The sequence below is a fragment of the Corynebacterium confusum genome, from assembly GCF_030408715.1.
Lineage (GTDB): Bacteria > Actinomycetota > Actinomycetes > Mycobacteriales > Mycobacteriaceae > Corynebacterium > Corynebacterium confusum.
On sequence record NZ_CP047202.1, the window covers coordinates 1,776,746 to 1,834,416 of the forward strand.

The window sequence follows — 57,671 nt, forward strand, 5'->3', positions numbered from 1 at the left end:
GGCTGGATCCTCACCGACGCGGACCCGGAGTTCGTCGTGCTGGGCGAGACCCGCACGTATTCCTTCGAGGCGATCACCACCGCCATCAACCTGATCCGGGGCGGCTCGCGGTTCATTGCTACCAACCCGGACGTGACCGGTCCCGCCCCGCAGGGCGTGCTGCCGGCCACGGGCTCGGTCGCCGCGCTGATTACGACGGCCACGGGCCGTCAGCCGTACTACATCGGCAAGCCGAACCCAGTGATGATGCGCTCGGCGCTGAACCACATCGGCGCCCACTCGGAGGACACCGTGATGATTGGTGATCGCATGGACACCGACGTCAAGGCCGGCATTGAGGCAGGTTTGCGCACCGTGCTGGTGCGCTCCGGCATTACTGACGATGCCGAGGTCACCCGCTACCCCTACCGCCCCACGGCGGTCAAGGACTCGGTTGCCGACCTAGCCGGCAACGTCCTCGAACCCTTCTAGCTGCGCGCTAAAGCCATAAGCGCCCGCCAGCTGGCTCAGCTCGGCGGCAAAGTCAGTCAACTCCTCACGGGTGCCGGTGAGCACCTGCCGGCAGCCGACCCCGCAGGGCGTGCCGGTGGCCCGTCCGGCGGCCAGCGCGACGATATTGTCGCCGGGGTAGTCCTTGTGCCAGCGGGTGCACCACTGGGCGGTCAGGGGGTCGTCGCCGGGCACGACGAATTCGGACTCGGACTGGATGACGCGCGCCATCAGGTCCTCGACCACGGGCCGCAGGCCCACGGGCATGCCGGAAATCCGCAGGACCGTAGTCAACGTCGCGGCCGCGGCCGTTCGCGGCACGACCCCGATGGGGCCGGCCGGCCAAGAAGTGGCATCCGCCGAAGACGCGGTGATGCCGGTGGGTGTTACGCATGTACTCAAAGCCGAATCTCCTCCGCGGAGTAGCCCCGCCACCGACTCCCTCCCCGACACAGATATGCCGTGTCGCGCCCGCACGCGGGTTGAAAGCCAGGTACGAGAAGCTGCGCGCTGACAAGCGGAAATCCCTCACGGAACTTCCTGGCGGAACCTCCTGCCAGAAACGCGCAACCGGGGCGTCGTTTAGTGGCGCAAGACGAGCATCGTCTTCCCCAACGAACTCGAATGCGTTACCTGACTTAGTCTCCCCTCACACCCGTCACATCAGCAACTCTAAACCACTACTTCAGTCCCCCGTTTACTCAACCTCAAGTACAACTTGAGCCCCACCCCGGTGGCGTGGGGTCCCCAGGCGCGGGCTGGTCCGACGGGCTGTTCCGGCGGGCTGCTCCGCTGGGACCGAACCACCCCCTAGAGCCTGCCGTCTGCACTGCACTTATTCCGACTGGCCGGTCAGCTCGGCGTAGATGGCCGCGTTGGTCTCGGCCCACAGCGGCTTGGCCCAGTCGCCGAAGTCGCGGTCGGTCAGCGCGACCATGGCGTGCTCTCCTGCTACCCAGAGGTAGGTTCCCGACATCCCGAAGTGCCCCGCGGTCTCCTCCGGCATGTTCTTCCCGGTCCAGTGCGGGTCCTTCGACCCGCGCAGCTCGAAGCCCAGTCCCCACGGGCAGGGCTTGTGCATCCCGTAGCCGGGCACGATGCCGCGCAGCTCCGGATACTGCACCGTCCGCATCTCCTCCGCCGTCGACGGGTCCAGCAGCTGCGGGTTGAGCACCTCGCGGGCGAAGGCGGCCAGGTCGTCGACGGTGGAGACCAAGCCGTGGCCGGCCGAGCCCTCCAACGCGGTACCCTCCATGCCCAGCGGCTCGAGCACGCCCTCGCGCAGATAGTCGGCAAAGTCCATCTCAGCCGCCGCCCCCACGATCTCGGCCGCCCACTCGTAGCCGGCCGAGGAATAGATGCGCCGCTCGCCCACCGGCTTCTGCGACTCGCGGGAATCAAAGCCCACCCCGGAGGCGTGCGTCAGCAGGTGGCGCAGCGTCGAGCCTTCGGGCCCAGCGGCCTGGTCGAGCTCGACTGCGCCCTCCTCGACGGCGAGCATCACCCCGTAGGCGACAACGAGCTTGGTCACCGACGCCACCGGATACCGCCGGCTGGTATCCCCTACCGAATCGACTACCTCGCCGCCGCGCAGCACCTGCGCAGCAACGTTGTCGACGGGCCACTGGTCAAGATGTTCACGCAGACTCATGCCTTCCCAGCGTACCGGGGCCCGGCCGGTCAGGGTTTAAGAGCCGCACGCGGCGGCATCGGGCTGCTCGCCGGCGCCGCGCTGCAGGCCCCACAGGATAAGCGCCTGGGCGGAGGCGTCGCGCGGCAACTGCGGGTGCTCGGGGCTCGCGCCGCAGGTCTCGCCCAGGTCGACGTTGACGACGTCCGCGCCCGCGACCGCCTCCAGCTGCGACGAGCTGTTCGGAGTCACCGTCTTGTCCGCCGGCGAGTAAATCGAGGTGTATTTGACGCCCGCGGTGGTATCCGGCAGGGCGTTGAGCTTTTCGATAAACGGCGAGCCGATCACCTGCTGAATCGCGGCTGTGGAGGCCAAGAAGCCTGCCAGGTTCGGCACGGCGGTGATAATCGGCCCGAGGAAGTCCAGCGCCCCGCCCAGCGTGGTGCCGTGGTAGTTGCCGCCGATGGCCACCACCCGGGCGACCGTGCCCTCGTCGCCGTAGATCTGCTCATAGGTCTTGGTGTGCATCCCGCCCTGGCTGTGCCCGACGAGGTTGACCTTCTCGGCGCCGGTGGCCTGGCGCACGTAGCGGATCTGCTCGGCCACTTCCCGGCCGGACTCATCCAGGTCCCCGATCGCCTTCAGGGAAGGTATGGCGTTCTGCAGGGTGACGTCGTCGGCGCCGTAGTCGAAGGCCCACACGCACATGCCGGCGTCCTGCAGCTGCGGGATGAGACTCTCCCAGTTGCTGGCGTTGTCCGAGGTGCCGTGGAGCAGCACGACGGGCTCGTCCACCTCGCCGGTGGCCTGGCAGGTCGGGTCGTTGATACCGAAGCTTTCGTCCACCGACGTCTCAAACGGCGCTGCCGATGCCGCCACCGCCTGCCCGGCCCCCGCCGCCAGGGTGGCGGCCACGACGGCAGCCACCACTGCCCCACGCTGTGTGCGCATAATATGTCCTTTCCCAAAGAGAGATGCTGAATATAATTCAATTCATCCTACCGCCTGGGAACGCTGGCGGCAGGCCGGACAAAACAGATAGTGCCCGACGTCATGCCCGAAGCCCAGCCGCGGCGGACTCAACCCCGAATGCTAGTCCGCGAAGGGGTAATCCGTGTACCCACGGGCGCCGTTGGCGTAGAAGGTGGCCTGCTCCGGGGTGTTGAGCGCTAACCCTTCCTTCCAGCGGCGCACGATGTCCGGGTTGCCGATGATTTCGCGCCCCACCGAGACGGCATCGACGTAGTCGAGCCGCTGCATGGCCTCGGCGTCGGGCAGCTCGGTCAGCTGGGCAAACCCGTTGTTCATCAGCACGCGCGTGCGCCCGTTGCGGCGGGTGCGGCGGGCCAGGTCGGCGACCAACTCGTCGGTCGGGTCGGAGTGCAGGATGGACAGGTAGGCCACCCCGAGCTCGGCCAGCTCGTCGACGAAGCGGCCGTAGACCTCCGCCACGTCCGCGCGATCGTCTTCAATAACGCCCTGCACGTTGTGCTCCGGGGAGATGCGCACGCCGACGCGGTCGGCGCCGATCTCCTCGACGACCGCCCGCGCCACGGCCAGCGGGAAGCGCAGTCGGTTGTCCGCACTGCCGCCGAAATCATCCGTGCGTTGGTTGGACGACGGAGCCAAGAACTCGTGCAGCAGGTAGCCGTTGGCGTTGTGGATCTCGATGCCGTCCACCCCGGCATCGACAGCCCGGCGCGCCGCGGCCCGGAAATCGCCTACGATGCGCTCCATCTCCGCGATCTCCAGCTCCCGCGGGGTTACCGCGTCCTGATTGCCGTCGAAGGTGTGGATCTGGGCGCCGGAGCAGATGGCGGACGGGGCCACCGGCTCCGCGCCCTCGGTCAGGTCGGGTGGCACACGCGGCCGCCGTGCATGACCTGCATAAACATCACGCCGTCGGCGGCATGGACGGCCTCGGCGACGTGCTGCCAGCCGGCCTGCTGGGTATCGTTAGTGATTCCGGCCTGGCCGGGGAAGGCGCGCGAGTCCAGCGACGGGAAGACGCCCTCCGTCACGATAAGCCCCAACGATGCCCGCTGCGCGTGGTACTGCGCGTGCAGCTCGGTCGGCACGCCGCTGCGCCCGGCGCGCTGGCGGGTCATGGCGGCCATCGTGATGCGGTTGGGCAGGGTGTGGCGCCCGAGTTCTAAGGGCGCGAAAAGATTCGAAGACTCCATGTGGGAGCAAACTTCCGAACCTTAGATTTTATTCCTTTTCATTCACGTAGAACGTTTGCTTGTTGACGAACTCGTCCATGGCCAGAGGGGATAGCTCGCGGCCGTAGCCGGAATTCTTAATCCCGCCGAAGGGCAGCTCGGGGGCCGAGGCTTGCGGGATGTTGACGTGAATCATGCCGGTCTCGATCTGGGAGGCGACGTGCTTGGCGCGCTCCTCGTCCGTGGAGAAGACCGCCCCGCCCAGGCCGTAGCGGGAGTCGTTGGCCAGCGCGATGGCCTCTTCCTCGCTGCCGACGCGGTAGATTTCCGCCACCGGGCCGAAGAACTCGGTGTAGTAGGACTCCGAGCCGACCGGCACGTCCGTGAGCACCGCCGGGGAATAGTAGGCGCCGACCTCGGCCAGTTCGCCGCCGACGTGTAAGCGCGCGCCGGCCTCCACGGCTTCTTTGACCTGCTGGTCGAGGGTCTCGGCCGCCGCGCGTGAGGACAGCGGGTAGTACTTGCCCTCGGCCCCGTCCAGCGGGTCGCCGGGCTGGTAATCCTTCGCGATGCGCCCCATCTCCGCCACGAAGTCATCGTAGATGTCATTCAGCACGATGATGCGCTTGTTGGAGGTGCAGGCCTGCCCGGTGTTCGCCAGGCGCTTGTCCCAGGCTTGGCGGGCGGCGGCCGGGATGTCGGCGGCGTCCAGCACGATGTAGGCGTCGGTGCCGCCCAGCTCAAGGACGCACTTCTTCAGCGCCTTGCCCGCCTGCGCGGCCACGGCCGATCCGGCGCGCTCCGAGCCGGTCAGGGAGACCCCGCGCACCCGCGGATCGGCGATAATCGTCGAGACTTGGTCGTGGGTGGCGTAGAGGTTAATGAACGCGCCCTCGGGCAGGCCGGCCTCGGTGAGGATCTGCGCGAACGCCGCCGAGGAGCGCGGGCAGATTTCAGCGTGCTTGAGCAAGATCGTGTTGCCCACCATCAGGTTCGGCGCGGCAAACCGGGCGACCTGGTAGTACGGGAAGTTCCACGGCATCACGCCCAGCAACGGGCCCACCGGCAGGCGGCGCATGATGGCGGTGCCGCCGCTGTGCGGGATCTTTTCGTCCTGAGCGAACTCGGCGCCGTTGTCGGCGTAGTAGTCTAGAATCTTGGCTGAGTACTTCACCTCACCAATACCGGAGCCGAGCTCCTTGCCCATCTCGGTCGCCACGATTTCCGCCAGCTCGGGCGCGCGCTCGCGCAGGAGCTTCGCGGCGTTGTTGAGGACCTTCTTGCGCTCATCGAAACTGGTCTGGCGCCACTGCTGGAAGGCGTCGGCCGAGTCGGTGATCGCCTGCCCGATGGCGGCGTCGGTGGCGAACTCGAAGGTCTGCTCGATTTCGTCGGTCTTGGGGTTCTGAACGCGGTAGTTCTGTGACATACCCCGAGTCTAAGGATTAGCCCGGGCTGTGTCACCCGCCTCGGTCGGCTCCGCCTGCTCCGTAGGCGCGGCCGGCGATGCCGTCTCCGCCCCAGTCGCCTCACCCGTCGCCGGTGCTTGCTGCTGGTCAGCGCCTCGCCCCGTGCCCTGCCCGGTACCCTGGTCGGCCCCGCGGGACCCGCCGGACTCGCCAGAGTCGCCGGACTGCCCCTCCTGCTCCGTCGCTTCTGCGGCGGTGGGCTCGGCAGTCTCCGGCTGCGGCTCGCTCTCCTGCTCCGTGACGGTGTCCGTGCCGGTCGCGGCGTCGTCGCCCGCGGTGGTTTCGGTTTCGGCTTCCGGTGTGGACGTCTGCGTCCAGTTCGCCGGCGAGAGCCAGCCGGCGCTGGCATTTTCCGGGTTGCTGGAGGCCAGCACCAGCAGGCCGATGACGGCCAGGGCGGCGAACAAGCCAGTCGTCGAGGCCCGAATCCGCCCACCCAGGGTCACCAGCTTGCCCCAGCGCGTGGCCGGTTCGTCGTCGCGCCAGATACTCCCGTTGGCCGGGCCGTCCTCCAGCTCCTCACTGCCTTCCAATGCCGCCTGGTTCGCGGCGACGTCCTCGGGTTCTTCCATGGGAGTGGAGCCTTCCGGCCCGGGCAGCACCACGGTCTCGGCGGTCTCCGGGTCCGGCGAACCCGGCGACTCAGGCGAACGCGGCGACTCAGGCGATCCCGGCGCCGGCTGCTGTGTCCCGGCCAGCACCTCGACGGCAGGCCGAGGTAGCTCGCTGGGGGCATCGGCGGCGAGGTGGTAGTGATCCCAGAAGGCGTTGAGCAGCGCGGACCGGATGCCGCGCTCGACGGCCCACTGCCGGGCCGGGTTGACCCGGACCATGACGCGGTAGTTGACCCGCCACGGCTGGCCAGCGGCCGTGGGGGCCTCCAGGCCGGTAGCGGGCAGGACCTCGACCTCGCCGACAACATCGGGGGCGATCTGCGGGTCGGCGATCGCCTCCTCGGAAATCCGCTCGACCTGGGCGGTGATATCGGCGGGGTTCTCCCCCGTCGAGACCGGCACCGCAAGGTTGACCACCGCGCGCGACCAGTCCTGGGAGTAGTTGGTGACCACGCCGGCGGAGCCGTTGGGCACCGTGACGACCTCGCCGGTCGGCGTGCGGACCTTGGTGGTGCGCAGCGTCAGGGCCACCACCGTGCCCTCGATGCCCGTCGCCCCGTCGAAGCTGACGTAGTCGCCCACGCCGAACTGTTTCTCGGACAGGATGAAAAATCCGGACAGGAAATCCCCGATGATGGACTGCGCGCCAAAGCCGACGGCTGCAGAAACCACGGTCGCGGGGATGGCCGCGCCCAGCGGCGGCACGCCGATATTCGACAGTGCCGCGACCACCAGCAGGAAGTAGGCTACGACCTCGCCGACGTAGACGAGCGCCCCGACCAGCGCCAGGCGCGCCTTGGTGGCTTCTTCTTCCTGGTCCAGCCGGCTTTCGATGATGCGCACCACCAGGCGGCCAATCCGCGGAATGAGCACCGCGGTCAGCACAATGCCCAACAGGGGCAGGCCGTGATCGACCACGATGCCCCACAGTTGGAAAAGATAGTATTTCAGGTTCATAACGGCTAAATTAGTCCGCCAACCTGAACGTTTAATGCCACGCGACTGCGCGCTGTTTTCAGGTTTTAATCGCCCTCGTCGCCGCGTTGCTCGTAGCGCTTGACTAGACGCTCGATGAGCTCGTCGGTCAGTTCGTCGTCGACCAAGATCCGGTCGAGCATATCGCGGTGGGCGGAGTCATCGCTGTCATAGGAATCCCCGGCCAGGTCGACGCCCATGCCGGACAGCAGGCCCTGGTCTGCGGGGTTGTCGTCGGCGGGGGCATCGTCGAGCGCGGTGGGGTCGACGGCGGCGAATTCGGAGGTAAATTCCTCCATGAACTCGTCGGCGGCGGTCTCCGCGTCCGCGCGGCGCGTGCCTTTACTGACCTCGGCCTCGATGCGCCGCTTGAGGGCCTTTTCCATCTGCCGATGCCGCCACCGCCTAAGCTTGCCCGGCTCCAGCCGCCGGCCCACGGCCCGGCCCTTGTGCTCGGCCTTCTTGGCCAACGATGCCATCTGCGCCGCCGTATCATTCACCGGCGCCCATTCCTGGTTCGTTGAGACTCGCCAGTTGCCCCAGTAGCCCCACAGGGTGAGCACGAAACTGATGATGGGGCCGACCACCATGCCCACGGCCATGAAGCCGAACTGGTGCGCTATGAGGACCGTGACGGCGCAGGCGACCGCCGGGATGACGGTGGGCCGGTTATCGCCGAAGATGGCCGGGGTGCGCCCGGTGACGGTGTCGCGGATCATGGACCCGCCCGTGGCAGTGAACACGCCCATCATGATGCAGGGCAGGACCGGCAGGCCATAGGTAATGGCCTTCACCGCGCCGGTGGCCGCCCACAGCGCGGAGACCAGGGCGTCACCGTGGACTTCGAAGAATTCCCAGGTCTTGCCCTTGAAATAGACGAAACGGGCAATCAGCGCGCCGGTGAAGGCGAGGATGAGGTACTCCGGCTCGCTCATGGCGGCGACGGTGCCGCGGTTGATCAGCACGTCGCGGATCATGCCGCCGCCCAGCGCCGAGAACAGCGCGATGAAGAAAAAGCCCACGATGTCGTAGCCCCGCTGGCGCGCAATCGTGCCGCCGATGATGCCCATCAGCAGCACGCCGCTGACATCGGACCAGCGGTACAGCGCGGTGATTAGGGGGTCTACCTCTTCGACCGTCATACTGCTGATTTTAGAACCACCCCGCACGCGCCGCTGGCACCACACCCCCGGTTTCTTACCCGGCAGGTCCACCCCGCTACACTAGCTTCCAGCGCTGCGCGCGGTTACAAGGGGCTATAGCTCAGTCGGTTAGAGCTACGGACTCATAATCCGTCGGTCCCGGGTTCGAGCCCCGGTGGCCCCACTGCTCACAAGGCGCCTGGGCGTGCCTAAAAGCGCCTCTAGCTGCGCCGTTTCAGGCAGACAGTTTAAGGCAGGCAGTTTTAGACATGCCGACGGGGCGTTCGTGGGCAATTTTCCCGCGAACGCCTCGTCTTTGTCTTCTTTGCCGTCTGTGTCGTGTTTCCCATTTTTGGGTTTGCGGTGCTTTAGGGTCACGCCTTCGATCCGCACTCTTAAACGCGCGCCGTTTAGGCCCGGGCAGCGGCGGCCCCAGCGGCTGGGGCATCGGGCGGGCGCTGCGGCGGCACCCAGACGGTCTTGCCGCGCACCCGGGCCATGCGCCCGCACTTTTTCGGGTTGTCCACGCCGTCCTCGTTCGCGCCGTTGTGGTGCGGGCACAGGGTGGCCAGGTTGTCCTGGTTGGTCGGCCCGCCCGAGAACCAGGGCCGGATGTGGTGGACCTGGCATTCGTCGGCGCCGGCCAGGCATTGCGGCCAGGCGCAGACGGGGTGTTCCATCATCGCCAGGCGCCGCTGCTTCCAGGAGGCCAGGCGGCTATCGCGGTAGAGGTTGACGGGACCTGCGACGGGGTCGAAGACGCCGACGTAGCCGACATCGCCAAGCGTGCGGGTGACCAGTTCGGCGCCGCTGATGACAGCGCCGTTGGTCAGCTGGACGGTGATGTCCTCGCCCGCCCCGCCGGAGGCCAGCTCGCCGAAGTCTTCTAGGCTGAGCACCACGTTGGTGGTGACATGGGCGCGCTCGGCGCTGCCCTCCCCGGTGAACATGGCACGGGCGTCGTCGACGTCTTTGACGTGGGCTTTGATGTCGGCGACAAGCCCGGCGTCGGCGACCAAGCGCATGGCCCACAGGCCCGCGGTGGAGCGGGTATAGACCACGCCCGGCACCGGCTCCGGCTTGAGGGCGGCGGCGCGGACCTTCCGGGCAGCGGCCCGGCGCATGCCGGCGGCACCCAGCTCGAGGGCGGACAGCTCCTCCATGATGCGCCAGGCGTCGTTTTTGTTTTTCACCCGCCGCAGCACCCCGCAGACTACGTCGAGGACCTGCAGGCCGTGGCCTAGCCGCTCGGCGTTGGCGCGCACGCGGCGCTGGCGGCGGCTGTTGTTAACGCGCCCGAACAGCGTCTGGGCTAGGCCGATGACGCGCTCGACCTCGTCCTGGTTCTGCGTCATGTCGGCGCGCAGGCCGGCCCAGTCGGCGTGCCAGGCGCCCTCAATGACGGCGATGCCCGGCTGCGCACTGGCAGCCAGGAAGCGCTGCAAACAATCCCCCGATGTCATGGGGCCGACTCTAAAACAGCCGGCTAGTCCTCGCAACCGGAAAGGGCGCCGACGGCATCCACGACCAGGTCCCAGAAAGCCGCGTGGTCGAGCGTCGTGGCGACCTGGGTGTGGCAGTCGTCGCCAGCTGGGGCGCGGAAGTCCGTGACCGTCATGCCGGTGGTCAGCGCACCGCTCAGCTCCACCTGGACCGGGGCCTTGACCGTGCGCACGATGGCCGGGTCGATGAGGTAGGCAATCGTGCACGGGTCGTGGACCGGCGGGTCGTCGAAGCCCTGGTTTTCGCGGTAGGCCTCGCGGAAGAAACCGAACAGGCCGACCACGAAGTCGCCAAGCTCGGTACCCATCGCGCGGAAGCGCTCCTCGACTTCGGCGGTGGCCAGCGCCTGGTGGGTCAGGTCCAGGCCCACCATGGTCACGGGCCAGGCCTCGCCGAAGACGATGTGCGCGGCCTCCGGGTCGACCTTGATATTGAACTCCGCCACCGCGGACCAGTTGCCCTGGTGGTAACCGCCGCCCATGAGCACGACCTCGCGCACACGCTCAACGATGCGCGGTTCCTTCCGCGCCGCCAGCGCAATATTGGTCAGCGGGCCCGTCGGCACGAGGGTGACCGTGCCAGGCTCTGCAGACATAACGGTATCGATGATGAAATCCACCGCGTGGGAGTCTTGCACCTCGACGCTGGGCTCTGGCAGCTCGATGCCGCGCACGTCCATGCCGGTTGAGCCGTGGATGTCTTCGGCGACCTCGACGTCGCGCACCAGCGGGCGGTCACAGCCTGGGTAGACGGGCACCTCGGTGTGGCCGGTCAGCTCGAGGACGACCTGCGCGTTGCGTGTGACCTTGTCGAGGGTCTGGTTGCCGCCGACGGTGGTCACGCCCAGCAGGTCGATGCCGGGGTTGCCCAGGGCCAGCAGCAGGGCGACGGCATCGTCGTGCCCGGGATCGCAGTCCAGAATTATCTTGGTCATCTTCTCCTACCAATCTCCTAGTCGTGGTTGGCGGCTGCGACCGTGTCACCTATGGATTCCGGCTTCGGGATGAGCAGGCTCATGGCCAACGCCGCTGCCAAAATGATACAGCCGGTGACCAGGCCCGCGTGGTAGCCGGAGTTGAAGGAGCCGGCCACGCCGAACAGGATGGCGAAGCTCAGGCCCGCGCCTAGGTTGAAGGCGCCGGCGTTCATGCCGGGCAGGTAGCCCTGGTTGTCCGCCGGGGACAAAACGATGCCCAGCCCGTTGAGCATGATGTTGGCAATACCCGCGTAGGTGATACCGATAAGCAGCGAGACGAGAAGCAGCGACAGCTTGCCGGGGTTGCCCACAATGAAGACGGTGACGATGAGGCCGACGACCGTGCCGACCAGGCCGGTCTGCAGCACGAATTTGTAGCCGACCTGCGCGGCCATCCAGCCGGCGATAGGCCCGAAGACCAGTCCGGCCAGCGCGTACGGGGTCAGCGTGTAGAAGGAGACGACGTCCGCGCTCATGCCGGCGCCGACCTCGGTGTCCTGACCCAGGTTCGGGATGAGCCCGTTCATGACGGCGAAGACGCCGGTCATCGTCAGCAAAGTCGTCGACAGCAGGGCCCAGGTGCGGCGTTGCTTGAGGTAGTCCACGGTGACCAAGGGGTGGCGCACGCGCTTTTCGATGTTCCAGAAGACCACCAGGCAGACCGCGCCGACCAGAAGGAGGATGACGACGAGGAGCCAGTTGGCATCGGCAAGCTTGCCGGCCTCGTTGAAGGCGGTGAGCACACAGCCCAGCGCCACGGCCAGCGGCGCGATACCCGCCCAGTCCATGGAGATGGTCGCGTCCGCCACGGATTCCTGCGTCCAGCCGCGCACGCCGATAACGGCCAGAGCGCAGAAAACGGCCATCGTCCAGAAGACCGAGCGGAAACCGAAGTGGTCCGCCAGGACGCCGCCGGCCAGGGCGTCCACGCCCGCAATACCGCCGTTAACCGAGGTCAAAACGCCCAGCAGCAGGGCGTACTGCTTCTCGTTGGCGACGTGTTGGCGCAGCATGATCAGCGTCAGCGGCACCGTCGGGCCCGCCACGCCCTGGATAACGCGGCCCAGCAGCAGGATGGTCACGTTCGGCGCCAGCGCCGCCACCAGGCAGCCGATGCCGGTAATCGTCATCATGCCAACCAGGACCTTGCGGCGGCCGATGAGATCACCCCACCGCGGCAGGAAGAGCGAGAACAGCGCTGCGGCGGTGAAAAACGCCGTCTGCGTCATACCGATCTGGGAGGTCGTCGCCCCCCAGCTCGGTTTCCATCGTGGCCAGCGCGGGCGAGAGCATGGAGGCGTTGAGCTGGAAGGCGAAGACCGCCGTCAGCAACGCGACCATGAGCGGGAGCACCTGTTTGAGGGGCAAGCGGCCGGGGTTCGGCAGTAGCGTGCATGCCTACTCTTTCTACTGGATGTGACGGGTTTGTTAGCTAAAAGGATATTAGGCATTGCACCGCCAGACCAGATCGCGGAGCCGGCCCGCCGCACGTAGGCCTGTATGCTGGGAATATGGTTTTATCTTTCTTTATTTGTGAAGGGTTGACCCCATGAACGGTCTCGCAGAATTCATCGGCTCCCGGTGGCAGGACATCGCCTTCCGCGCTTTCCAGCACACCAGCCTGGTGCTCCAGTCGGTGGCCGTGGCCTTGATCATCGCGCTGGTCATCGCGGTGTTGGTGACACGCTCGTCGAAGGCGACCGCCGCTGCCAACGCGCTGTCGTCCATCGGGCTGACGCTGCCCTCGCTGGCGCTGCTGGGCCTGGCGATTCCGCTCTTCGGCATCGGTACGGTCCCGTCGGTGGCGCTGGTGGTCTTCTACGCCGTGCTGCCCATCCTGCGCAACGCCATCGTCGGGCTGCAGGGCGTGGACCCGGCCGTGGTGGAATCCGCGCGCGGGCAGGGCATGTCGCCGGCCGCAGTCTTGTTCCGCGTGCGGCTGCCGCTGGCGTGGCCGGTCATCATGACCGGTATCCGGGTCTCGACGCAGCTGTCGATGGGTGTGGCCGCCATCGCCGCCTGCGCCGCGAAATCGGCTACGTCATCCAGGGCGGCGGCCTCATGCCGCACATGACGGTGGCGGACAACATCGCCATCGTCCCGCACCTGCTCAAGTGGCCAAAGTCGAAGATCGCCCAGCGCGTCGACGAGCTACTCGACATGGTCGGCCTGGATCCTTCCGTCTACCGCGACCGCTTCCCCCGGGAGCTCTCAGGCGGCCAGCAACAGCGCGTGGGCGTGGCCCGCGGCCTGGCGGCCGATCCGCCGGTGGTGCTGATGGATGAGCCTTTCGGCGCCGTGGATCCGATCACCCGTACGCGCCTGCAGGACGAGCTGGTCAACATCCAGTCGGATCTAGGCAAAACCATCGTGTGCGTCACCCACGACATCGATGAGGCGGTCAAGCTCGGCCACCGCATCCTGATTCTGCAGCCCGGCGCGCAGATCGCACAGTACGATACCCCGGAAAACATCCTGGCCGCCCCCGCCAACGAGTTCGTCGAGGACTTCATCGGCTCCGGCTCGACGCTCAAGCAGCTGAGCCTGAAGCGCGTCGAGGAGATGGATTTGTGGGATCCGGCGGTCGCGCGCATCGGCGAGCCGGCCGACGAGGTTGTCGCCCGGGCCCGCGCCGCCGGCGAGGACACCGTGGTGGTCCTCGATGACAAGGACCGTCCGCGCGAGTGGGTCACGCTGCGCCAGGTGCAGCGGCACCGGGTCCTGCCCGAGCCCACCGTGGAGCTGTCCTCGGTGGTCGGCGCTCGCTCCACGCTGAGCGATGCCATGTCGGCCATGCTCGTGTCCTCCCACGGTGGCGCGATGGTCACCCGGCGCGGAAAATTCATTGGCGTACTGCTCTACGACACCGTCAATGACTACGTGCGCACCTTGAAGGCGAAGGCGGGTGACAGCGAGCAATGAAAGAAAAGCTAACCCACGCCTCGGCGGAAAACCGCCTTCTTTTAATCGGCATCCCGGTGCTCGTGGCGGCCACGCTAATCGGGTGGTTTATCTGGCGCTCGGCGGCGGGCCTCGACGACATCGAGGCGCGCACCCTGGACCTGTCTAACGTCGGCTACCTGGCGCTCGAGCACATCCAGATCGTGGTGGTGACCGCCGTGCTGGTGGTGGTCACGGCGGTGCCGCTGGGCATCGTGCTCACGCGCCCGGCCACGAAATTCCTCGCCCCGCTGGCTACGGGCCTGGCCAATATCGGGCAGGCCGCCCCTGTCATCGGCGTCATCGTTTTGCTGGCCATCTGGTTGGGCTTCGGCCCGCCGGTAGCGATTGCGGGCCTGTGGGTCTATGCCTTCCTGCCGGTGCTGGCCAACGTAGTAGCCGGCCTGCGTGGGGTGGATCCCGCGCTGGTGGAGGCCGCCCGGGGACTGTCGATGTCGCCGGCCCAAGTCCTGCTCAAAGTCGAACTGCCCATTGCCCTGCCGGTAATTATGACCGGCGTGCGCACCTCCCTGGTGCTTTTGGTCGGCGCCGGGGCCTTCGCCACGTTTATTGACGCCGGCGGGCTCGGCGGGCTGATCACTACCGGCATTAACCTGTACCGCAACTCCATTCTGGTCTCCGGCGCGGTGCTCATCGCGGCCTTGGCTCTGGCCGTAGAGTGGGTGGGCCGGCTGCTGGAAGTAGCCCTGACTCCGAAGGGGATGAACGCATGAAGTTTCGCACGCTAATCGCCGCCGCCTGCCTGGTGCCCACGCTGGCCCTGGGCGGCTGTGGGCTGGGCACCGCGGGCGGGTTCGTGCCGACAGCCGAGCTCGACGGCGAGCTTACGGATATCGATTTATCGGGCACCAACGTCTCTATCGGTTCGAAGAATTTCACCGAGCAGATCATCCTGGGCAAGATCGGCGCTATCCTGCTGCAGTCGGCCGGCGCGGATGTCCAGGACCTGACTAACGTGCCGGGCTCGACCTCGGCGCGCCAGGCGCTGGTCGCCGGGGACATGGACATGATGTTTGAGTACACCGGCACGGCGTGGATTACCTACCTGGGCAAGACGGACCCCATCCCGGACACCCAGCAACAATACGAAGCCGTCAAGGACGCCGATGCCGCCAACGGGCTCACCTGGCTGCCACCGGCGCCGATGAACAACACCTACGCCCTGGCCGTTAGCGAGGACACGGCGCAGGAATACGGCATCGAGTCGCTGGTTGACATCTCCAAGCTTCCGGTCGAGGAACAGACCATCTGCTCAGACGCGGAGTTCATCGCCCGCAACGACGGCCTGATGCCCATGCTGGATGCCTACGGCGTGGAACAACCCAGCCGAGAGCGCCTGCTGGAGATGGATTCCGGCGCGGTGTATGCGGCCCTCGACCGCGGCGAGTGCCGGATGGGCTCGGTCTTTGCGACCGACGGGCGCATCGACGCGCTCGACCTCCACGTCTTAAGCGATCCGAAGGGGTTCTTCCCGAAGTACAACATGGCCCCAGTGGTGCGCACCGAGGTCATGGAGGAAAACCCCGAAATCGCCGAGCTGCTGGCTCCCCTCTCCGACATCCTGACCGATGAGCGGATGCAGCAGCTCAACGCGCGCGTGGACGTCGACGGCGAGGATTACGCCACCGTCGCCTACGACTTCCTGCGCGAAGAGGGCCTGGTTAGTTAATCAGCTCCAGCAACACGGGCCCGCGCCGCACCGCTCCCCCGGCGCTGGGGCAGGTGCCCGCGGCCGCGCAGCCGCCGCAGCCGCCGGACGGGCAGCCGGAGACCGGCTCGGGTACGAGCCCGCCGGTGGCCAGCAGGTGATCGAGGATGGCGTCGACGACGCCGGCATCCAGCCCGCTGCGCGCGGCCACCTCGGCGCGGGAGGTGACCCCGCGTCCGATGAGCTCACGCACGGTGGCCAGTGGAGATGTCCGTCTATCAGTCATTTAAGCCACAACCCCGTCAGAACCACAACCGCAGGATCTGGAAGGCCGCCACGGAGAGCATCCAGGCTAGGGCCAACTGCACGCCGAAGCCGAACAACGTCCAGCGCCAGCCGATCTCGCGGCGCTGGGCCGCCAGCGTGGCCACGCAGGGGGTATAGGCCAGCAGGAAGAGCATGTAGGCCCAGACCGCGGCGCGGGCGTGGCCGCCGGAGGCGGCGTCGAAGTCAGCGCGCACGTGGTCGCTCAGGCTGCTGCGGGCCTGCTCGTCGGGCTCGGCGTCGGTGACGTTGTCGACAGAGTAGGTCTGCGCCCAGGTGGAAATCAGCGCCTCCTTGGCCACGAACCCGGTGACCAGCGGCCCGGTCAGGGACTAGGAATCGAAGCCGGCGGGGGCGAAGATGGGCGCGGCGGCATCGGCAAGCGCGCCGTAGGCGGAGTCTTCGACGGCCAGCTCACCGGCGCTAGCCTCGTCCAGTTGGGCGGCGGAAACCGGCAGGGCCATGAGCATCCAGACCACCACGACGGTAGCGACGATGATGCCGCCGGCCGTGCGCAAAAAGCCCTTGAGCCGGGTCCACGTAACCGCCAGCGCCAGGCGCGGGGTCGGGACTTGGTATGTCGGCAGGTCGATGACCAGGGTCTCGTACGGCATCGTGCGCCAGAGGGTGTGCCGCAGCAGCAGGCCGGTGAGCACCACCAGCGCAATCGAAATGACGTACATGGCAAAGACCACGGACCCGGCATGGGCGGGGAAGAACGTGGTGGCCAGCATCACGAAGACGACTAGGCGCGCCGAGCACGAGGTAAACGGGATGAGCAGGCAGGTCAGGATGCGGTGGCGCGGGGTGCCCAGCACGCGGGTGGCCGAAATGGCCGGCACGTTGCAGCCGAAGCCGACAACGATGGGGATAAACGCCTTGCCCGGCAGACCGATGGCCCGCATGACGCGGTCGGTGACCACCGCCGCCCGGGCCATGTAGCCGGAGTCTTCCAGCACCGCGAGGCAGATAAACATCAGCGCCATCAGCGGCGCGAACGTCAGCACCATGCCGACGCCGGCGACCAGTCCGTCGACGATCAAACCCGTGACCAGCGGGTGATCCCAGCCGAGTGCGCCGAGGGCCGCGGTAACCGCGCCGGAGACCGGCCCGGAGACGAGGGCCTCCAGTCCGTCCTGGAGGGGCCCGGCGACGGTGGTGGTGATTTGGAAGACCAGCCACATCGCGGCCATAAACAGCAGCGGGCCGGCCACCGGGTGCAGGGCCACCTTGTCAAGGCGCTGCGTGAGAGTGGTGACCTCGTGGTCCTGGGTGACAGCGGCGCGGGCGGCAGCGTCCAGATCGATGAAGCGCTGGTCCGGGGTGTCGTCCGGGCGAAGCGCTTCCGGGCTACTTGCCAGAGCAGCGTTGACGGCCGCGCGCACGCGGGAGATCCCGTCGCGGCGGCGCGGGTCCACCGCCACCACCGGCAGGCCGGTGGCAGCCGAAAGCGCGTCCGCGTCCACACGCAGGCCCCGCGCTTCGGCCACGTCCAGCTTGGTCAGCGTGACGATAATCCGGTAGGGCTCGCCGGCGAGCTGGAAGGCGATGTTGAGCCCGCGGGCGACGGCGGTGGCATCGACGGCCACGATGACGAGGTCGGGGCGGTGGCAGGGCGGGGCATCAAGAAGCATCTCGCGGGTCAGCGCCTCGTCGGGGCTGAGCGGCTCGAGGGAATACGCACCCGGGAAATCGATGACGTCGGCCTGGGAGTCCGTGCCCAGCCGCCCGGCGCCGCGGCTGATTTCCACGGTCGTGCCCGGCCAGTTGCCGGTCTGGGCGCGCGCCCCGGTCAGGGCGTTAAACAGGGTGGATTTGCCGGAGTTGGGCGCGCCGACCAGCGCGACGATGGGCGAGCCTTTCGGGGCCAGCGCCCCACCCGGGTTGCCGTGGCAGGTTGCAGTCGTCATGCCAGCACCTCCAGCAGGCGCAGGGTGTGGGCATCGACGGCGTAGCGGCAGGTGCCCACGCTCACGATGCGCGACCCGCCCGCCACGGCCGGCCCAATCTCGACCTGCGCCCCGGCGCGCAGACCCAGTTCGGCCATGCGATTGGCCAGCGGGGCGTTTGCCTGGCGCAGGTGCTCCACGTTCGCGGCGGTTAAAACGAGTGAGGCCCCCCGCCTCCCGCGGGGCGGGCGCTGGGCCCGGGAAGCAATGGCTGGCATGGCCATCGTCCTTTCGGTCGGTGATGCGTGTCGTCGAAGCCGCGCACCAAAGGCTTATAACACCCTTTAATCTACTCCGAGTTAGCCAAACCTACCCAAAGTTTCGAGGCAAGTGTGACCAAGTAGACCCTTACCTATCTTCCCGGTCACTCCCCGCCCCGCGCCGCGGCGTCGCCGTAGCACACGGCGCGGTTTTTAGAGGCGGATACCCAGCTGGCGGGCGAAGCCGCGCAGCTGTTCCATGACCGCCGGGGTGCTCAGCGCGCCGACCGCGGCGATAATGCCGACCAGCCCCACCACGGCGGCGACGGTGCCGCCCTGGCTGGACCCGCCGGCCCCGCTGGACCCGCTGCTCAGGTCATCGGATGAGCCCGCGGACGACCCATCGGAGCCGTTCTGGTCAGACTCGCCGACGACAAACTCGTAGTCCTTGGTGTAGGTGTTGCCGTGGACGTCGGTGGCGGTGACCCGGGCGGTGTGGGTGCCCTCCTTCAGGTCGTCGGGCAGCGGCGCGCGCCAGATGTGGGCGGCGCGGTCCGCGATGCTTCCGCCGTGTACGGCCTGGGCCTGCACGGCCAGCGGGTCGGAGTACTCGGCACCAAAGCGCTGCTCCTCGCCCTGCATGGGCTGGGTGCGCTCGGCATCAACGGCATCCGCGCCGTCGAAGGAGACCTCGACGGTGGAGCCGGTGGCGCCCATGAAGAAGTTGGTGGTCAGGTAGGACTCGCCCAGCTCCTCGGCGCCCACCTGCTCGGGGTTGTCGAAGGCCGGCTTATCGCCGCCCTTCTTGGCCTGGGAGCCGTCGTACTCGATGGTCTCGTCGTACCACTCGCGGTAGCGCGGGGTGTTCAGGGAGACGTTCATCTGATCGTTCTGGTCGCCGCCGACCGGGGTGAAGAACTCGCTGACCTCGGAGCCGTTGATGTCCAGGGAGAGCACGCCCGGCTTGGAGCCGTCGCGGCCGTAGGACTTCGGCACGCCGCCCTCCCCCATCTCGCCGGAGTACCAGTCGCCGGAGATGGCGCCGGCCACGATGTTGGTAAACGGCAGCTCGTCCACGCCGAGCGTGTCCTTCCACTCCTGGGTGCTGTCGCCGGCGCGCATGTTGGCTACGGCGTGGGTGTGGCCGCTCACCGCGATGGCCTCGCGGCCTTCGACCAGCTCGGCGATCTCCTTGGCCTGGTCGATCTGGTGGCGGGCGGAGCCGGAGTCAGAGAAGGAAAACAGCGGGATGTGGGAGGCCAGCACGATGACCTTGTCCTCGGGCGTGCGCTCGATGTCGGCGCGGAGCCAGGCCATCTGGTCGTCATCGATGGCGCCGTTGTACTGCTCGCCGTCGACGGGGTACTCGACAGATTCTAGGGAGATGATGTGGGCGTTGCCCACGTCGTAGGAGTGGTAGGCCGGCCCGAATTCCTGGCGGTAGGTGTCGAATTTGTGCTCGGCGTCGGCGTCGAAGTCCAGGTCGTGGTTGCCGGGCAGGAAGCGCGCCGGCGAGTTAAGCATGCCGGTCAGCTCGCGGGTGTCCGGGTAGAGGGAGAGATCGTCGCCGACGACGTCGCCGATAAATAGCGCGCCGCAGTTGGTGAAGTCGTCGCGCTGGCTGAGGTCGGTAAAAGCGCCGGTGCGGGCGTAGCCGACTTCGTCCTTGTCGTAGGTCTGGATGTCGCCGCCGATGAGGCAGCGCTGGTTGTCCAGGGCGGAGTCCGGGTCGCTAACGAGCGGGAAGTTGACGGCCTCCGGGGTGCCGCCGCTGGCTTCGATGCCGCCGTATTTCAGCTCCGAGGAGCCTTCCGGGACGTGGTTGTAGAAGAACTGCGCGACGTTGTCGTCGTCGACGGGCACCTGGTAGCCGGCCGGCTGAGTGATGAAGACGGTGGTGTTGTCGTCGACGGGGATTTCGTAGCGGCCCTCGGCGTCGGTGGTCACGACCTCGCGGCCGTTGGAGACGGCCACGCCCTCGATGGGGGCCTCGTCGTCCTGGGTGGAGTTGCGGTTGGTGTCGTCGAAGACGGTGCCGGTGAGGGTGTCGCGGACGGCATCGTCAGCCGCGGGGACGAGCTCGACTGCGCCGCGGTAGCGGCGGTGAGCCATGACGAAGTTCCATTCGAGTGTGAGGGAGTAGGTACGCCCGCACACTCTAGGGGCCGCGCGTAACCGCGCTTTTAATTTTAGCTTTCAGCTAGGTTGACAATCGCCCTTCCAGACGTTGGGCTCGTAGCCCGGCGTCGGGGTGGTCGGGATCAGCGCTGACGATGCCTCCTCGTGACTACACCCGCACACCCCCATCAGGTCGACGAGCAGGGAGCGCACCTGCGCCAGCATGACCGTGGTGGAAATGCCGCGGGAAATGTCCTGGGCGTGTACCAGCTCCACCCCGGTCTGGGCGGCCAGGCGGCGCAGGCCGGTGGTCAGCTCGGAGATCGTGGTGGAATCGGCAAAGTCCGGATCACTCAGGATGGCGTCGGAGAGCTGGGTGGTCAGCTCGGCGGCATCGCGCAGCAGCTCGATGAGCTCGTCGGTAATCGGCTCGCTATCCAGCACGGCCACGTGCGCCCGCCTAGAGAGCACGCGCGTGTTGCGCATGGCGTTGTCCACGTTGTTGAGCAGCCCCAGCAGCACGCGCATGTCCTCGCGCTGCTTGACCAGCAGCGGGGAGGCGAAAATGACCTCCCGGGAGTTGTTGGCCTCGGTGATCATCTTGTTGACGTTGGCCTGGCTACCGCGGGCGCGCTCTAGGGCGCGGGCGATGCCGGCGGCGTCGCGGGCCTGGGTGGCCTGCGCGACCTCGTCCAGAATGGAGCCGGTCAGCCCCAGGATGCGCGCAACCTCACGACGGCCGTTGCGCAACGGCGAGGCCGGCAGCAGTGCCATGACCAGCAGCGCGACCATGCCGCCGACCAGGGAGTCCACCATGCGGTCGGTGCCCCCGGAGGTCTCCGGCGGCAGGATGGTGGCGATCAGCACCGCGGCGAACGCCGCGTGGTTGGCCACCAGCGCGCCGCGGTCGACGAAGGTCGCCAGGGCCACGGCGACGGCCACCCCGACCGCGATCTGCCAGGCGCCGGTGCCCACGAAGTAGATGAGCCCGTCGCCCACGCCGACGCCGAGGGTCACGCCGACGACCAGCTCCATGGATTTACGCACGCGGTCCCCGGCGGCCGAGTAGACGATGACGGCCGACATCGGGGCGAAAAAGGGCAACGCGTGCCCGATGACGTAGTGCGAGAAGCCAAAGGCCAGGCCGGCGGCCAGGCCGATCTGGATGATATACATCCAGTTGGAACGCAACCGCCCCAGCCCCTGCCGGACTTTACCGATTGTCAGCGCTTTTGCCACATGCTTTGCTCTTGCCACGACCTTAATACTAGCTGTTGAGTTCCGAGACGAAGGTATCGTGAGCGCCTTAAATGCGCGCGCTAGCCTCCGCGTCTAGCGGTTGAGCGGGCTGCCCTGCCACCTAAACCCGCGGTCGAGGAGCAGGGTGCCGGTCTCCGACGGGCGCAGGGTGAGCTGGTGCGCGTCATCGTCGAGTAGCAGCTGCCCGTCCACGACTTGGTAGCGCAGGTGATACTCGTCCGCGAATTCTTCGCCGGCGCCGAAGTTTTGCTCATCTGCGGCCATCGGTGCCCTCAGATACAGGTCCAGGCGCGGCTGGCCGGGCTTACTGTCATCAACCCGGTAGAAGCCGGACTGCAGATCCCCGTTGGCGCGGCGGACGGTCGCCCCCGCGAACTCACCTGGGTCGCCCTCGAACTGTCTTAGGGCCGGGGCGCCGCCCACCGACCGTTTGCCGAGGGCGAGCGTAGACAGGCGGGCATCGTCAAGCAATTGGGGCGCGGGCTGGCTACTATCGTGGGCTACCTGCCACACGCCGGCGAGTTCCTCGTGGACCGTGGGGAACTGCTTGGGAACGAGGATAGCCGGCGCCGCAAGACCAGCGATAAGCATCCCGGCCGCCGCCACGGGCGGCAGCCAGCGCGTTAACCGATGGGCCCGCGGCCACGGGATAAGCCGCGGATAGTGCATCTCCGGAACGGCGCGGCCCAGCGCGAAAGCCACCAGCCGGGGAACCCAGGGAGCTAAAACAATCAGGAAAAGAACCATCTGAGCGAAAGCGAACTGCTTGACCGGCACATCAAAGGTCATGTTCAGCAGCCAGACCACCCCGAGGGAAACCGCCCCGATAAGCCCACCCAGCCACGCCGTGCGCCGCCACAGCACCAGCGCCGCGGCGAGCAGCTCCACGGCTCCGGCCAGAAACTGCACCCACGGACTAAAAGCCATAAACGTCCACAAAAGCCCCATCGGGGACTTCTCCCCCAACGTAATCAGCAACCCTGGGTAATCAACCAACCCCATCTGCAGCAGAATCACCTTGGCCGCAGCATACGGCAAAACCAGCACACAAATAACCACGCGGACGACAGCATGGACCGCCCACCCAATAGTGCGCCACGGAACGCGGCGGAAAAAGGAAGTCGAAGTCATAACCACAATCCCACCACGCACCGCGGACGCGCAGAAGAGGGCGAGCCCGCAACTTCGCGGTGGGGCCCGCCCTACCCCCGACTGCGCGCTACTAGCTGACGTAGGTGCGGAGGGTACCGTCACCGAGGAGTGGGCACCACAATAATCCGGCACTGAAATATTTATTCCACACCTCGATGTGCATCTACCTGCGCAATTAGAGAGTTGCCTAAATTACTTTTTCAATTTCAGTGCGATCTAGAGCACATTGTGTAAGGATTCTTACAAGCCATCCCGTAGTACTCCGCTCCTTGCCCCGGAGGAAGGATGAGCAAATGGAAAGTCACGCTGTCCCTCACGCTGACTCACACACCAAGGTCACGAAACGCCCCCTCAACACATGGGAGGTCACCGCAATGTCGGTCGGCTTCATGGGGCCGGTCATGGCGATGTCGCTCAATGGCATCGGCGTGGCAGGGCTGGTCGGTAAGGCCGTACCGTTCACCTTCCTAGTGTCCTTCGTCGGCAGCCTCTTTGTCGCCTATGCCTTTGTCCGACTCCTGCGCACTGTCACCCACGCCGGATCGGTCTACGCACTGGCCGGCGTAACCCTAGGCCCTAAAGCGGGCTTCTTCGGCGGCTTCGCACTCCTCGGGACCTATATCTTCATGACCGCTTGCATCCTGGGCGCCTGCGCCGTTTTCTTCGAGGCGATGCTGGAACAGTTCAACACAGCCGAGCTGGGCTTGGCCTGGCTAATTATCCCCATCGCCGTTGCCGTCATCGGCGCCATCTTAAACCTGCGCAACTCCCAGCTGACCGCGCGCACCACCCTGTTTATCGGGCTGGCCGGAATTGTCGTGATGCTGGTGCTGTCGGTCATCATCCTAGTCTCCGTAACCGGGGATAACGCCCCGGTGAGCACCGGCCTCGATTGGGAAGCCCTCAGCCCGGCAGGCAACCCTTGGAGCGCGATCATGACCGCGTCCGTCTTTGGGTTTTTGTCCTGGGCAGGCTTCGAGTCCGGTTCCTCGCTGGGCGAGGAGACGAACCAACCCCAGCGCATCATTCCCCGCAGCCTGCTCCTCGCGGTCGTAGTCGGCGGCTTCGTCTACACCTTCGTCATGTTCGCCCAATCCTTGGGCTTCGGCACCGATGAGGAAGGGATAGCTGCTTTCGCCAGCGCCTCCTCTACCCTGACGACGCTGGGCTCCACCTATGTTGGCTCCTGGTTCGCGGTCCTGCTGTCCATCATCGCCTTCGCCGTGGCTTTCGGAGCTTTCCTGAGCTCCTCGACGGCCACCTCGCGTCTGCTCTTCGCGCTCGCCCGAGACGGCTTCGGCCCCGCGAAATTCGCCGAGCGCCACCCCAGCAGCGGTGTGCCAGTCCCGGCGGTGCTGTTTACCAACGGGTTGTCCATCGTGATGATTGTCGTCTTAGGTATCTGCCACGTCAGCCCGGTGGATGTCTACTACTGGTACGCGACCATCGCCACGCTATGCATGGTGGTGGCCTACGGCATGGCCTCGGCTGGCGCCATCGCGCACATCTTTCGCCGCGGCAACCAGGTGCCCTACTGGGAGATTATATTCCCCGTCCTCGCGCTGGCCTACCTCGGGTTCGTATACGTAGTGCAGGTCAGCGGCCAGGAAGCCCCGTACAACTACTTCCCGTGGATTTCCGGCGCCTGGTGCGTCATTGGTGCACTGGTCATCCAAGCAAGGCCCGAGCTCGCGCGCAAGATCGGCCGAAGATGGTCCCGCGCCGACGATGCTTCCACCCACTAGCCCCACCTCAATCACCAGCTAAAGGAGTAAACCATGAGTGTCGAGATCGAAAACGAAACCGCACCCTCGATTGCACACGGAATGTTCACCTTCGTCGCTACCTGCGATTTCTCGGCCCGCACCAAGGGGCGGGCCATTCACTCCAAAGACTTCCGCCCCGGCGCGAGCGTCGGGTGGGTGCCAGCCAACCTGGGGATCGGTCCGCTCGGGCACATCGTCGGCGGCATCCCCTATGGCGCATCGGGAGACCTCCGCTTGCTCGCCGATGCCGACTCCAAAACCACCATCTCCGGGGTTCCCGGCCAGGCTGACCTGGACTACTGCTTCAGCGACGTGGTCAACACCGACGGAACTCCGTGGGAATCGTGCAGCAGAACCTTTCTCAAAAACACCGTGGCGCAGCTAAAGGACAAACACGGAATTACCTTTACCGCCTCCTTCGAGCACGAATTCGTCGAGCGCGCAGCCACGCGCTTCCCGCACCCCTTCTCCTATTCGAATTTCCTTTCCGCGGAGCCGGTAAGCTCCACGCTGTTTAAGATTCTCGACCGTGCAGGAATCGAGCCGGAATGCTGGTTGCCCGAGTATGCCCAGCACCAGTACGAGCTCACCCTCAAGCCCACCGACCCGCTACGCGCGGCCGATCGCGCCCTCCTTCTGCGCGATATCACGTGCAACGTCTACGAAGCCTTCGACAAGGAAGTCACTTTTTCTCCGGTCCCCAGTGCCGAGGCGGGAGGCTCCGGGGTCCATGTCCACTACGGGCTCTACGGCGAAAACGGCGAGGCCATCTCCTTCGATGCCTCCCGGCCGGGCCGAGTCTCCGAGCTGGCCGGGCGCTTCAACGCGGGCATCATCAAATACGCCCCGGCGCTGACCGCCTTATTCGCTCCGCTCACGGTCAGCTACCTCCGGCTGAAACCCGACAACTGGTCGACGGCCCGCGCGTTTTGTGGCCTACAGAACCGCGAGTCCCTCATCCGGGTTTGCCCGACTAACGAAATCAACGGAAAGTCCCCCGAAAAGCAACTCCACTTCGAGTTCCGTGGATCGGACGCGGGTGCCAACCCGTGGATCCTCATGGGCATCATCCTGCGGGCCGGTCTGGCCGGCCTTGATGAGGGGCTCGACCCAGTCGACATCGTCGAGGGCGATCTGGATCTCGAAGGCAAGCACGCTGAACTTCCTGAATTGCCGGGTACCCTGGGCGAGGCGTTGGATCTCTTCGAGGCCAACGAGGAAGTCCAATCCTGGTTCGCGCCCGCTTGGTCCGAGACCTACTTGAAGGTCAAACGCGACGAAATTTCTGAGCTACACGGAAAGTCTTTCGAGGAGCAGTGCGAGGTGTATGCGGATGTCTTCTAAGCAGTCCCCGAGCTACCCCGATTTCCGCGAGGAACTTGCTTCACTCCCTTTGTTCGACCACCACTGTCACGGCGTGGTCCCGAAGGATCTGTCCCGCGCCGATTTCGAGGCCATGATTTCGGAATCCTCGCGTCCGGCTCCGGAGGGGCTAACCTGTTTCGACTCGCAGCTAGGGTTTCAGGTACTCGCGAAATGTGCCCCAATTCTCGGTACGCAGCCTTGGTGCAGCCCCGAAGAGTATCTGGAGCAGCGCCGGCAGCTGGGCGCGGCTGAGGCCAATTCCCGTCTGTTACAAGCCTCGCAGCTCACGGATCTGGGCGTGGATACCGGGTTCTCGCCGGACGTTATCACCCCGGCAGAGGAGCTCGGGCGCATCAGCGGCGCCACACCGCACGAGGTGGTCCGCTTGGAATACCTCGCCGAGCAGGTCGCCCAGGAGTTCCTGTCACCCGGCGCGCCCCAGGAAACGGACGGTGCCTTAGCGCGGAAATTCCTGGACGCACTCGCCGTGCGCCTAAGCGATGCCTTGCGCGGCGCGATCGGCGTTAAGTCCATCGCCGCCTATCGCATCGGCCTAGACTTCGAAGCCGCGCGCCCCGCTACCGAAGAGGTCCTCGAGTCCGCGCAGTACTTCCTCAGGGGCACGGCGCCACTGCGCCTGGCGGATCCGGTACTCATCCGCCACCTGCTGTGGTTGGCTATCGATGCCGGCCAGGTCATCCAGTTGCACATCGGATACGGCGACGACGATGTCGACCTGCACCGGTGCAACCCTCTCCTGCTCACGGAGCTGTTCCGGTTGAGCCGTGATACCGGTGCTCGTTTCACGCTCCTGCACTGCTACCCCTTCCACCGCGAGGCCGGCTACCTGACACACGTCTTCGAGCACGTCTATTTCGACGTAGGCCTAGCCATCAACTACACGGGTAGCCGATCCGGCGCGGTCATCGCCGAGTCCCTCGAGCTGGCTCCCTTTGGCAAGATTTTGTTCAGTACCGACGCCTTCGGCCTAGCCGAGCTCTACTACCTAGGCGCGGAGCTCTACCGCGATGGCTTGGCCCAGGCGCTGGCGGAATTCCACGACTTCCATGGGTGGCCGAAGGAGCAGTGCCTGCGGCTAGCTCGCATGATTTCTTACGACAACGCCGCCCGTTTGTACGGAACCGATTAGGCCACGATAGCGACAAGCGCACGACGAGAAAGGTGAACATCAGTGGGCGAAACCACCCCGACGTACGACAAGCTGGCGCAGGGCTGGATTGCGGCGCTCAACCAGGAGCTGCCCGCGGCAGTGGAGCTACGCAAGAAGCTCCACGCAAACCCGCGGGTCAGCGGCGAGGAACAAGACACGACCGACGCCGTCGCCAGCGCCATGGAACTCGATTTCAAGTCAATCGCCACAACAGGCGGAATTTCCCGCATCGGCCCACAGACAGGCCCGTCCATCGCCCTGCGCGGTGAATTGGATGCCCTACCGGTGGAAGAAGCAACCGGGGTGGAGTGGGCGTCGTCCAACACCGCGATGCACGCCTGCGGGCACGACGTGCACCTGGCTGCCCTTGTCGCGGTGGTGCGCGCCGCCAAGAGGCTCGAGCTACCTTATGGCCTGGTGCCGTTCCTCCAACCCCGCGAGGAGACATACCCGTCGGGGGCCTTGGACATCAAGGATTCGGGGGCGTTTGCCACCTTTGGCGTGGCACATGCCATCGGCGCGCACGTGCATCCCGATGTTCCGCTCGGGGCGGTCGCCTCCGGGGAGGGCTTCATCAACGCCGCGGCCGGCGAGTTCATCATCACCGTCGAAGGCCAAGGCGGGCACGGCGCATACCCGCACAAGGCCAACGATGTCGCCGTCTGCGTGGCGCACGTCGTCTCCGGCCTGTCCGAGATTGTCCGACGCACGTCCAACCCAATGGCGCCGGCCTTGATCAGCGTCGGTTCCGTCCAGGTCGGTTCGAGCGCTGCCAACGTCCTAGCCGGCAAAGGCACGGTGAAGACCACGGTGCGCACCTCCAGCAGTGCGGCCGCGCAGGAAATTGCCACCGCGGTCCAGCGCTTCGTCGAGCACACCGCCCAGGCCTTCGGGTGCACTGGAGACCTCGAGTATCTCCCCGGCGAGCCGGCCCTCATCAATGACGAGCACTTGGCCGCAAACTTCGCCGCTGTGCAAGGCACGCTGGGATTGAAGACTGGCGATCCGATGCGTTCCCTAGGCGCGGACGATGTCTCTTTTTACGGCGAGCTCGTCCCCAGCCTGATGTGCTTCGTCGGCGTGGGAAACGGCCCGACTCCCTCACTCCACGATGCGAAGTTCCTGCCGCCAGACAGCGCCGTCGGTTACACGGCCAAAGCTCTCATCGCCGGTTACCTCGCCGCCGCCCGCGCTTTGGACGTAAAATAACCGACTATGCCCAACGCCACCAGCATTGCGGAGCGAATCCGGTCCGGCCTGGATGAGTTCTCCAGCTCTGAGAAACTCGTCGCCCGGTACATCCTCAGTGGCTTTCCATACAGCGGCCTCGACACTGTGGAGCGGATTGCAGAAGCCTCCGGAGTCAGCTCGGCGACGGTAGTCCGCTTTGTCCAATCGCTGGGCATCCCGAAATTTAAGCTCTTCCAGGATCAGCTCAAGCAGGAGCTGATAGACCGCCAGCAATCGGCGCTCGATCAGGCCGCCGAACGCTCCCCAGTTCCCGCCCAAGGCACGAATCATGGCGTATTTAGTGACCAAGAACGTGCCTTCGTCGAAGGAATCCACTCCACGTTCGAAAACCTCCGCGCCGCGGACATTACCAGCGCCGTGGACCTTCTCAGCAACCAGAACAAGCACATCATCGGTGACGGCGGAACCTATTCCCACATTCTGGCCGAGCACATGCTAGCCCAGCTCAACCTTTTCCGAACCAACCTGCACAGCTGCCCGGCCGACGGATGGAAGCTCGAAGACACCCTCACCAGTATCTCCACGGACACGGTGTGGGTGACGTTTGATTTCCGGCGCTACTCCGCAACCTCGGCCGAGCGCGCGAGAACAGCGAAAGCTCGAGGAGCCATACTCATCCTCATCACGGACAAGTGGATGTCGCCCATCGCCTCCTATGCCGACATCGTGCTTACCGCACGGGTGGAAGCTAACGGCCCCTCGGACACCCTCGTCTCCGCTCTCGCCCTCGTCGAAGGCATCTGCGAAGCTGTTGCCGATCAACTCGGCAGCGAAGGGATGCGACGCCTAGCCGACATCGATCCCATCCGTCGCAGCCAGTTGTCCTAATCCACACGCGACAACCACGCGGGAGCCGGCTATAGCTTTTTCCATAAACATTTGTACTTAGCAAGTGCAACACTCATAATAATAGTTGCCGCGGAAGCCCTTCACCCGCGGAGCTTATGTTTCTCGCATGCCCTACGAAGGGCGTGCCTACTTGGAAAAAGGAATCCCTGAATGCTTGCTCCCCGCCGCGTCACGCGACCTATCCTGGCTTTTCTACTCGCGTCATCTTTGGCGGCCACTAACGTCAGCGCTCACGCCGCTCCTACTGCCGAGCTCCCCGAATCCGCTCTGGTCCATGACGCTCTTTCCGATCCCGTTGCTGACCAGTCCCCCGACACTTCTGAGCAGGTCCGCGAAGCCGCGGATGAAATGCGCCACAGCTCGCCTGGCTTACACTCCCGTGGTGCCGACAAAAGCACTGGAGATGCCTACTCATCCTTCTACCACGACCCAGTGGACCTGGATGGTTCTTCCCCAGGACAATTGTTCCGGAATTCCTCGGTGCGAAACCCCCTAAACACGCTGGGCATTACCAACATCGGCCCTTACAAGGCGGAACGCATCCTCTACTCTTCCACCAACCGCAAGGGAGAGCCCATTCCAGTTAGCGGGATCGTCATCGAGCCTAAGAAGGATTGGATGGGGGACGTGCCACGTCCCGTGGTCGCCTACGCCCCCGGCACCCAGGGCGTAGCCGACCACTGCTCGCCATCGCGCAAAATCGCCGAAGGCGTGGGCGACTACGAGCAGCTCTTCTTTGAAAGCCTCCTCAAGGAGGGATACGCAGTGGTCTTAACCGACTATGAAGGACTTGGCACTCCAGGCCTGCATACCTACATGGACCGTATCAGCCAAGCCCACGCCGTGCTCGATAGCGTACGTGCTGCGCAGCAACTAGACGGCTGGGATTTGGGTCCGGAGAATCCCGTTTTCCTCAACGGCTATTCACAGGGTGGCGGCGCAACCGCCAGCGCCGCGGAGCAATATGACTCTTACGCCCCCGAGCTCAACGTCAAGCTCGCAACCGTCGGTGCCGCCCCAGCCGATCTGACTCTTTTGCCACCAGCCCTCGACGGAACTACGTACTTCCTCTTCGAACTCTTCGCTCTACTTGGTTTGTCCCAAAGCTACGGCATCGATTTCAATGACCGGCTCAGCACTCGCGGACAGGAGGTCCTCCGCAACGCTACGAACGCGTGCACGTTGGGCCTCGGGCTCTATTCCGGACAGACCATCTCCGGGCTTACCGCCGACGGCACTGACGTTTACGAACTCATCGAAACTGCTCCTTATAACCAGATTCTCGCGGAGCAGCACATCGGCCACCGAGCTCCCACCGTCCCGGTAGTCATCACACACAGCCGTGGCGACGACGTCATTCCCTTTGACACAGCCGAACAATTGGCTGCGGAGTGGGCCGACCACGGTGCGCAAGTCACCTTCCTTCCGAATGATGCTGGTTCGCACGTAGCCGGCACCATCCCGCACATCGATGCCACCCTCGACGCCATCAAAGCGGTACTAAACAGCTAGCCGACTCTTCCCACCTACCGCTGCCTAAAACTCACGGTCTGCACAGGCTTTGCTTAGGACGACCTGTTACCTCGGGTTTGTTTGTCATAAGTGGTCCGGAAGCGGCGGGCGTTAGACCACCCGGTCCTGCGCTGCGGCTTCTTCCGGCGGTCGGTAGGGCGCATCATAAGAGTTAGCCCATCGAACTCGGTGGGGTCAGGCCCGAGCACTCGGTTCGGTGGTCATAGACAAACTGGAAGCGGACTACTAGCGTGTCTCTTCGACAAAATATTTCGCGGCCTTGCGAGGAACGATTAACTCCAAGCTCTGTTGAAGCCGCGTGAAGTGAGAGGTCCTCATTGTTCTCGTAGAGGACCACAGCATCACGTTTGAACTGTTCGGAATACCTGGGCATAGTTGCAGATTACCTTTCCCCCAACCCAACCGGGCTGATATCAGGTGTCTACCAAACAGGGGTCAGGTCCATCATGAAATCCCCACACCACCCAGCTCCAGAGCTGACGGATGTCCCTCGAAGCTAACACGGAGCTTTTCTTAATTCCAACGGACAAGGTGAACATCGTACGATTAACCACATCTCGCTCTGAATTCTCGCTCCCTCCAAGCTGGCGAAAACAGCCGACCTGTCTAAGGGTTTTGACAGGATGAGCTACCGGCCAAGCAGCTGACCTCTACTGTAGGCGCTCAATCCTTAGAAAGATACCGCTGAGCTAGCAGCACTGCGTTGCGCCAACGTCCAGACGTCTCAAGTGCCGCCACCAGCTCTTTTGTAGACACGCCAACGTGGGATAAAACAAGAGCGTGGATGAGCGTATTCGTCACTCTTGAAATCGCATAGGCCCATTCAAAATTAGCAGGCTCGAGAAGGGCTTCATGGGCAAGATCATTACGGACCTTGCAAAGCCCCTTCACCCAAGTTTCGTGATTAGGAAGCATTAAGTTTCGAAATTCTGGCCCTAGACGAAAATACAAATCGAGGGCGCGAAGTTTGAAATACGGCTTCTTTCCATCCTTAAATTCTTCGCCCGTCAATTGCTTAAACGCCTGCTTGCTCTCGGACAAAGTCTCCTTGTCATAGACCGAATTGTGGAAAGATTCAGCCAGAACTCCACTCAGCAGGACAGCCGTTTCTAGGTATTGCGTTTTCGATACCAGCGGCTCCGTCAGCAGACGCAGCGATCTTAAATTCCGCCGGTGAAATTCAACCCAACTCTTAAACATCGGGAGAGCCTCAGAAACCTCTCTCTGAAAAACGAACGAAGAATAAAGACGGGCTAGTTGACTAGCTGCGAGGTCTTTCCGCCTAGGCACGATTAGCCAGCCGAGGTCTCCCTCTCCAAAGTTGAGCCTGATTTCCGAACGGTCGCTCAGTCGATTTGCTGCTAGAGAAACAAACTGGCTAACCTCGAGCGACCATTTGAGCACGGTTTCTATTGTTGTCGATTCGACAGAATCGTATCTCACGAAGTGCTTCTCGGAGATTCTGGTCACGAACTGTTCAGAATTCCACTCATAATACGGTGGTCTTACTGAGACTTCCACGGTTACTAGTTCTCCCGAGTCTAGTTGCAACGACTCTAGTTCGTCGCGTCCAATAATCGACTGAACTTCGACTTGGTACGTCGAAGAGTCCAGGGAACTTCTGATCCGAGTTGAAGCTGGCTTGCCTAAGAAATAATCGAGAAAGTCGACAGAGATCCACGCAGATTTGATTGCAGGATCATTTCTCCCACTAATTTGCTCGCCTACTACGAGATACTCCCCAGAGTAAGTAGCCCACTCAGTCATCACCTGACCAATAGCAGTCGTAGAACTTTGCATCTGTACTACGAGTAGAGAAACAATCTTACCCTCCACATGCCCCCAAATAACCTCAAAATCTGCAGGTGCTTGACTCGGCCTCCCCTGCAAGGCTTGGAAAGTACCATAGGTTCTCAGCTCAAAGCCCTCCAAAGGATCAAATGCAAGCACCCCGGCTAGGCTACCCTCGACGCCAGGTAGCTCCCAGGATCCCCACATCTCGAAATCCTCAGTACAGGAAAACTTTTTGCCGACCATTCATTTGCTCCTATATCTTCATGGTGTCTTTCGATCAACTAATCCAACGGCTATGCAAATTCAACGGACTCGACCGTGCCTATCCCCAGGGACGAGCCTAACAAGATCTAATCACCTAAGGATGGTCCATTGAACAGAGCGACCCTGCTTAAAACAGCAGTACGCCAGAACCATCTCCGCTCCAACCCCCTGCCGCCGGATGCCTACGCATATACGTCCATCTCGTCCTCTAGGTAGCCAGCTCAATCATACCGCTTTGCGGCTATTCCAAACCTCCAGCACTTATCTTTGACGCAAACGCTCTGTAAAGCTCACAGCCACCTGAATCGCGCTTTCGATCATCGACTTCGGTGGCAGTGTGTGGGCGAAAGGACCTTCGTACTGCACGACTCGGAAGTCGTTGTCCTCATGTTGTGATTCCGCAAAGGGAAGAAAGTGCTTTGAGTGGAAACCATCGTTTTGATTTGTGAGGTAAAGGACATGGTTCGGTACCGACACATTGTACTGCTCTAACACTGAAAGTCGTTCTCGAATCGGAGCATCCCACTGAGGGTCGATGTGGCTGGCGACCACCTTGTCGGGAGCAAGCGAAGGCATAACGTTTCTCAAGAAACTGAAGAACGGCCATTGCATAGAACCATCTTCGTTCAACGCCGGCACTGTCGTGTCTGGATCAATTACCAGCGCTACCGAGTCTGGGAGCATCGTCGAAATACGCAATGCAGCAAATCCTCCACCAGAAAAGCCGAAGAATACGACCCTCTTGGCCTGCGTAGCGCGGACAATCTCCGAGACCTTTCCAGCCAGGTATCGGAGAAAATCAAACTCCAGAGTTCCCAGATACCATCCGAGCCTTAATTCCGGATGGCTAAGTAGCGCTGGATCCGCAATAAATAGGCTATTCACTCCTGCGCGCCTCATGGTGTTAAACCATTCAAACCTCGGCAGCCGGTACTTTTTTCGGTCGATAGCGCCATGGAAGACTACAAAGAGAGTTTCACTTCCTTGATTGAGATACAGATAGTCAAGAATTCCCTTATCCGGTAGTCGGCAGCGACCTTGACTCACGCCGGGAGAATCTAGGTCAATGCCAAACTCCGAAACCTCACTAGGCACGAGCGAGCTAATATCGGGTTGAGCTTCAGACAAGGGAACCACACCAGGCACACCTTCAGCCGGGATAAACGAGGCACGCCCGGTCACTGCAAGATGATGGTCATCTGGAAGATCGCCAGAGACTACCGCATAATCTTCGACGAAACATCCCGCCCCAATCTCAACACCGCCTTTAATCACGACTCCATTGCCCACATAGCTCCCAGCACCGATATTGGTCGTCATCTCGCGGTCATCCGCCGGTACTCTCTTATGAGCTGGCCCCAGACCGGATGTACAAGTAGTCACGACGACTGAATCACCGATAATCACGTCGTTTTGAGCTATTACATTCCCAAAGACCGCACAATTGCTACCGATCTCCACCCTCTGACCTGCGCGTAGCTCACCATCGATTCGGGTAGACACCCCAACTTCAGAGTCTGCACCGAGGAAAACGACACCAGTCACACGGACCCCGGCCGAAAGCTTCGCCGCGTCTTTCAATATTGCAGTACCTTCAATTGCCACGGCATCGCCAATTTGTGCTCCCTTTTCGAGACGCACGTTGTGCGCATTAGATGTTTCCGCCGTACTCGCAACGGATGCACCGGGACTAATGTGAATCGACAAAGCTCCCACCTACGACCATTGATTTAATCCAAGGGGAATCAAGAGAGCCGCCCCATCCGAAAAGGCCCCGTACTCTCGATCGCTCCTAACCTCTCAACTAATTTACGGTTGCCGGGGTGAGAAACCAATTGCTGTCTTCCCACGGGGCAAGGAGCGACCGACCCCAAATATCCGAAATTCTTTGCCTATGCTCCTCAGATAGTTTCGGAAGCCTATTGCGGTGGAGACCAAAGAGCGGTATACCCTTTTCGACCAACTCATCCAGCATTTTTTCGACGCCCGAGTCTGAGTCAGGATGCTGGGTGAAAAGGGTCCGAACAGGCAACGCGCTCCGGTGATACAGCCCAAGCTGATCCTGCTTCTCTAGCCAAGCCACATATAGCAAGAATTCGGTACCACCGCTTTGAGACAACGCCCTCAACAGATGCGTCTCGTACTTCTTCTCGAGAAAATCCACCAATTCAACTGCGACATCCGTAAAGAAGACACAAGGAGTAATTGAGGGGGTCATCAAGTTGTCAAAAAACGACTCTGGAATCTCAACTGCTAGGCGGGATCGTTCGACGTATTTTTTCCAGTATGGCGAGATAGCCACACGAGCAGTTACAGGACGACCAGCGTGAAAGAAGTCCTCCACTGAACTTGGTCGAACGAAATGATTTTTCGAATCTAGCATCAAGTAATTGGGAGCTTCTTCGCCGAACCGTTCCTTGTAGTACCTAGAGATAGCCAACTTGATCGCTTGCTGATCGTAGTAACCAGTCTTATCTATGCCCGGTAGAATTTCAGAAAACGTCTTAACTCTTACTAGCGACTTAAACTCACTGCTAACGACGTTTCCAAGTGCATTTAGGAACTGCTCCCTGAGCGCCTCATCGTCACTACCGTTGGCGATAACCGTATATTCGCAAAGACCGGATTTTTCAAAAAGCCGGTCAATCGATAGAGCTTGCAAGATCGCAAGCCGGAAGTCCTTCTCATAAAAGATGCTTGCTATTGGGATCTGCGCGGTTTCCATTCTTCGTAGTCTACCGCAGCCAAACATTCCCTGTAGTGACTATTCTTCTCATCGTCAGTGGTTTCACTTGAGAAATCCATCCCCCGTAAAACCTCCCCGCGAAAGCCCACATGGAAATTCTAGTTGTATTCAAATTTCGATTTTCCCGTGCAATCACCTGATATAATCTTCCCATGCGTATGACGGTTATCGGCACCGGTTACCTCGGTGCGACCCATGCTGCTTGCATGGCTGAACTTGGCCATGAAGTGCTTGGGGTCGATGTAGATCAAGACAAGATTGATGCTCTCGCGGCCGGGGCGGTTCCTTTCTACGAACCTGGGTTGCCGGAAATCCTAGAGCGGAATGTTGATTCTGGGCGTTTGCGGTTTACCACCAAGTATTCACAAGCTGCCGAGTTTGCCAAGATCCACTTCTTGGGTGTGGGTACGCCGCAGACCAACGGGTCCTATGCGGCGGATATGACCTACGTCAAGGCAGCGATCGAGTCGTTGGTTCCGCAGCTGACCGGCCGTAACCTGATCCTGGGTAAATCCACCGTGCCGGTGGGAACCGCGGCTGAACTCCAGGAGCTCGCGGACTCGTTAGCGCCGGCGGGTACGACAGTAGAAATTGCGTGGAACCCGGAGTTTCTCCGAGAAGGGTTCGCGGTCAAGGACACGCTGACCCCTGACCGCATCGTGCTGGGCACACGAGAGAATGACTCCGAGGCAGAGGTCATCGCGCGGGAGATTTACGCACAGCCCCTAGACAGTGACACTCCCTTCATCGTGACCGATCTCCAGACTGCGGAACTGGTCAAGGTCTCCGCCAATGCTTTCTTGGCAACCAAGATTTCGTTTATCAACGCCGTCAGTGAGATTTGTGAAATCGCTGGCGCGGATGTCACCCAACTCGCAGACGCGATCGGCATCGATGAGCGTATTGGACGGAAGTTCCTGGGTGCCGGGCTCGGCTTCGGCGGTGGATGTTTGCCAAAGGATATCCGGGCATTCATGGCCCGGGCTGGTGAGATCGGTGCTGACCAGGCGCTGACGTTCCTCCGCGAGGTGGACGCCATTAATATGCGTCGCCGGGACCGCGTGGTTGAGCTAGCCTGTGAGAGCTTCGATGGCTCTCTCCTTGGACACCGCGTAACGGTGTTGGGGTGCTCGTTTAAGCCCAACTCGGACGATGTACGCGACTCCCCCGCCTTGGCCGTTGCCGGTGCCTTGTCACTCGCAGGTGCGGCGGTAAGCGTCTGCGACCCGAAGGGGATGGACAACGCCAAGAAGATTTTCCCCACTCTTACGTATTCCGACACCGTCGAGGGGGCTTTGGAGGATTCCGAGCTGGTCATCTTGGCCACCGAGTGGAAAGAATTTAAGGAGCTTGAACCAAAGCTCGCGGGTTCGCTGGTGGCTAAGAAGAATGTCATCGACGGGCGTAACGTGCTGCCCATCGACGACTGGCAAGCAGCCGGTTGGACCGTAAAGGCCCTCGGCAGGTCACTTTAATAGATCGAGGAAAGGCTCGGCCAGACGGTGCTGTACCGCTGGACCGAGCCTTTCGTTGTCCCCGGCTCGTCTCTCAGTTTTGACTGGAGGCTGTAGCCGGAGGTCGATCTGGGGAATCTATCCTTGCGCCCGGAAGAAATCGACTGTTCGCTCGATACCTTCGCGCAGCGGTACCTGCGGCGACCATCCCAGCGCTTCCTGGGCTAACGAACTATCCAGCGCGGAGCGTTTGAGATCCCCCAGACGCGCCGGTGCGTCTTCGGGGCCTTGGCCGCTTCCCGCGGCTTCCGCGACGAGCGCGTGCAGCTCGCGGTCCGAGGTTTCCACGCCCGTGCCGATGTTGAAGCGACGCCCGTTTCCGGGGTGAAGTGCTGCCTGGTAAAAAGCCTCGGCCACATCGCCCACGTAAACGTAGTCCCTAGTGTTGGTACCGCCGCCAAAGACCCGGGTCGGCTGTCCGTGAAGGAGATGCTCAGCGAAAATCGCCACAACGCCTGCCTCGCCATAGGGGTCCTGGCGTGGACCATAGACGTTCGCCGGAGCGATGAACGAGCAATCCACGCCATACAGGTGGCGGTAGGCCTTCAGATAGAGCTCCCCCGCGACCTTGGAGACCGCATAAGGAGAGTGCGGATCCACCGGAGAAGACTCGCCGACCGGGAAAGTCTCCGGTGCACCGTAAATCGAGCCGCCGGAAGAGGTATGAACGATGTGCTTGACGCCGGTTTGCCGCGCGGCTTCGGCCAGCCGGATCACCGCGGTGATGTTGACGGTACTGTCCGCCACTGGGTCCTCGACGGACTTACGTACGTCGACTTGAGCCGCCAGGTTGAAAACGACATCGATGTTCTCGGCTTCCATCACCTGCTGGAAATCAAAAGTGCGGATATCGCCTTCAACGAACTTGAACGCCGCAGAACTCCGTGCGTCCTCAAGGTTGCTGAGAGAGCCGCGGGACAGGTCATCGACTACGACGACCTCGTGGCCGCGGTCCAGCAGCAGATCCACGAGATGCGAGCCGATAAAACCGGCCCCACCGGTAACTAACGCCTTCATGTAGGTTTCGTACTACCTTTCTGCCCGGGTCAGCCCCAGGCGAGCGGCCGACATGAGTCCCTGGACTCGCTTGAAGAGTACGTCGTCCATATCGGCATCGATCACGATGTTGTCGACGGCAAGATCCTCAGCAAAGAGAACAGCGGTCGCCAGGTCAGGGATTACGTCGCTCGCGGATTTCTTGAAGAGGAAACCGTTGCTAGCCACGTCCAGTCCCTGGAAGCTCCGGATACAGCCGTTGTATTTATCTGATTGCAGCACTCGGATGTAGACGTCATCGTTGGAAACGTCCTCCGAAGAATCACCGTCGGCCAGGAGCTTGCAGTCCCGTACGCCTATCACGAGGGGCTTGGGGTAATACTCGATGGGGCGTACTTCCACCATGGTGGCGCTGAGAAACTGCCTGATCTCAAACGCGGTATTGGGCCCAACCTTCTGCGGCAGAACGAACTCGTTTGCCGCCCAGCGACCGAAAAGCAGGGTGATAGCCACCGCCAAGCGGTCCGGGTTCTTGTTCGTCGGTCCTCGATCTAGAGCGAAATCCGCTGCGGGAAGGAACGCGTCGTACTCACTCCGCTCCGAGGTGATCGTCCACTGGCCCAGCGGATTCGTCACTTGCTTGAAAATCATTGTTAGCGACCTCCGAAATACTTCTTGCCCACCACGATTGCGCCGTCAGGCAGGGACTCCAACTCGCTTTCCCCAACCACAGCAACCGTGAGTGCCTTACGCTCTGTACCCGCCAGGACCGAGGCCTGATAGGTCGTTGCCGCCAGCGAGGGATCGACGGCCTCGGAGAACAAGAGGAATTCGCGACCGTCTTCACTAGCAACAGCAGCACGCATAAACTCCGCTAGCGCCTCCACCCAGGAACTCGTCCGAGTAGTCGCCGGGGGCTCGACAACAAAGCTCAAACCAGCCTTTCGAGCGCGTACGAGGTCCTGGAGTGTGGCACTACGAACGACCGCAGACTGCGCCTTGCCGACCCCCTCGACCACGATGTCGGTAGCGTGAAGTTCTCCGTCCCAATCAATCGGCTCTGCCGCGGTGATGGCTGCAATCCGAAGATCCCGCGAGGTCAAGTGGTCCGGGAGGAACAACTGGCCTTCGCTGATCAGTTCCTCCCGCGAGGTGGTCTCGGGCCACTCGCCCTCTTGGCTGGCTAACTCGCTAAGCTTCTTGAAATGCCAAGCATCGAGGCCGAATTGGAAGAATCCGAGCGCATCCTTGGCGGTACCCACCTGGTTCTCCCCGTCAACGACTGTCACCTGGCGGGAGTGCATGCGCCGCAGGGTAACCGGCTTGCCCGTGTGGCCGAGCTTGATTCCTGCGCGGAGCATCCGCAACATGATATTGTTGTCCACACCACTCGTGATGGTCTCGTCGTAGCGGAACTTTTTAATCACCTCGGTTGCAATGAACCAGGTTCCGTGTCCCGGAGCGCTGCCCTTCTCGTAAGCAGTGTAGGTGGCTGGCACCTTGGACACATGCAGCTGCAATGCACCGGTCTCGTCATCGAAGTTAAGGAACGAACCCACGTTGCCGGACAGGCCTTCGGTCAAGGCATCGAGGTGCCATTCCAAACGGCGTGGGTGCATCAGATCGTCATCATCGATCACGGCGGTGTACAGGCCGCGAGCCTCATCCAGCGCTAAATTCCGAGCGGCCGAAATACCTTGCGGCTCTTGGTGGAAATAGCGGATCCGATCGTCACCGAAGCTGTCCAAGACAGAACGCAAGTTGTCGGCCCCGCCGTCATCGACAACGATGATCTCAAAGTCTTGCACCGACTGGAACAGGATCGACTGGATAGTCTCCTTAATCAAGTCGGCGCGGTTCTTCGTAGCGATCGAGACCGTAACTAGGGGACGCACGAAGTCCGGACGGTACTTCCACGACAAGTAGTTCCGGGCGAACGTCTTGTCGTTGCGTAGAACGGCACGATTCTGGCTGACCGCTTCCCTACCCTCTTCGGTCTCCGCAACGACCTTCGATGTCGGAGGGTGCCACATGTGGTACATACGAACGTCCGGATCTTCAATCCAGATGGTCCGGTAGCCGGCTCTTCGCGCACGCTGAGCGAAGTCGAGATCCTCACCGCCGTAGGTATGCAAGCGCTCGTCAAACCCGCGAATGCGCTCGAAGCCCTCTTGGGAAATAGCCATCATGCCGCCCATACCCCAGCGTGGCCGCAGCCGGCTAGCCTGCTCCATTTCCTCCCACGCGTCTGGGTGCTGAGCGACCCATTCGTGGGTCATGTGTTCGGGCAGATCCCTACACTGCAGGAAGAATGCTGACCAGGGAGCACCCTTGGCTCGCTTTACGATCGTCTCGAAAGACTTGGGGGAAAACACCATGTCCGCGTCGGTAGAGACAAGAAACTTCCCCTCAGCGGCGGTAAAACCAGCGTTCAAGGCCCGGGACCGAGACCACTTGTCTTCTCTTGCGGTGTAGACCCGCTTGATCCCGAGTTCCTCCGCCAGCGCTTGACTTGCCGCAGCGTCGTCCGAGCCGAAGTCCGACAGGATAACCTCGCCGTCGTAGCCCCCAAAAGAGTTTTGAATACTGGTCACCGCGATGCGTAGGCGATCGATTCCCCAGTTCCGGAACCCAATAACCACCGAGATGTCTTTCACTTGACTCGTTCTCCTTGCAGCGTAATCATCTCACCCATCGACCAATCTGGGTACAAACAAAGCCGGAAATCCTCGACCGCCCCTTCGACGTCCTTGGCCTTCCAGTTCTTAATTTCGATGGTCAGATCATCTGTCTCAAAACCCCACTTAAACTTCCGGAAGCCGACCCATCCAGCCTCAGTAGTGTTCGAGGAGTAATGATAAAAGGAGTGCAGCGAACTCGACCACACGAGATTTGTCAAGAAGCTGCGGTCCTTGTCACCGTCCGACTCTCGGTTAGAAACCAACACCGCGAAATCACGCGGCCCGACCGGACGGGAAGCTTTGACTAGGAGCTTAAAAGACCCAGACTCCACAGGAAGCTTAAAGCGCTTTTTCATAGTGCAATCCTTACGCCTCAAATCACGCACATGCGCGATATTTCTCTCATCTCACGATTCACATACTTTCGTCGTGAGACTTCCTAATAGCTAATAGACAGCCTAAAACAGATAGACAACTTTCACGCTACCTTAAGGGGTGTTTCACACACCCCCACATCCAATAACCTGACTTTTACCTGCGCCGACTGTCCAGTACACCCGCCCGAGTTAGACCTACGCCACATACCAGAAGCATTCCGCACCCCCTAATAGACGTGGGTATGGCCAAGACCCCATCCCTCCCAGGGTTTGGATAGGGGAGTACTTTAGATGAATATTCGGAAGCCATGCAGAAGCCGCTCAGCCTCATTTCCCTGTCCTCGTTCAGAAGTCATGCAACCTTTAAGAGGATTAGTTACCATTAAAACTATTCAAGTTGGAGTCTTCGTGTTCACCATTGAAATGTGCTGCATTAAGATGGGTTTGCCGACTACCCCAAGGGACGCACTACCAAGAGGATGATCATGATCAACCAGCACGTCGCATTCGTCGGGCTCGGCTATATTGGCCTGCCCACTGCCGTTGTTCTAGCTAATTCCGGTGTAGAAGTCATTGGTGTCGATGTCAACGGTCCGAACGTTGACCGCATCAACCGCGGCGAGGTAACCATCGTTGAGCCGGGGCTGGAAGAAGAGCTACGCTCGGCACTGGAATCCGGCCGTTTCAAGGCCACCACGGAGCAGGTCCACGCGGATGCCTACATCATCGCGGTGCCCACGCCGTTTACTGAGTCTTACGCCGTCGACATGAAATTCATCTACTCGGCAGCTGAGGCCATCGCGCCGCAGCTGGAGGGCGACGAGCTGGTCATCCTGGAATCCACTTCCCCACCGCTGACCACCAGGAAGATGGCCGACAAGATTCTCGAGCTCCGCCCCGACCTTGTCGCCGATGGCACCGATAACCCTGAGGGCAAGCCGGTGGTCTACTTCGCCCACTGCCCGGAGCGCATCCTCCCAGGCAAGGCTATGGAAGAGCTGCGCACTAATGACCGCATCATCGGTGGCCAGACCCCGGAGGCAACGAAGCGCGCCACCGCTATCTACTCCTCCTTCTGCAAGGGCGAGCTCTTGCCGACCAACGACGTCACTGCGGAGATGGCCAAGCTGACCGAGAACTCCTTCCGCGACGTCAACATCGCCTTCGCCAACGAGCTTTCCCTCATTGCTGACAAACTCGGCATCGACGTCTGGGAGCTCATCGAACTGGCGAACCACCACCCACGCGTCAACATCCTGCAGCCCGGCCCCGGCGTCGGCGGTCACTGCATCGCCGTGGACCCGTGGTTCATCGTGTCGACGGATCCGGAAAACTCCAAGCTCATCCGCACCGCGCGCAACGTCAACGACGGAAAGCCGGCCTGGGTCATTTCCAAGGTCAAGGAAGCCATCGAACACACCGGCGCATCCAAGGTCGCCGTCCTCGGTCTCGCCTTCAAAGCAGACATCGACGATCTGCGCGAATCACCGGCACTCAACATCGCGGTCGACCTCGCCGAAGACCTGGAAGACACCACCTTCCTGGTCGCTGAGCCGAACGTCGACGAGCTACCCAAGCGCCTCAAGGGCTTCGACAACACGCAGCTGAGCGAATACACCCAGGCAATCAACGACGCCGATGTCATCCTGATGCTGGTCGATCACAAGGAGTTCAAGGGCCTGGACGTGCAGCTGTTGGACGGCAAGGAAGTCGTCGACACCAAGGGAATCTGGGGTCAGAGCTGGCAGTGGGCGGCATCCCACAAATAGAGCCCCACCCACCACCGCTATTCTTAACGTTTCGTTCCTATCCCTACCCGGAAACCTGATCTCCTGGTAGGGATAGTCGCATTAAATGGGCTATTACCATCGCGATTTGTTACTTCTCTGGCTGTTCACTGTCAAAGGGAGATGTAAAGCCAGCTTCAACAATCGCCAAGTCTAAGTCATCCGACTTGAGGTAAAGCAGCATCTCTCGCAAGGTCTCGCCTGGAATCGGTTTGTTCCCTTTTCTGTAACTGTCTAGCCGAACGTAGAGGCTGGGATCCGGCCCAAAGTCAGACAGGAAAGGCTTTAACTGGTGGTTCAGATAGATTGAGTCACCGGAGTTCTGGTAGATCAAGAGTTGAAAACCCAACGGCTTTTCAATCAGATCTTGGACCTTACGGAGCCCGTATTCATTCAAGATCTCTTGCGCGCTTTCGATTTCCTTATTTCCATGAGCAACTTCAAGGTACTTTTCCACCTGCGATTTTGGCCGAGCTCCTAAGTCGAGCCTCGGGTTGACGGCCAAAACGACGGAACCAAAGAACTCATTTCCGAACGCAACAGCCGCATAGCCACCGCCTGCAGGTCCAAAAAGAATTAGGCGCTTTGTGCCCAATTGCTCAGCAGCATGCCGAATTAGGGGGCGCTAGGGTGCCGTGCAGAGGACCGGTTCCGCTATCACCCGCAAACCAGCCAAGGTCGATGTCTCCCTTCGCAAGCGCAGGGTCGCTTACCACTCTAAGGTTTACTCCTACGTCTTTCGCAACACTTGCTCCCTGTAGCGAAGGCAGGGTCTTAGCCCTCGGACTCAAAGCGGAATGAAAAGAAACTAACGTTATGCTGGAATCCGCACTAGTCACTAACAGGCCCAGGTGAGTACCTCTAAAGTCAATCGAATGCACCCCACTCTCAATCTGCGAGCCCAGAAATTACGACACTCCCTCGAAGGAGTATTGCTTCTTCCATCGTGCCAATGACCTCGGCCGCTCTATGTCCTTTACCTCAATTCTCCGGTGAGGGTGAAAGATTATTTCCTTGTTCGACCGCTGTGCCTAGCTCTCAGCTGAACCGTTGACTGTATTCAGCCATAGCCCGCGCATCCATCGGTCGACAACGTAGAGACGCCAAATCAACTTGATCATCTCACGTCGCGATGAGTGCGCTGGGATCTCAAGGGCAGCGCCCTTCGAGAAGTCCCCGAGGATCCGCCAAAATGTAGGCTGTGTCTTGGATTTAAGCTTCACAAGATTCGGCGACTCGAGTAACTCGACTGCTAATTCTCGCGCAAGGGTTTCGGTATATTCTCGTGGTTTAAGTGTCTTCAATCGTTCATCGACATACGTATCTTTGGAGTCAACAAATTCAGGAACTGCACTTTGACGCTGCTCGTAACTATCTCGGCCTAATTCCTCGTCTGCACCTCGAGACTCAAACCACCAACTGCCGCCATTTGAAAGAGGGACTCGGTTTCCGACGGGCCAAATAAGCTCCAGCGCCCTAAACAATGCACGCTCCGACACTTTCTCTGACATCGTCAGAGCATCCGATACAGCTGCAACCTCGGCATCTGCAATGGGATAGGCTATTACCGCATCCCGCTCGTAAAGGTTGATATGCCCTTGAAGCCAACGACCAGACCGGAAACTCCGTGCGAAAAGGTAAAGATATTCAATCGATTGGTTCACAGCAACGTCGCTCGCCCACTGCTCTAGGAACTGGTTATATCCCTCTGTTAGAAAATCAGCAGCAAGCCAGGTCGCTTGCCGGCGGAGCGCATTCTTCAAAGACTGTGGGGTGTAGGACAATTTGTTAGCCTGTCCGCCTTTCATGAGCGGCCACTGCCCAAGAACGATAGCATCACCGTCATGCCGAGGGCTCGAACCTTCATACAAAGCCGTGTGCGGTTCCGAAGGAGGCACACCATCGGAAAGCCTAATAATCCTATCTACTTTGTCCGACGTTGCGGATAAATCAACTTCCTTAGGTGCTGTGACATGCAGTGGAGTTCCTGCTAGGGAGCACAAGGTTTGTGCCACCCTAACTTCTTCGTCAGAAGGACGCCCATAAGTCACCGCATACAGTGGAAGTTTTCGATTGCTCAACAATCCCAGGAGGATGCGGCTGTCTTTTCCTCCGCTCATGCGTAGTTGCACGTCCCCGCTGCCGAGGTCCCGGAAAGCACGTTCCGTCGCATCCTGAAGGGCAGATGCCAAGGCTTTGCCGCCTTCCTCTTCTGTATGAAACTTGTCTAACCGCGAGTGGTTCCCCGCAGGAGCATCAATAGTCCGAATACGCCCAGCACGGATTTCCAAGGCCTGATCTACCGCAAGTGTTGATACCTTCTCATAAGGCGACGCTGTACTCACGTTGAACCCGAAAAGCACGTACTCGTCCAGATAATCGTCCGAAAGCTTCACGTCTCCCAGGACTCCTTCGACACGAGCCAGAGCTGCTAGTAGCGGTCGATTTGAGACCACTACAAAGTCGTCGTTCTCGGCGTAGTGCGCAGTTTCCAGAGCAGGCACGGTGTTCCAAATTGTCACGCAGTCGCGGTATCGCTCACCAAAAACTGCAACGTACGAACCCCACAGCGGGTCGGTGAAAACGAGCTTTTCTCCACGGCGGCTTACATAGTGAATCAGATCTTCCGCAACGTCTTGGCCCGAGGAATAGGCCCACCAATCCTTCTTCTTGCGTACAGAATTGGGTTCCTTGTCACGAGCCCAGGTAAGAATGGATGCCAGACCATCAGCACCCGGTGTTGCGATTTTCGGTTCAGCTCCGTAGTGGTTACCGACCACGGCACGATAGGTTGTAAACACCCGCCGCAAAAACTCCGAGCTCTGTTTCGCACGTTGCTCGGCTCCGCCTTCGCGCTGACGTTCCTTGGGAATAGCTAATAAGAAAATACTCATTTATTTCTTTCGAGAGAGGAGACCGGTATTAGAACAAACGCAGCTTACATGTTGTCCACCTAGAAGTCTTTAGAGAGAATACCGGCCCACTGGGTGTAAATACTGTCCGTGTTCCACTTCGCCGTATTTTGACGGGCGCTAAAGCTCATTTCCTTGAAACGTTCGAGAGAGCGGGCGGATAGAACGACTTCGGCCTTCTGTGCAAGATCTTCGTAGACATTGTCACTCCCAAAGACTTCTGTCGAGCCGGCACGTCTCCAGACTATCGGCACAGCTCCGGACGCCATGCCTTCGGCTGGGGCGAGGTGAAAGCTTTCTTCATCGCTGGGCGAAAGGACGAAACCGATTCCTCGCAGCCACGAAGCAATGTCCGTGCTGAACGGCTCGAAAACGACGTGGGTGGAAAGAAGCTCATCTTCTCGTAGGCGCGCGAAAAAGTCGAGGTATTTGTGCCTCTGCAGGTTGTCTTGCCACACGTAGGGGTAGTCCCAAGGCATTCGCCCCTTGATGTGGAGATAGTAGCGGTCGTCCTGTTCCAGTAGCTTGCTGAGCAGATCCAAAGCCTTATCGGGTCGTTTCAAGAACGGCACCATCCCTACGAGGCCTAAGTGGTAGCGAGCATCAGGCCCCTTCGGGCGCGAAAAGTCTTTGGTGTCAATCATGTTCGGAACCACCTGGACCTTCCCGTCCAGTTCGGGAAGGAATTCAATAGTGGCCCGTCGATAGTGCTCCGAAACCGTGAGCACAGAATCAACTGCTTCTAAATTCGCGTCGGCGAACCAGGGAGTCCGATTGCGTGTTTCGAATCCGTGGAGGCGAGCAATAAGGCGAGTATCTTCGGACTTGTGGTTTGAGTAGTACGTCAAGTTTGGGCCAGCAAACTCGCAGAAGATGACGTCGGCCCATTGGGCTAGCTCGTTGCTTTGTGCCTCATTGTGCTTGTGCAGGGACTCCCAATGGTCGAACTTTATCTCAAAACGAGGATCCTTGAGCAGCCGAGAAAGCAGTTCGCCAGCGAATTTGAGGTCATGGGATGCCACCAGTACCTTCGTCGACTCATACGCATTTCCGTTGTCTTTGTCATTGCGCAAGACCATCGCGCGGGTAAACACGTCGCGCAAGCGTTGGACAGCAGAGCTCATCGAGTATTGACGGACCGCTTGCTGGACCGAGGCTTGAACCTGCGGGACTGAGTTGAGATTCGCCACGATGGTGTCAGCTAAAAGGTCAACGTCAGTATGCGCGTTAACGAAGAAGGGATAATCAGCCCCCAAGAGGAGTTCATGGTCGCCGTTGCGGTTAATTACCGGCGGAGTGCCAGCTGCTGCGTATTCCAAGGCTTTTGTGGAGATCTCCATGCTGGAGTCCAGCTTCGAAGTACGCCACCCGATTCCCAGGTCTGCCTCCGAAATCATGCGCAGAGACTCTTCACGCGCGACCGCACCTACTGCCGTGACTCCGGGGTACTCCCCTCGTTGGGCAGACTCAAGTGCCTGGGCCATTCGACTACTCCAGCTCGCATCGTCCTTGTCCCGATTGATCTTTGCTCCGATGACTGTCAGGTGGGCACGCACTCCCCTCTCTTGGAGCTTGGCCGGCAGTTCCAGCATCTCCAAGGTCTTCCAGTCCTTGGCGAATTTACCCGCGTACACGATCTCTAGTGGTCGTTCTTCCCTCCCACCGTCTTGTGTCCTTTCTGCGAAGGCCTTATCGGGAATCATAGGAGGAAGGAGGTAGGTTTTCCCAGGGGCCGAAGGCGCTAGGGCTTCGAAATAGGAGCGGGAAGTCTCCGTCTGTGAGAACAAGCCAGCTGAGCGAGAAGCAACGCGTTCCAGACGCTTCAGGCCGTGGGCGGATAGCTTGCTCGGAGGAAATGGCAGGTCAGTGACGTAGGACCATAGGATTTCGTTAATCCCCTGCTCCTTGCAAAATGCATTACACGCATCGAGGCCGCGGACCACAACAGCATCAAGGCCTTCCACAGCGTGGATTTCCTTTACGCGAGCAGCACACTGTCCAATATCGAGGACGCTAATTTCCTCGCTCGAAGGATTCGGCACGTAGTCAATGATTACATTGTCCAGGACTGAGACCGCTGATACCAGCTTCTTGTCGGTGGGTTCAGTCTTCAGAACCAGCCAAACCTCGTCGAAGACTTGGCTAAGGACCTCCGTAATCGACATCATCCAGATGGAAGAGCCGTCGATAATATTGGGGTTAATGTCAGCGTATACAGCAGCCTTAGACATTGCGCGTGCTCCCCTTTTCCAGATAGTTCTCTAGCTGGGCGTACATCGCCAAGCCTTCCAACTGCGCCCTATCGTCTTCGCCGTCACCAATTACGTAGTCCGCTGCCTCTCGCAACGAATGCGTCAAGGTCGCAACCTCGGCCCCAGCGAGGACGAACACGATCGCCCCTTGCTTCTTCGCCAGTTTCAACGACTCCGCTAATTCAAGGAAAGTGTGCAAGCGGAAAGACTCCAGCCCGTGCGCCCACACTCCCCTACTGAAAGCTTGCTCCTCGATAATCACGTAATCCTGTGGGGTAGCCACTACGCGTCGGGTTTGATTCGGCTTGAGAGTCTCGAGGTTTACCGAATCAGACAGATCCGACATCAATTCAGTTGTCCCAATGACCGCTACACGTTTAATCCATCGATCCTCGGGCGAGTCGAAGACCGCACTGAAGTTCTGGTATTCATCACTAGTTACGCTGATGGCGGCTGCCCCACGACCGATAACTCCCGGCGTATTCGACCGCCGAACAGAGGATGCAGGGATCGCTCCGGCAGCGTATACGCTGCCGGTCTCAGCAGCGAAGGGCGAAGTATTATCTAGAGTATCTGCAGACACCGGATATGCGGGCGCACTAGGAGAACCAGGGCGTGCCTGTGTCTGGTCAGAGACCGAATTTCTTTGCGCTGCCGCATTCGAAACTTGCGGCTCTAGGTACTTGAGGCGACCATCCACCTGTCGGAAGTACTGTCGAAGCTCACCCACCGATTGTTTTGCCCAAGACAAAAACCCCACGGCGAAAAGAAGAGCAACAAGGCCACCGGCAAGAGCAAAAATGGTTTCCACGACACCTTGCGGAACAATGAAAGCCACTGCAAACAGCACAAACGCCACGGCTAAAAGCAGCGTCAACGCTTTACCGTGGCGGATTTTGCCTAGAACTCTCATCCCGGGCCTTTCCACAATTTTCCAGACTAATTTCAACTGCTAATTCAGAATACACAAGGTATCTCACCCTCGTGAGGTAACTGGGGGACCTCCGTTTTAACCCAAAACGACGTTCGGAGGCTGATAAGCCGCGGTGACTTCCTGGAGGTACTCGTGCGCGGGGTCTTTGTTGTCCTTGCCCATCAGGCGTGCCCACTCGTGGTACTGGGGAGAAACCACGTCGGTGGGGCCGTCGGCGATGATGTGTCCCTTGCTGATCCAGATGCAGCGCTTACAGTTCTTCTCTACCTGGCCGATGGAGTGGGAGACCAAGAAGAGGTTGCCGGCGCGCTCTAGGACCTCGGCCATGCGGGCCTTGGCCTTGGCGCCGAAGGCGGCGTCGCCGGTGGAAAGGGCCTCGTCGATGAGGAGGATATCGGGCTTGACGGCGGTGGAGATGGCAAAGCCCAGGCGGGAGCTCATGCCGGAGGAATAGGTCGACATGGGGCGTTTGATGGCATCGCCCAGCTCAGTCCACTCGGCGATGAGCGGGATCTGCGCGCGGGCCTCGTCCGGCTTCATTCCCAGGGCCAGGCAGCCCAGGTAAATGTTTGTCTCCCCGGACAGGGACTTTTGTAGGGCGGGGCTGACGCCCATGAGCATCGGCTGCGAGCGCACCAGGATCTTACCGCTGGTGGGCGACTCGCCCCCGGCGATGAGGTTGAGCAGGGTGGATTTACCGGAGCCGTTCAGGCCGATGATGCCGACCGACTCGCCGGGTGCTGCGACCAGGGAGGCATCGGTAAGCGCGTCGACGACCATCTTGTTCTTGCCCGCCCGCACGGTTCGGGCGTCGTCGGAGCGGGACTGGCTGATGACGTAGCGCTTGGAGACGTTCTGGACGACGACGTTGGCTTCCTCCACGTAGTGGACGTTGTCGTCCGCGTTCTCCTCGCCAGCCGCAGCGGTGCTAGCGGCGGTCTTTGCTGGGTCGATCTTATGCAAGTCGGACATATTTGTGCTCTGCTCCCCAGAAGTAGATAAAACCCACCACGAAGGTGCCGAAGGTCCAGGACAGTAAGGTCAGCCAGGTGGAAAGGTCCGGGCAGGTGCCATAGATGGTGGAATTACGAATCGCCATGAGAAAGATATACGCCGGGTTGTGCGACATTACTTCCTGGACGACCGGCGTGTGTGAGAAACGATCCAGCGAGAACATCACGCCGGACAGGAAAAACCAGGCCTGCGTAACAATCCCCATCAGCGCCTTGACGTCGGGGATCTCCGCGGTCAGGCGCGCCGAAATCATCATCAGCCCGCAGCCGAAGATGTGCAGCATCAGGTAGAGCGGCACCACCAGGATGATGGTCCAATTAGGTGGCGTGCCCCACTGCGCCAAAAAGGCCAGGACCATGCCGATGAGTGCGGGCAGGAGGTTATCGATGCCGGCGCGCAGGGTCTGCGAAAACGCCAGCGAGGCCCGCGGGAAGGCAAAGGTGCGGATCATCCCGCGGGACTTGGTAACCAGGCCGCTGCCGGCGGAGAACAGGCCGGTGATCATGCGCATGAACATGATGCCGAGGATGAGGTAGCCAATGAAGTTCTCGATGCCGCGGGAGGTCTTGAACAGGTAGCCGAACAGGAATCCGTAGAAGGCCACGTCCAGGATCGGGTTGGCCACCAGCCACAGCTTCCACAGGCGGTAGTCGCGCGTGGAGCGCAAGGCCTTGGAGCGGGCTTCCGCGATGACGAAGAAGCGGCGCTCCCAGAGCTGCTGGAGGTAGGTCGACAGGCTGGGTCGGGGGTTGAGCGGTTTCAGCCCCTCCGGGGACACGATCTGGACCGGGCCGTCGGAATGGGTGATCTGCTCATTGAGCTTCTGGAAATAATCGACGCTCTGGGAGTTCTCCCGCTTTCGGTGACGGCTCATTTACTTCGGCCCCCTTTCCGTTGCCTCATTGTCTTAACGTACCTCTTTGTTTTCACTTGAAACTTCAACCAGCCTAGTCAATTTCCCTTAGCAAATGATAAAGGGTTTTTACTATCGCATCCGTGTCGCCGGATTGGCTGCGGTAGTCCAGTGTCAGCCCCGACAGCGGCGAGTCGGCGGTGACAATCCCCCACACGGGCGTGGTGGATGCAGAATAATCGGAGTACTTCGACGGCAGGAACGGGTTGACGGTAAAGGCGGACCCGGTGGTCTCCGCGTCGTTAACCAGCAGCACGTCGTAGTCCTCCGTAGTAGCCAAAAAGTCCAGGTAATCCGCATAAGGGTAGGCGCGCACATCGACGGGAGCGCCTGGCGCCTCGGCGGCCTGCTGCCACCGGAGGGCATCGACAGCCGCGGGGTCGCCGCAATAGATGTGCAGGACAAAGCGCTGGCGCGCGTTATCCGGCAGGGTGGCCAGCGCCTGCAGAACCGGGCCCATGCCGCGGTTGGCGTAGAAGTTGCCGAAGTAGGCGATGTTGATTTTGCCCGGGACTGCCTGGGCCCGCGAGGTACCCAAGGAAAACAGCTCGCGCGGCGGCGGGGTGTGCGGCCGGATGACGGACTTCGCCCGGGCTTCTTCTTGTAACCCCTCCGGGTACGGGGCCAGCATGACCTCGCGCTGGTTGGCGTTGGTAAAGACCAGGCGGTCGGCATGGAGGAGGGTTACGGCCTCCGTTAGGGCGAAGTGGGTATCCAGAGTAATCCCCGGCCACCGGCTGGACGAGACCGCCCGCCGCAGCTGCAGCGTGGTCAGCCCCGGGGTGATAGCACCCTCCCGCGGCTGGCCATCAACGCCGAAGCGCAGGGGATCGGAGAACTCGGCCTCCCAGTAAAGCCCCGGGTGCTTCAGTTTGACCAGGGCCGCGGCCACGTGGGAACCGGACCACAAGGCACGCGAGTATATCTCCTCGTAAGGCTCAGCGGATGTCATCCGCTTGCCGGCCACCCGCGCGGCTTTCCGGGCGAAGCTGGAGATCAGCGGCCACGCCGCGAAGGAAGGATCGGCCCGGATTTCGGTGTGCTGAGCCAGGTAGGGCTCGACGATAAGCTGCGTGGAGGGGTCCTTGCCCCGCACGCGGGACATATCCGCAAAGATGGCGTCGACCAGCTCGCCGCGTGCGGCAATGTGCTTGGCCACGACGTTGGCCGCGGTATCCGCATACGGCGGGAAGCAATAGGAGATCACCAGCCGGCGAGCCTTCTCCGTGCGCAACTCTGCCCACGGCAGACCCGGCACCTTGAGGTCTACTGCCTCCGCGATTGCGCTGTCCACGTCCCCCGGATTGGTTTTCAGGTAATCGCGCACGAAGGAGAACTGGGCGGCCTCCAGGCTTTCGCGCGCCTGGGCGGAGGCCTCCGGGACTTTGATGCCGCGCAGGCTAGCGATGCAGGCCAGGCGCTGGCGCACGCTAAATTCGTACGAGCTGGCCTGCCGGCTGACCGACCCGGCGCGCTGGGTACGCAGGTAGGCGGCCCCGGCGAGCTCTTGCGGCACGCGCAGGGCCAGGTCCGGGTGCTTGAGCAGGTGCGCGAAGAAGACCACGTCCTCGCCGGAGTCCAGGTTTTCGGCGTAGCGGTAGCGGGTCAGGACCGCGCTGGGGACCACCTTGCAGGCGTTAAAACCCAGGGCCCAGGCGGTGCCGCGCACAAGCTGCGTGGTCCCCGCCAAGGCTTTGATGCGCACGCCCAGGCTCGTGGATTCCTCGCGCTGCCCGGCGCGCACGTCCACCATGGGCAGCAGCGCGCAGACTCCCGGCCCAGCCATGGCCAGCCCCACCTCGAGGAAACGCGGTTCGAGGCAGTCGTCATCGTCGAGGAAGGTGACGTATTCCCGCCGCACCGCGGCCAGCCCGAGGTTGCGGGCGCGGCTAGCCCCTGGGGCATCGCTAGTCAACACCCGTAGGTTCAGCCCCGGGTGTTCCGCGCGCGCCTGGGCCAGGACCTCGTAGCTGCCGTCGGCCGGACCGTTGAGCACCACGATGACCTCGAAGAGCTCCGGCGCAAGCGTCTGGGCTGACAGGGATGCCACCACGGCCGGCAAACGCTGGCAGCCCTGGTATGAGGGCACGATGACGCTGATGCCCGGCTGGAATGCTCCGCGGCTCATCGCAGCTTCTCCAATCCCTTGTAGAGGTAGGCCACGAGCGTGGCCGGTAGGTACTGTTTGATGGGCTTGGCCAGCGGCACCACCTTCTTAACCACCAGCGAGCCCAGGCTGGGCTCCGACAGCGTCGGCTCGGTAGGCTTCGGCTCGGGCTCCACGCCAGGACCGGCCTGGGCGGCCAGCCCCCGCACGAAGTCCTCGCTGGAACGGGTCGGGCTCAAAGCCGTGCCCAGGCGCAGGCGCAACCAACCTTCGTCAGCGTCGAACCCGGTCACGCACACCTGCTCTTCAGGAACGTCTGCCCGCAGCAGCCCCACCATCCGCGCCACGTGTTCGTGATCTACCCAGAACTCCGCCTGCTCGTGGCCGGCGCTGAGCCACCGCGAGACGGCGTCCAGGGTGAGCGGCTCGGGAGTGTTGACCAGAATGAGCCGGCCGCCCTCGGCGGGCCACGTGTCTGGAAGCCCGGACAGGAAGATGGCATCCCCGGCCACGGACGCCAGGGAGACCGGCGCCTCGGAGTCGTCCAACACGACGACTGGCCGCGCGGGTTGCGCGGTGGACCGCTCTGGGGCTTGGGTATTAGTGCCGTATGCCGCCTGGTAGGCGTCTAGGCTGCTGATACGCATGATAAATGTGCCGCCTACCTGGTCGCGTTCTGCTGGTTGTGCTGCATGTGGACGTTGTTGCGCTCGATCCGGGCGAGGATGGCGAGCAGGTTATCCGGCACCACCTCGTCGCGCTGGTGCTCCACCCACTTCCTGCCGGCCTCGCCGACCTGGAGCATCTCCGGGTTCTTAGCGAGGCTAATCCACAGATCCGCCAGGGCCTCCGGGTGTTCCGGCTCCACGACGTGGCCGGCGCACAGCTGGTGGATGAGCGACGCGGCCTCTCCGGCCACGGCCGCGCTGATGTGGATGCCTAACTGCATGAGCTCGTAGGTCTTGGACGGGATAGCGCGCTCCAGGGCGTCCCAATCGGTCAGGTGCACCAGGGCGGTATCCGCCCACTCGTAGTATTCCCGGAGCTGATCGGCCGGCAGCCGGTGGTGGAATTCGACGTCGAGGCCCAATTCTTCCGCACGCTCATTCAGGGCGAACCAGGTAGCCCCGTCGCCGATCATGCGCAGGTGCACATCCAGGCCCTTGTCTTGGGCAATCTTGGTGGCCTCCAGGGCGTTTTCCAGCTTCTGGGCCCGTCCCAGCGTGCCGGCGTACAGCACGTTCAGTCCGCCTTCTCGCGGTGCCTTGACCTGCCGGTCGTAGTCCGACCGGGGAGCGAAGACGTTGCGGATGGTGGTCAATTCCGGCTTTGGCCCCGGCATAGTCCGGGCGAAGTAGTTGGCCAGGTAGTCGCTCTCCCGCTGGGTGGTGGTGATGACCCCGGCCGACTTGCGCAGCGCCGAGTACATGACTTTTTCGGTGGCCTTGGTCAGCACTTGGAGCGGGCCGCGGCTCAAGATCTTTTCGCGCAGGGTCCTCCGGCCCGTCCCGGAATTCCAGTCGCGGCTCTCGCGCAGCAGATCCGGCCAGGCGTCACGCAGGTCGATGACGTAGGGCACCCGGTGGATCCCCGCCACCAGCCGCGTCACCGCCGAGGTCGGCAGGGCCGGCACGGTACCGATGACCAAATCCGGCCGCAGCTTGCGGACCTGGTGCGAGGGGTTCAGGTGCATCAGCACCATCGAGGCGGCAACCGATGCCTGGTTAAAGATCCGCTGCGTCAGCGAGCGGCCGGCGGGAAAGAATCCCGAGCGGATGACCCGCTCCCCTGCGGGACCTTCCTCGGCGCGGCGCGCGGAACGGAAGCTGCGCTGGGCCAGCCATTGCCGGAGAGAGATCTTGCGCTGGTAGTGCGGGGGCGGCGCGATGACGGTGACCTGGTGTCCGTTGCGAATGAGGATCCGCGAGAGCCACGCCCACCGCCGCTGCGGTACCCCGTTTTCCGGATACCAGTACTGGGAAAGGACAAGGATCTTCACGGCAGACTAGGTGCTTTCTCTCACGGCGGGATATCGGACTCTCTGCGACTCCGGGCTCTCGGCCCAGGGTATCTAAGATTATCTAGATTTCTTGGTAGCCACTTTGTCTACTTTAGTTCCGATTGCTCGCTCGGAAAGCTCAATTCAGCACTCCGAAGGAAAAACGGGAGAGATTTGCCGAAACGGCGCACCCCCAGCCCCACCACGCGGAAGCCGTCCGGGAGGAAAACCTCCACCGTGCTTGACCCGCTCCCCGGCCGGGAGTCCAGGTACTTGTAGTAGCCCACCTCCGCTTGCACGGACTTCGGTACGCCCGGCAACGAGGCGCCGCCGGGGACTGGGTGGCCGTCCGCGGTCTGGATGTCCAAGGTGACCAGCCCTTGGTGGGGTCTGGCAGTCGGCGCGAAAATATGGTCAAGCTCCAGGCGGAAGGCCTGCAACGGCCGGGGCATTTCTAACCGGGCTGCTGCCCACACCAGAGTGGGCCGGGGCAGGGCATTGGCAGTGCGCTCATCCACGACCAGCGGCGCCACCGTGGGGAACAGGCGCTCCAGGGTGTCGCCGTCCTCGAAGCGCGGGTATTTGGACATCGCCTTGACCAAGCTCGACATGGAGGGCCCGTCCTTGGCGCGCAAGGCGTTGTCCTGGGACAGGTGGTTGAAGCGGACATAGCCCAGCTTGCGCGAATCCAGGATGACCGGGTTCTTCCGGTCCACCATGTTGTGTGGGGCCGGGCGTGGAGATTGCAGCTTCCCTCCTTCGCCAAACTGGCAGATGTACATCAGCCCCATGGAATTCATGGGGAAATGCGCCTGCCGCAGGTTCGTCACGCGCCCCCGGTGGAGGATGCCCTCCACCCCGAGCGGCAAGCTGACGGCCATCCCGCAGTACTCCGGCCGCACATAGCGCGCCATGGTGGCGAAGTACTCGGTGCTCAGCACGTCGTCATCGTCGAGCCGGTACTGTCCGAAGGCCTCGCCCGCGGCCACGTGCTCGCGCGCGATATCTGCCAACGGAGTCCCGGCCTTGCCGTCGGGCCGCTTATCGAGGTGCAGAAAATCGTAGCGCTGCGCCGCCGCGGCGAGACTGCGCTGGTATTTTTCCGGCAGCGACTCCGAGTAGGAGACCACGTGCACCACGTCGAAATCCCGCGCGGCCGCGGCCAAGGCCGGCAGTGTGTGCTGGATGAAGATCTCCTCCCGCAGGTCCAAGCGGGCCGGGGCGTAGAGTTCTTTTTTGTAATTCTCCACGCTCTTGGCGGTTTCGGCGGGGGATTTGGCGCCTGTGGTCGCGGCGCCGTCCTGCTGGGTCAGCCGCCACGACGTCGAGGTCGGGTTGAACAGGCTGTACCGCGTGCGTCCGATGAAAAACATGGTGTGCTCTCCCCTGCCCTAGTCCTCGCCTGCTTCCCGGCCCACGAAGACGTGGTCCCGGTTGAGCCCGTAGCTTTCCACGTTCCCGTTGCGCTTGAGCGCCGAGGCCTCCACGTCCCAGGTGTGCCCGTGGGCGGCGCGGACCTGGATGTAGTTGAAACGGTCGGCCGAGTAAATCCTGCCGCCCGCGGCGGCCACGTCGCGCAGGAACTGGGTGTCCTCGCCCCTGCCGAGCTCCCGGAAGGGATGATCCACGAAGGTCTCCCGCCTGCCGGTCAGCGTCGCACCTAAGACCAAGTCGGTCCACAGGTGCTCGCGCCACGGTTTACGCAGCACCAGCTCATCGGTGTCGGCCAGGTACAGGTAGGACGCCTGCTTGCCCACGACCTCGGCCCCGGAATAGCGCAGGGCGTTGACCTGGTCGCGCAGGTAGTCCGGCCCGTAGCAATCGTCATCGTCCATCTTGGCCACGTAGTCACCGCTCGCCTCGCCCACCAGCCCGTTGAGGACCTCGCCCAGGCTCGCCCCCGCGGGAAATTCGCGGAAGAGCACACCCGCCGGGACCTGCTGTGGGGCAGCAATCCCGTGAAATCCTACTAGAACCTCCAGCTCGACCTCGCGCTGGGCCACGATCTGGTCCAGGGCCTCTGGCACGCGCTCCGGCCGGTTGGTAGCCATGATGACCGTAACCTTCGGCCGGCCGGTCCATTCGTTATCCGCAGGCAGGCCTGCCGCTTGGACGATCTGCTCGGCGCGGTGGGTATAGGTGTGCCCCTCCCAAATGATCCGCTGGGCCTTATGCACCATCCGGTCCCGCGCGAGCGGGGAGCGCACCAAGGCCTCGATGCTCGCCGCAGCCGCGTCGATGGCCTCCTCCGCCTCCTCGCCCGGCTGTTCCGCGGGGCTGTCGATGCTCAGGACTTCGCCGGGGCCGAACAGGCGGGATATCCCCTCCGCCGGCGTGGTCGCGACCGCAGTGCCGACGGCGAGCAGCTCCACGACGCGGCGGGAAAACATGGTCGGGCTATCCGTGACGGTGTTGACGTTGAGGAAGACTTTGTAGCCGCGGTAGGCGCTGAGCATCCGCCCGTAGGGCAACGCGCCTACGACCCACTCGTCGAAAGGCGCCGGGAAGGTGTATTTGTCGTCCACGTCCTGGTTGCGCGAATAGATGGTCAGCGCCGAATGCAGGTTGTCGCTGGCTAGCAGCCCGGCGCGCAGGATGAACTCCATCTGCCGGGCCCGGTCCGGGAACTTGTGGTGGAAATAGGTTCCCGCAAAGCAGAGGTCCCCGCGCTGATAACGCCCGCTGACCGCCGTGCGGATGGGGTTGTGCACCCGGGGCTGGGCGGCGAAGGGAGCGACCACCACGCGGCTGTCTGGCAGCGCCTCCTGGTAGCGGGACGCGCAGGCGGCATCGGTAGTAGCGACGACCTCAAAGAGCTCCGCGGAAGCGAGAAAGTCGTCGAAGTGGGCCGGGTCCTCCTTGTTCCAGAACACC

44 protein-coding genes, 1 tRNA gene and 3 pseudogenes (2 of these 48 running past the window's edge) are annotated in these 57,671 nt (G+C 62.1%); 14 read left to right on the top strand and 34 right to left on the bottom strand.

The window, feature by feature from the left end; all coding sequences use genetic code 11:
- Nucleotides 1-471, top strand: partial view of an HAD-IIA family hydrolase gene (locus CCONF_RS08290; protein WP_290222604.1) — the 3' portion only. 303 nt of this gene lie to the left of the window's left edge; only the last 471 of its 774 coding nucleotides appear in the window; the start codon falls outside the window, past its left edge; it ends in the stop codon at nt 469-471.
- On the opposite strand, the gene CCONF_RS08295 is transcribed toward CCONF_RS08290, so the two are convergent.
- The 7 genes and pseudogenes from CCONF_RS08295 to CCONF_RS08325 form a co-directional block, all read right to left on the bottom strand.
- A complete protein-coding gene (locus tag CCONF_RS08295; protein WP_290222606.1) occupies nt 442-891 on the bottom strand; it encodes a hypothetical protein in 450 nt (149 codons plus the stop codon). The genes CCONF_RS08290 and CCONF_RS08295 overlap by 30 nt on opposite strands.
- Nucleotides 892-1,324: 433 nt before the next feature.
- Nucleotides 1,325-2,140 (bottom strand): serine hydrolase domain-containing protein, encoded by an 816-nt coding sequence (locus CCONF_RS08300; protein ID WP_290222608.1) that lies wholly within the window; start codon nt 2,138-2,140, stop codon nt 1,325-1,327.
- 36 nt (nt 2,141-2,176) lie between these two features.
- Nucleotides 2,177-3,070, bottom strand: coding sequence for an alpha/beta fold hydrolase (locus CCONF_RS08305; RefSeq protein ID WP_290222609.1), 894 nt, complete (start codon nt 3,068-3,070; stop codon nt 2,177-2,179).
- A gap of 141 nt (nt 3,071-3,211) precedes the next feature.
- Nucleotides 3,212-4,302, bottom strand: a pseudogene (locus CCONF_RS08310) (alkene reductase).
- A 28-nt stretch (nt 4,303-4,330) separates the two neighbouring features.
- Entirely contained in the window at nt 4,331-5,710 is a 1,380-nt protein-coding gene (locus CCONF_RS08315) for an NAD-dependent succinate-semialdehyde dehydrogenase (protein ID WP_290222611.1), read from the bottom strand.
- Between the two features lie 9 nt (nt 5,711-5,719).
- Nucleotides 5,720-7,321, bottom strand: coding sequence for a mechanosensitive ion channel domain-containing protein (locus CCONF_RS08320; protein WP_290222613.1), 1,602 nt, complete (start codon nt 7,319-7,321; stop codon nt 5,720-5,722).
- A 65-nt stretch (nt 7,322-7,386) separates the two neighbouring features.
- Entirely contained in the window at nt 7,387-8,481 is a 1,095-nt protein-coding gene (locus CCONF_RS08325) for a trimeric intracellular cation channel family protein (protein ID WP_290222615.1), read from the bottom strand.
- Nucleotides 8,482-8,591: 110 nt separating this feature from the next.
- Here CCONF_RS08325 and CCONF_RS08330 point away from each other — a divergent pair.
- A tRNA-Ile gene (locus CCONF_RS08330) sits at nt 8,592-8,665 on the top strand.
- Between the two features lie 226 nt (nt 8,666-8,891).
- On the opposite strand, the gene CCONF_RS08335 is transcribed toward CCONF_RS08330, so the two are convergent.
- From CCONF_RS08335 to uriT, 3 genes and pseudogenes are all read right to left on the bottom strand, one after another.
- Nucleotides 8,892-9,944 carry an HNH endonuclease signature motif containing protein gene (locus tag CCONF_RS08335; RefSeq protein ID WP_290222617.1) on the bottom strand — a complete coding sequence of 351 codons (1,053 nt, stop codon included), beginning with the start codon at nt 9,942-9,944 and terminating at the stop codon, nt 8,892-8,894.
- 23 nt (nt 9,945-9,967) lie between these two features.
- A complete protein-coding gene (uriH, locus tag CCONF_RS08340) occupies nt 9,968-10,918 on the bottom strand; it encodes a uridine-preferring nucleoside hydrolase UriH (protein ID WP_290222619.1) in 951 nt (316 codons plus the stop codon).
- Nucleotides 10,919-10,935: 17 nt separating this feature from the next.
- A pseudogene (gene uriT / locus CCONF_RS08345) lies at nt 10,936-12,301 on the bottom strand (uridine transporter UriT).
- A 208-nt stretch (nt 12,302-12,509) separates the two neighbouring features.
- Between uriT and CCONF_RS08350 the strand changes: the two are divergent.
- The 4 genes from CCONF_RS08350 to CCONF_RS08365 are packed head-to-tail and all read left to right on the top strand — an operon-like array spanning nt 12,510 to nt 15,590.
- Nucleotides 12,510-13,034, top strand: coding sequence for an ABC transporter permease (locus tag CCONF_RS08350; RefSeq protein ID WP_435384070.1), 525 nt, complete (start codon nt 12,510-12,512; stop codon nt 13,032-13,034).
- Entirely contained in the window at nt 13,022-13,882 is an 861-nt protein-coding gene (locus CCONF_RS08355) for an ATP-binding cassette domain-containing protein (protein ID WP_435384071.1), read from the top strand. Before CCONF_RS08350 ends, CCONF_RS08355 begins: the two co-directional genes overlap by 13 nt.
- A complete protein-coding gene (locus CCONF_RS08360) occupies nt 13,879-14,634 on the top strand; it encodes an ABC transporter permease (protein ID WP_290222621.1) in 756 nt (251 codons plus the stop codon). Before CCONF_RS08355 ends, CCONF_RS08360 begins: the two co-directional genes overlap by 4 nt.
- Nucleotides 14,631-15,590, top strand: coding sequence for a glycine betaine ABC transporter substrate-binding protein (locus CCONF_RS08365; protein ID WP_290222624.1), 960 nt, complete (start codon nt 14,631-14,633; stop codon nt 15,588-15,590). Before CCONF_RS08360 ends, CCONF_RS08365 begins: the two co-directional genes overlap by 4 nt.
- On the opposite strand, the gene CCONF_RS08370 is transcribed toward CCONF_RS08365, so the two are convergent.
- The 6 genes and pseudogenes from CCONF_RS08370 to CCONF_RS08395 all read right to left on the bottom strand — a co-directional run bounded on the left by CCONF_RS08370 (nt 15,583) and on the right by CCONF_RS08395 (nt 22,551).
- Nucleotides 15,583-15,855 carry a FeoC-like transcriptional regulator gene (locus tag CCONF_RS08370; RefSeq protein ID WP_290222629.1) on the bottom strand — a complete coding sequence of 91 codons (273 nt, stop codon included), beginning with the start codon at nt 15,853-15,855 and terminating at the stop codon, nt 15,583-15,585. The two genes, CCONF_RS08365 and CCONF_RS08370, sit on opposite strands and share 8 nt — an antisense overlap.
- Nucleotides 15,856-15,871: 16 nt before the next feature.
- Nucleotides 15,872-17,803 (bottom strand): annotated as a pseudogene (feoB, locus tag CCONF_RS08375) (ferrous iron transport protein B).
- Nucleotides 17,800-18,060, bottom strand: a complete 261-nt coding sequence (locus CCONF_RS08380; protein ID WP_290222632.1) for a FeoA domain-containing protein — start codon at nt 18,058-18,060, stop codon at nt 17,800-17,802. Before CCONF_RS08380 ends, feoB begins: the two are co-directional and overlap by 4 nt.
- 195 nt (nt 18,061-18,255) lie before the next feature.
- Nucleotides 18,256-20,154: a calcineurin-like phosphoesterase C-terminal domain-containing protein gene (locus CCONF_RS08385; protein ID WP_290222634.1), complete on the bottom strand. Its 1,899-nt coding sequence runs from the start codon at nt 20,152-20,154 to the stop codon at nt 18,256-18,258.
- Nucleotides 20,155-20,238: 84 nt separating this feature from the next.
- Nucleotides 20,239-21,417 carry an FUSC family protein gene (locus CCONF_RS08390; RefSeq protein ID WP_290222637.1) on the bottom strand — a complete coding sequence of 393 codons (1,179 nt, stop codon included), beginning with the start codon at nt 21,415-21,417 and terminating at the stop codon, nt 20,239-20,241.
- A gap of 75 nt (nt 21,418-21,492) precedes the next feature.
- Complete coding sequence (locus CCONF_RS08395) at nt 21,493-22,551, bottom strand: hypothetical protein (protein ID WP_290222639.1); 1,059 nt, start codon at nt 22,549-22,551, stop codon at nt 21,493-21,495.
- A 314-nt stretch (nt 22,552-22,865) separates the two neighbouring features.
- Here CCONF_RS08395 and CCONF_RS08400 point away from each other — a divergent pair, with 314 nt between their 5' ends.
- The 6 genes from CCONF_RS08400 (at nt 22,866) to CCONF_RS08425 (ending at nt 30,486) form a co-directional block, all read left to right on the top strand.
- Complete coding sequence (locus CCONF_RS08400; RefSeq protein ID WP_290222642.1) at nt 22,866-24,317, top strand: APC family permease; 1,452 nt, start codon at nt 22,866-22,868, stop codon at nt 24,315-24,317.
- A gap of 33 nt (nt 24,318-24,350) precedes the next feature.
- Nucleotides 24,351-25,682 carry a type I glutamate--ammonia ligase gene (locus tag CCONF_RS08405; protein ID WP_290222644.1) on the top strand — a complete coding sequence of 444 codons (1,332 nt, stop codon included), beginning with the start codon at nt 24,351-24,353 and terminating at the stop codon, nt 25,680-25,682.
- Nucleotides 25,672-26,853 carry an amidohydrolase family protein gene (locus tag CCONF_RS08410; protein WP_290222646.1) on the top strand — a complete coding sequence of 394 codons (1,182 nt, stop codon included), beginning with the start codon at nt 25,672-25,674 and terminating at the stop codon, nt 26,851-26,853. The genes CCONF_RS08405 and CCONF_RS08410 overlap by 11 nt, the downstream gene beginning before the upstream one ends.
- Before the next feature lie 42 nt (nt 26,854-26,895).
- Nucleotides 26,896-28,083: a M20 metallopeptidase family protein gene (locus CCONF_RS08415; protein WP_290222648.1), complete on the top strand. Its 1,188-nt coding sequence runs from the start codon at nt 26,896-26,898 to the stop codon at nt 28,081-28,083.
- A gap of 6 nt (nt 28,084-28,089) precedes the next feature.
- Nucleotides 28,090-28,953, top strand: a complete 864-nt coding sequence (locus CCONF_RS08420) for a MurR/RpiR family transcriptional regulator (protein WP_290222649.1) — start codon at nt 28,090-28,092, stop codon at nt 28,951-28,953.
- 171 nt (nt 28,954-29,124) lie between these two features.
- A complete protein-coding gene (locus CCONF_RS08425; protein ID WP_290222651.1) occupies nt 29,125-30,486 on the top strand; it encodes a lipase family protein in 1,362 nt (453 codons plus the stop codon).
- A 684-nt stretch (nt 30,487-31,170) separates the two neighbouring features.
- Here the strand turns inward: CCONF_RS08425 and CCONF_RS08430 are convergent.
- The 3 genes from CCONF_RS08430 to CCONF_RS08440 all read right to left on the bottom strand — a co-directional run bounded on the left by CCONF_RS08430 (nt 31,171) and on the right by CCONF_RS08440 (nt 35,290).
- The gene (locus CCONF_RS08430; RefSeq protein WP_290222653.1) at nt 31,171-32,544 is read right to left on the bottom strand and encodes an ApeA N-terminal domain 1-containing protein; all 1,374 of its coding nucleotides are present in this window, start codon (nt 32,542-32,544) and stop codon (nt 31,171-31,173) included.
- 282 nt (nt 32,545-32,826) lie between these two features.
- Nucleotides 32,827-34,272: an acyltransferase gene (locus CCONF_RS08435; protein WP_290222656.1), complete on the bottom strand. Its 1,446-nt coding sequence runs from the start codon at nt 34,270-34,272 to the stop codon at nt 32,827-32,829.
- A 97-nt stretch (nt 34,273-34,369) separates the two neighbouring features.
- Nucleotides 34,370-35,290 (bottom strand): DUF6492 family protein, encoded by a 921-nt coding sequence (locus CCONF_RS08440; RefSeq protein WP_290222658.1) that lies wholly within the window; start codon nt 35,288-35,290, stop codon nt 34,370-34,372.
- 173 nt (nt 35,291-35,463) lie between these two features.
- Between CCONF_RS08440 and CCONF_RS08445 the strand changes: the two genes are divergently transcribed.
- A complete protein-coding gene (locus tag CCONF_RS08445) occupies nt 35,464-36,786 on the top strand; it encodes a UDP-glucose dehydrogenase family protein (protein WP_290222660.1) in 1,323 nt (440 codons plus the stop codon).
- 117 nt (nt 36,787-36,903) lie between these two features.
- On the opposite strand, the gene CCONF_RS08450 is transcribed toward CCONF_RS08445, so the two are convergent.
- From CCONF_RS08450 to CCONF_RS08465, 4 genes are read right to left on the bottom strand one after another with little or no spacing between them, the layout of a single operon-like run.
- Nucleotides 36,904-37,842 carry an NAD-dependent epimerase/dehydratase family protein gene (locus CCONF_RS08450; RefSeq protein WP_290222663.1) on the bottom strand — a complete coding sequence of 313 codons (939 nt, stop codon included), beginning with the start codon at nt 37,840-37,842 and terminating at the stop codon, nt 36,904-36,906.
- A gap of 12 nt (nt 37,843-37,854) precedes the next feature.
- Complete coding sequence (locus tag CCONF_RS08455; protein ID WP_290222665.1) at nt 37,855-38,472, bottom strand: hypothetical protein; 618 nt, start codon at nt 38,470-38,472, stop codon at nt 37,855-37,857.
- A 2-nt stretch (nt 38,473-38,474) separates the two neighbouring features.
- Nucleotides 38,475-40,478 (bottom strand): glycosyltransferase family 2 protein, encoded by a 2,004-nt coding sequence (locus CCONF_RS08460; RefSeq protein ID WP_290222667.1) that lies wholly within the window; start codon nt 40,476-40,478, stop codon nt 38,475-38,477.
- Nucleotides 40,475-40,858, bottom strand: coding sequence for a hypothetical protein (locus CCONF_RS08465; RefSeq protein WP_290222669.1), 384 nt, complete (start codon nt 40,856-40,858; stop codon nt 40,475-40,477). Before CCONF_RS08465 ends, CCONF_RS08460 begins: the two co-directional genes overlap by 4 nt.
- A gap of 506 nt (nt 40,859-41,364) precedes the next feature.
- Between CCONF_RS08465 and wecC the strand changes: the two genes are divergently transcribed.
- A complete protein-coding gene (wecC, locus tag CCONF_RS08470; protein WP_290222672.1) occupies nt 41,365-42,648 on the top strand; it encodes a UDP-N-acetyl-D-mannosamine dehydrogenase in 1,284 nt (427 codons plus the stop codon).
- Nucleotides 42,649-42,757: 109 nt separating this feature from the next.
- On the opposite strand, the gene CCONF_RS08475 is transcribed toward wecC, so the two are convergent.
- The 11 genes from CCONF_RS08475 to CCONF_RS08525 form a co-directional block, all read right to left on the bottom strand.
- Nucleotides 42,758-43,261, bottom strand: coding sequence for a hypothetical protein (locus CCONF_RS08475; RefSeq protein ID WP_290222675.1), 504 nt, complete (start codon nt 43,259-43,261; stop codon nt 42,758-42,760).
- 436 nt (nt 43,262-43,697) lie between these two features.
- Nucleotides 43,698-45,560, bottom strand: a complete 1,863-nt coding sequence (locus CCONF_RS08480; RefSeq protein WP_290222676.1) for an adenine nucleotide alpha hydrolase family protein — start codon at nt 45,558-45,560, stop codon at nt 43,698-43,700.
- Nucleotides 45,561-45,619: 59 nt separating this feature from the next.
- Nucleotides 45,620-47,809 (bottom strand): glycosyltransferase, encoded by a 2,190-nt coding sequence (locus tag CCONF_RS08485; protein ID WP_290222678.1) that lies wholly within the window; start codon nt 47,807-47,809, stop codon nt 45,620-45,622.
- Nucleotides 47,802-48,779, bottom strand: a complete 978-nt coding sequence (locus tag CCONF_RS08490; protein WP_290222680.1) for a hypothetical protein — start codon at nt 48,777-48,779, stop codon at nt 47,802-47,804. The genes CCONF_RS08485 and CCONF_RS08490 overlap by 8 nt, the downstream gene beginning before the upstream one ends.
- Before the next feature lie 60 nt (nt 48,780-48,839).
- Complete coding sequence (locus CCONF_RS08495; RefSeq protein WP_435384103.1) at nt 48,840-49,544, bottom strand: ABC transporter ATP-binding protein; 705 nt, start codon at nt 49,542-49,544, stop codon at nt 48,840-48,842.
- Between the two features lie 175 nt (nt 49,545-49,719).
- The gene (locus tag CCONF_RS08500; protein ID WP_290222685.1) at nt 49,720-50,652 is read right to left on the bottom strand and encodes an ABC transporter permease; all 933 of its coding nucleotides are present in this window, start codon (nt 50,650-50,652) and stop codon (nt 49,720-49,722) included.
- A 73-nt stretch (nt 50,653-50,725) separates the two neighbouring features.
- Complete coding sequence (locus CCONF_RS08505) at nt 50,726-52,819, bottom strand: glycosyltransferase (RefSeq protein WP_290222686.1); 2,094 nt, start codon at nt 52,817-52,819, stop codon at nt 50,726-50,728.
- Nucleotides 52,816-53,445, bottom strand: coding sequence for a hypothetical protein (locus CCONF_RS08510; RefSeq protein ID WP_290222688.1), 630 nt, complete (start codon nt 53,443-53,445; stop codon nt 52,816-52,818). Before CCONF_RS08510 ends, CCONF_RS08505 begins: the two co-directional genes overlap by 4 nt.
- A 14-nt stretch (nt 53,446-53,459) precedes the next feature.
- On the bottom strand, nt 53,460-54,797 hold the full coding sequence (locus CCONF_RS08515) for a glycosyltransferase family 4 protein (protein WP_290222691.1): 1,338 nt from the start codon (nt 54,795-54,797) through the stop codon (nt 53,460-53,462).
- Between the two features lie 107 nt (nt 54,798-54,904).
- Nucleotides 54,905-56,170 carry a glycosyltransferase gene (locus tag CCONF_RS08520; protein WP_290222693.1) on the bottom strand — a complete coding sequence of 422 codons (1,266 nt, stop codon included), beginning with the start codon at nt 56,168-56,170 and terminating at the stop codon, nt 54,905-54,907.
- A gap of 18 nt (nt 56,171-56,188) precedes the next feature.
- Nucleotides 56,189-57,671, bottom strand: partial view of a glycosyltransferase family protein gene (locus CCONF_RS08525; RefSeq protein WP_290222696.1) — the 3' portion only. It continues 470 nt past the right edge of the window; 1,483 of the gene's 1,953 nt are visible here — the last part of the coding sequence; the start codon falls outside the window, past its right edge; the stop codon is at nt 56,189-56,191.

Excerpts from the sequence above, each read along its gene's own strand:
- CCONF_RS08335 (WP_290222617.1), bottom strand. The coding sequence starts at position 9,944 with ATGACATCGGGGGATTGTTTGCAGCGCTTCCTGGCTGCCAGTGCGCAG.
- CCONF_RS08495 (WP_435384103.1), bottom strand. The coding sequence starts at position 49,544 with ATGGTCGTCGACGCGCTTACCGATGCCTCCCTGGTCGCAGCACCCGGC.
- CCONF_RS08485 (WP_290222678.1), bottom strand. The coding sequence starts at position 47,809 with ATGTCTAAGGCTGCTGTATACGCTGACATTAACCCCAATATTATCGAC.
- CCONF_RS08440 (WP_290222658.1), bottom strand. The coding sequence starts at position 35,290 with ATGGAAACCGCGCAGATCCCAATAGCAAGCATCTTTTATGAGAAGGAC.
- CCONF_RS08300 (WP_290222608.1), bottom strand. The coding sequence starts at position 2,140 with ATGAGTCTGCGTGAACATCTTGACCAGTGGCCCGTCGACAACGTTGCT.
- CCONF_RS08385 (WP_290222634.1), bottom strand. The coding sequence starts at position 20,154 with ATGGCTCACCGCCGCTACCGCGGCGCAGTCGAGCTCGTCCCCGCGGCT.
- CCONF_RS08505 (WP_290222686.1), bottom strand. The coding sequence starts at position 52,819 with ATGAGCCGCGGAGCATTCCAGCCGGGCATCAGCGTCATCGTGCCCTCA.
- CCONF_RS08480 (WP_290222676.1), bottom strand. The coding sequence starts at position 45,560 with ATGAGTATTTTCTTATTAGCTATTCCCAAGGAACGTCAGCGCGAAGGC.
- CCONF_RS08360 (WP_290222621.1), top strand. The coding sequence starts at position 13,879 with ATGAAAGAAAAGCTAACCCACGCCTCGGCGGAAAACCGCCTTCTTTTA.
- CCONF_RS08395 (WP_290222639.1), bottom strand. The coding sequence starts at position 22,551 with ATGACTTCGACTTCCTTTTTCCGCCGCGTTCCGTGGCGCACTATTGGG.
- CCONF_RS08370 (WP_290222629.1), bottom strand. The coding sequence starts at position 15,855 with ATGACTGATAGACGGACATCTCCACTGGCCACCGTGCGTGAGCTCATC.
- CCONF_RS08355 (WP_435384071.1), top strand. The coding sequence starts at position 13,022 with ATGCCGCACATGACGGTGGCGGACAACATCGCCATCGTCCCGCACCTG.
- CCONF_RS08405 (WP_290222644.1), top strand. The coding sequence starts at position 24,351 with ATGAGTGTCGAGATCGAAAACGAAACCGCACCCTCGATTGCACACGGA.
- CCONF_RS08465 (WP_290222669.1), bottom strand. The coding sequence starts at position 40,858 with ATGAAAAAGCGCTTTAAGCTTCCTGTGGAGTCTGGGTCTTTTAAGCTC.
- CCONF_RS08445 (WP_290222660.1), top strand. The coding sequence starts at position 35,464 with ATGCGTATGACGGTTATCGGCACCGGTTACCTCGGTGCGACCCATGCT.
- CCONF_RS08430 (WP_290222653.1), bottom strand. The coding sequence starts at position 32,544 with ATGGTCGGCAAAAAGTTTTCCTGTACTGAGGATTTCGAGATGTGGGGA.
- CCONF_RS08320 (WP_290222613.1), bottom strand. The coding sequence starts at position 7,321 with ATGAACCTGAAATACTATCTTTTCCAACTGTGGGGCATCGTGGTCGAT.
- CCONF_RS08425 (WP_290222651.1), top strand. The coding sequence starts at position 29,125 with ATGCTTGCTCCCCGCCGCGTCACGCGACCTATCCTGGCTTTTCTACTC.
- wecC (WP_290222672.1), top strand. The coding sequence starts at position 41,365 with ATGATCAACCAGCACGTCGCATTCGTCGGGCTCGGCTATATTGGCCTG.
- CCONF_RS08450 (WP_290222663.1), bottom strand. The coding sequence starts at position 37,842 with ATGAAGGCGTTAGTTACCGGTGGGGCCGGTTTTATCGGCTCGCATCTC.
- CCONF_RS08455 (WP_290222665.1), bottom strand. The coding sequence starts at position 38,472 with ATGATTTTCAAGCAAGTGACGAATCCGCTGGGCCAGTGGACGATCACC.
- CCONF_RS08420 (WP_290222649.1), top strand. The coding sequence starts at position 28,090 with ATGCCCAACGCCACCAGCATTGCGGAGCGAATCCGGTCCGGCCTGGAT.
- CCONF_RS08400 (WP_290222642.1), top strand. The coding sequence starts at position 22,866 with ATGGAAAGTCACGCTGTCCCTCACGCTGACTCACACACCAAGGTCACG.
- CCONF_RS08410 (WP_290222646.1), top strand. The coding sequence starts at position 25,672 with ATGTCTTCTAAGCAGTCCCCGAGCTACCCCGATTTCCGCGAGGAACTT.
- CCONF_RS08315 (WP_290222611.1), bottom strand. The coding sequence starts at position 5,710 with ATGTCACAGAACTACCGCGTTCAGAACCCCAAGACCGACGAAATCGAG.
- CCONF_RS08305 (WP_290222609.1), bottom strand. The coding sequence starts at position 3,070 with ATGCGCACACAGCGTGGGGCAGTGGTGGCTGCCGTCGTGGCCGCCACC.
- CCONF_RS08520 (WP_290222693.1), bottom strand. The coding sequence starts at position 56,170 with ATGTTTTTCATCGGACGCACGCGGTACAGCCTGTTCAACCCGACCTCG.
- CCONF_RS08365 (WP_290222624.1), top strand. The coding sequence starts at position 14,631 with ATGAAGTTTCGCACGCTAATCGCCGCCGCCTGCCTGGTGCCCACGCTG.
- uriH (WP_290222619.1), bottom strand. The coding sequence starts at position 10,918 with ATGACCAAGATAATTCTGGACTGCGATCCCGGGCACGACGATGCCGTC.
- CCONF_RS08500 (WP_290222685.1), bottom strand. The coding sequence starts at position 50,652 with ATGAGCCGTCACCGAAAGCGGGAGAACTCCCAGAGCGTCGATTATTTC.
- CCONF_RS08325 (WP_290222615.1), bottom strand. The coding sequence starts at position 8,481 with ATGACGGTCGAAGAGGTAGACCCCCTAATCACCGCGCTGTACCGCTGG.
- CCONF_RS08350 (WP_435384070.1), top strand. The coding sequence starts at position 12,510 with ATGAACGGTCTCGCAGAATTCATCGGCTCCCGGTGGCAGGACATCGCC.
- CCONF_RS08380 (WP_290222632.1), bottom strand. The coding sequence starts at position 18,060 with ATGCCAGCCATTGCTTCCCGGGCCCAGCGCCCGCCCCGCGGGAGGCGG.
- CCONF_RS08510 (WP_290222688.1), bottom strand. The coding sequence starts at position 53,445 with ATGCGTATCAGCAGCCTAGACGCCTACCAGGCGGCATACGGCACTAAT.